At 39.0% G+C, this 57,671-nt stretch carries 45 protein-coding genes and 5 pseudogenes (2 of these 50 running past the window's edge); 27 read left to right on the top strand and 23 right to left on the bottom strand.

Annotation, left to right across the window (positions count from 1 at the left end):
* On the top strand, positions 1-1,774 hold the 3' portion of the coding sequence (locus CXF65_RS14680) for a tyrosine-type recombinase/integrase (protein ID WP_025650704.1). It extends 1,376 nt beyond the left edge of the window; only the last 1,774 of its 3,150 coding nucleotides appear in the window; its start codon lies beyond the left edge, outside the window; the stop codon is at positions 1,772-1,774.
* 910 nt (positions 1,775-2,684) lie between these two features.
* On the opposite strand, the gene CXF65_RS14675 is transcribed toward CXF65_RS14680, so the two are convergent.
* Genes CXF65_RS14675 through CXF65_RS14655 form a run of 5 tightly spaced genes read right to left on the bottom strand, consistent with a single transcriptional unit; the run spans position 2,685 to position 11,683 of the window.
* The gene (locus tag CXF65_RS14675; RefSeq protein ID WP_025650703.1) at positions 2,685-5,663 is read right to left on the bottom strand and encodes a type I restriction endonuclease subunit R; all 2,979 of its coding nucleotides are present in this window, start codon (positions 5,661-5,663) and stop codon (positions 2,685-2,687) included.
* A gap of 12 nt (positions 5,664-5,675) precedes the next feature.
* The gene (locus tag CXF65_RS14670; RefSeq protein WP_025650702.1) at positions 5,676-6,866 is read right to left on the bottom strand and encodes a restriction endonuclease subunit S; all 1,191 of its coding nucleotides are present in this window, start codon (positions 6,864-6,866) and stop codon (positions 5,676-5,678) included.
* Positions 6,859-8,337, bottom strand: coding sequence for a type I restriction-modification system subunit M (locus CXF65_RS14665; protein ID WP_101212834.1), 1,479 nt, complete (start codon positions 8,335-8,337; stop codon positions 6,859-6,861). The genes CXF65_RS14670 and CXF65_RS14665 overlap by 8 nt, the downstream gene beginning before the upstream one ends.
* A complete protein-coding gene (locus CXF65_RS14660) occupies positions 8,334-10,205 on the bottom strand; it encodes a DUF262 domain-containing protein (RefSeq protein ID WP_037024872.1) in 1,872 nt (623 codons plus the stop codon). Before CXF65_RS14660 ends, CXF65_RS14665 begins: the two co-directional genes overlap by 4 nt.
* Positions 10,205-11,683, bottom strand: coding sequence for a type I restriction-modification system subunit M (locus CXF65_RS14655; protein WP_025650699.1), 1,479 nt, complete (start codon positions 11,681-11,683; stop codon positions 10,205-10,207). The genes CXF65_RS14660 and CXF65_RS14655 overlap by 1 nt, the downstream gene beginning before the upstream one ends.
* A gap of 468 nt (positions 11,684-12,151) precedes the next feature.
* Between CXF65_RS14655 and CXF65_RS14650 the strand changes: the two genes are divergently transcribed.
* The 4 genes from CXF65_RS14650 (at position 12,152) to CXF65_RS14640 (ending at position 14,947) form a co-directional block, all read left to right on the top strand.
* Positions 12,152-12,883, top strand: a complete 732-nt coding sequence (locus tag CXF65_RS14650) for a protein phosphatase 2C domain-containing protein (RefSeq protein ID WP_025650698.1) — start codon at positions 12,152-12,154, stop codon at positions 12,881-12,883.
* Positions 12,832-13,020 carry a hypothetical protein gene (locus tag CXF65_RS15155; protein ID WP_227502337.1) on the top strand — a complete coding sequence of 63 codons (189 nt, stop codon included), beginning with the start codon at positions 12,832-12,834 and terminating at the stop codon, positions 13,018-13,020. Before CXF65_RS14650 ends, CXF65_RS15155 begins: the two co-directional genes overlap by 52 nt.
* Positions 13,021-13,087: 67 nt before the next feature.
* Entirely contained in the window at positions 13,088-14,176 is a 1,089-nt protein-coding gene (locus CXF65_RS14645) for a helix-turn-helix transcriptional regulator (protein WP_025650697.1), read from the top strand.
* A 297-nt stretch (positions 14,177-14,473) separates the two neighbouring features.
* Positions 14,474-14,947, top strand: a complete 474-nt coding sequence (locus CXF65_RS14640) for a hypothetical protein (RefSeq protein WP_025650696.1) — start codon at positions 14,474-14,476, stop codon at positions 14,945-14,947.
* Positions 14,948-15,252: 305 nt separating this feature from the next.
* Here the strand turns inward: CXF65_RS14640 and CXF65_RS14635 are convergent, their stop codons facing one another.
* The 6 genes from CXF65_RS14635 to CXF65_RS14605 all read right to left on the bottom strand — a co-directional run bounded on the left by CXF65_RS14635 (position 15,253) and on the right by CXF65_RS14605 (position 20,968).
* The gene (locus CXF65_RS14635; protein ID WP_025650695.1) at positions 15,253-16,680 is read right to left on the bottom strand and encodes a DUF3631 domain-containing protein; all 1,428 of its coding nucleotides are present in this window, start codon (positions 16,678-16,680) and stop codon (positions 15,253-15,255) included.
* Positions 16,681-16,682: 2 nt separating this feature from the next.
* Positions 16,683-16,868, bottom strand: a complete 186-nt coding sequence (locus tag CXF65_RS14630; RefSeq protein ID WP_227502338.1) for a helix-turn-helix transcriptional regulator — start codon at positions 16,866-16,868, stop codon at positions 16,683-16,685.
* Positions 16,869-17,057: 189 nt separating this feature from the next.
* Positions 17,058-18,053 (bottom strand): hypothetical protein, encoded by a 996-nt coding sequence (locus tag CXF65_RS14625; protein ID WP_143007416.1) that lies wholly within the window; start codon positions 18,051-18,053, stop codon positions 17,058-17,060.
* Between the two features lie 44 nt (positions 18,054-18,097).
* Positions 18,098-19,276 carry a tyrosine-type recombinase/integrase gene (locus CXF65_RS14620; protein WP_025650692.1) on the bottom strand — a complete coding sequence of 393 codons (1,179 nt, stop codon included), beginning with the start codon at positions 19,274-19,276 and terminating at the stop codon, positions 18,098-18,100.
* 1,012 nt (positions 19,277-20,288) lie between these two features.
* Positions 20,289-20,531: a transposase gene (locus tag CXF65_RS14610; RefSeq protein WP_101212832.1), complete on the bottom strand. Its 243-nt coding sequence runs from the start codon at positions 20,529-20,531 to the stop codon at positions 20,289-20,291.
* On the bottom strand, positions 20,528-20,968 hold the full coding sequence (locus CXF65_RS14605) for a transposase family protein (protein WP_101212830.1): 441 nt from the start codon (positions 20,966-20,968) through the stop codon (positions 20,528-20,530). Before CXF65_RS14605 ends, CXF65_RS14610 begins: the two co-directional genes overlap by 4 nt.
* 548 nt (positions 20,969-21,516) lie before the next feature.
* On the opposite strand from CXF65_RS14605, the gene CXF65_RS14600 reads away from it, so the two are divergent.
* The 8 genes and pseudogenes from CXF65_RS14600 to CXF65_RS14565 form a co-directional block, all read left to right on the top strand.
* The gene (locus CXF65_RS14600) at positions 21,517-22,293 is read left to right on the top strand and encodes an enoyl-CoA hydratase (RefSeq protein ID WP_101212828.1); all 777 of its coding nucleotides are present in this window, start codon (positions 21,517-21,519) and stop codon (positions 22,291-22,293) included.
* Positions 22,294-22,395: 102 nt separating this feature from the next.
* A complete protein-coding gene (locus CXF65_RS14595) occupies positions 22,396-23,994 on the top strand; it encodes a 3-hydroxyacyl-CoA dehydrogenase (RefSeq protein WP_101212888.1) in 1,599 nt (532 codons plus the stop codon).
* A 90-nt stretch (positions 23,995-24,084) separates the two neighbouring features.
* On the top strand, positions 24,085-25,287 hold the full coding sequence (locus tag CXF65_RS14590; protein WP_101212826.1) for a 3-oxoadipyl-CoA thiolase: 1,203 nt from the start codon (positions 24,085-24,087) through the stop codon (positions 25,285-25,287).
* A gap of 119 nt (positions 25,288-25,406) precedes the next feature.
* Positions 25,407-25,691, top strand: a complete 285-nt coding sequence (locus CXF65_RS14585) for an acyl-CoA thioesterase (RefSeq protein ID WP_227523287.1) — start codon at positions 25,407-25,409, stop codon at positions 25,689-25,691.
* Between the two features lie 124 nt (positions 25,692-25,815).
* The gene (locus CXF65_RS14580) at positions 25,816-26,847 is read left to right on the top strand and encodes a hypothetical protein (RefSeq protein ID WP_101212824.1); all 1,032 of its coding nucleotides are present in this window, start codon (positions 25,816-25,818) and stop codon (positions 26,845-26,847) included.
* 613 nt (positions 26,848-27,460) lie between these two features.
* Positions 27,461-27,715, top strand: coding sequence for a hypothetical protein (locus tag CXF65_RS14575; RefSeq protein ID WP_101212822.1), 255 nt, complete (start codon positions 27,461-27,463; stop codon positions 27,713-27,715).
* Positions 27,716-27,920: 205 nt separating this feature from the next.
* Positions 27,921-28,148, top strand: a pseudogene (locus CXF65_RS14570) (integrase core domain-containing protein); the annotation flags it as partial.
* 62 nt (positions 28,149-28,210) lie between these two features.
* Positions 28,211-28,396 (top strand): annotated as a pseudogene (locus tag CXF65_RS14565) (integrase core domain-containing protein); the annotation flags it as partial.
* 117 nt (positions 28,397-28,513) lie between these two features.
* Here CXF65_RS14565 and CXF65_RS14560 read toward each other — a convergent pair.
* Both CXF65_RS14560 and CXF65_RS14555 read right to left on the bottom strand, forming a co-directional pair.
* A complete protein-coding gene (locus CXF65_RS14560; protein ID WP_198552023.1) occupies positions 28,514-29,758 on the bottom strand; it encodes an MFS transporter in 1,245 nt (414 codons plus the stop codon).
* A gap of 171 nt (positions 29,759-29,929) precedes the next feature.
* Complete coding sequence (locus CXF65_RS14555; RefSeq protein WP_101212816.1) at positions 29,930-31,084, bottom strand: acyl-CoA dehydrogenase family protein; 1,155 nt, start codon at positions 31,082-31,084, stop codon at positions 29,930-29,932.
* Positions 31,085-31,406: 322 nt separating this feature from the next.
* Here CXF65_RS14555 and CXF65_RS14550 point away from each other — a divergent pair, with 322 nt between their 5' ends.
* The 4 genes and pseudogenes from CXF65_RS14550 to CXF65_RS14535 form a co-directional block, all read left to right on the top strand.
* Positions 31,407-32,624, top strand: a complete 1,218-nt coding sequence (locus CXF65_RS14550) for a CaiB/BaiF CoA transferase family protein (protein ID WP_101212814.1) — start codon at positions 31,407-31,409, stop codon at positions 32,622-32,624.
* Positions 32,625-32,748: 124 nt separating this feature from the next.
* On the top strand, positions 32,749-33,606 hold the full coding sequence (locus tag CXF65_RS14545; protein ID WP_101212812.1) for an IclR family transcriptional regulator: 858 nt from the start codon (positions 32,749-32,751) through the stop codon (positions 33,604-33,606).
* Between the two features lie 70 nt (positions 33,607-33,676).
* Positions 33,677-34,776, top strand: a protein-coding gene (locus CXF65_RS14540; RefSeq protein ID WP_101212810.1) for an IS3 family transposase whose coding sequence is annotated in 2 segments (ribosomal slippage) — positions 33,677-33,935 and positions 33,935-34,776 — 1,101 coding nt in all. Because the reading frame shifts where the segments join, the coding sequence is not laid out codon by codon here.
* Positions 34,777-34,809: 33 nt separating this feature from the next.
* Positions 34,810-35,088, top strand: a pseudogene (locus CXF65_RS14535) (transposase); the annotation flags it as partial.
* 238 nt (positions 35,089-35,326) lie between these two features.
* Here the strand turns inward: CXF65_RS14535 and CXF65_RS14530 are convergent.
* Entirely contained in the window at positions 35,327-36,601 is a 1,275-nt protein-coding gene (locus CXF65_RS14530; RefSeq protein ID WP_198552022.1) for a dicarboxylate/amino acid:cation symporter, read from the bottom strand.
* Positions 36,602-36,978: 377 nt separating this feature from the next.
* Between CXF65_RS14530 and CXF65_RS14525 the strand changes: the two genes are divergently transcribed.
* The 4 genes from CXF65_RS14525 (at position 36,979) to CXF65_RS14510 (ending at position 42,504) form a co-directional block, all read left to right on the top strand.
* Entirely contained in the window at positions 36,979-37,926 is a 948-nt protein-coding gene (locus CXF65_RS14525) for a LysR substrate-binding domain-containing protein (RefSeq protein WP_101212808.1), read from the top strand.
* A gap of 281 nt (positions 37,927-38,207) precedes the next feature.
* Entirely contained in the window at positions 38,208-39,479 is a 1,272-nt protein-coding gene (locus CXF65_RS14520) for an aspartate aminotransferase family protein (protein ID WP_101212805.1), read from the top strand.
* Positions 39,480-39,547: 68 nt separating this feature from the next.
* The gene (locus tag CXF65_RS14515; RefSeq protein WP_227523286.1) at positions 39,548-41,014 is read left to right on the top strand and encodes a VOC family protein; all 1,467 of its coding nucleotides are present in this window, start codon (positions 39,548-39,550) and stop codon (positions 41,012-41,014) included.
* Between the two features lie 95 nt (positions 41,015-41,109).
* Positions 41,110-42,504, top strand: a complete 1,395-nt coding sequence (locus CXF65_RS14510; protein ID WP_101212803.1) for an FAD-binding oxidoreductase — start codon at positions 41,110-41,112, stop codon at positions 42,502-42,504.
* A gap of 160 nt (positions 42,505-42,664) precedes the next feature.
* Here CXF65_RS14510 and CXF65_RS15150 read toward each other — a convergent pair.
* From CXF65_RS15150 to CXF65_RS14480, 6 genes and pseudogenes are all read right to left on the bottom strand, one after another.
* Positions 42,665-42,787, bottom strand: a pseudogene (locus CXF65_RS15150) (IS3 family transposase); the annotation flags it as partial.
* A 174-nt stretch (positions 42,788-42,961) separates the two neighbouring features.
* Positions 42,962-43,096: pseudogene (locus tag CXF65_RS14505) on the bottom strand (IS5/IS1182 family transposase); the annotation flags it as partial.
* A gap of 191 nt (positions 43,097-43,287) precedes the next feature.
* A complete protein-coding gene (locus CXF65_RS14500) occupies positions 43,288-43,626 on the bottom strand; it encodes a hypothetical protein (RefSeq protein WP_227523285.1) in 339 nt (112 codons plus the stop codon).
* 474 nt (positions 43,627-44,100) lie between these two features.
* Positions 44,101-44,697, bottom strand: coding sequence for a hypothetical protein (locus tag CXF65_RS14495; protein WP_101212800.1), 597 nt, complete (start codon positions 44,695-44,697; stop codon positions 44,101-44,103).
* Positions 44,669-45,574: a DUF1376 domain-containing protein gene (locus tag CXF65_RS14490; protein WP_101212798.1), complete on the bottom strand. Its 906-nt coding sequence runs from the start codon at positions 45,572-45,574 to the stop codon at positions 44,669-44,671. Before CXF65_RS14490 ends, CXF65_RS14495 begins: the two co-directional genes overlap by 29 nt.
* Before the next feature lie 613 nt (positions 45,575-46,187).
* Positions 46,188-46,997: a S24 family peptidase gene (locus CXF65_RS14480; RefSeq protein ID WP_101212794.1), complete on the bottom strand. Its 810-nt coding sequence runs from the start codon at positions 46,995-46,997 to the stop codon at positions 46,188-46,190.
* A 590-nt stretch (positions 46,998-47,587) separates the two neighbouring features.
* Between CXF65_RS14480 and CXF65_RS14475 the strand changes: the two genes are divergently transcribed.
* The 6 genes from CXF65_RS14475 to CXF65_RS14450 all read left to right on the top strand — a co-directional run bounded on the left by CXF65_RS14475 (position 47,588) and on the right by CXF65_RS14450 (position 52,007).
* Positions 47,588-48,445 (top strand): PP2C family protein-serine/threonine phosphatase, encoded by an 858-nt coding sequence (locus tag CXF65_RS14475; protein WP_101212792.1) that lies wholly within the window; start codon positions 47,588-47,590, stop codon positions 48,443-48,445.
* Between the two features lie 53 nt (positions 48,446-48,498).
* A complete protein-coding gene (locus tag CXF65_RS14470) occupies positions 48,499-49,587 on the top strand; it encodes a helix-turn-helix transcriptional regulator (RefSeq protein ID WP_227523284.1) in 1,089 nt (362 codons plus the stop codon).
* Between the two features lie 74 nt (positions 49,588-49,661).
* Entirely contained in the window at positions 49,662-50,663 is a 1,002-nt protein-coding gene (locus CXF65_RS14465) for a leucine-rich repeat domain-containing protein (protein ID WP_101212788.1), read from the top strand.
* Between the two features lie 81 nt (positions 50,664-50,744).
* Complete coding sequence (locus CXF65_RS14460; RefSeq protein WP_101212786.1) at positions 50,745-51,200, top strand: DUF1810 domain-containing protein; 456 nt, start codon at positions 50,745-50,747, stop codon at positions 51,198-51,200.
* Positions 51,201-51,383: 183 nt separating this feature from the next.
* Positions 51,384-51,716, top strand: coding sequence for a hypothetical protein (locus tag CXF65_RS14455; RefSeq protein WP_101212783.1), 333 nt, complete (start codon positions 51,384-51,386; stop codon positions 51,714-51,716).
* A gap of 57 nt (positions 51,717-51,773) precedes the next feature.
* Complete coding sequence (locus CXF65_RS14450; RefSeq protein ID WP_101212782.1) at positions 51,774-52,007, top strand: hypothetical protein; 234 nt, start codon at positions 51,774-51,776, stop codon at positions 52,005-52,007.
* A gap of 101 nt (positions 52,008-52,108) precedes the next feature.
* Here CXF65_RS14450 and CXF65_RS14445 read toward each other — a convergent pair whose 3' ends face one another.
* The 3 genes from CXF65_RS14445 to CXF65_RS14435 all read right to left on the bottom strand — a co-directional run.
* Positions 52,109-54,367, bottom strand: a complete 2,259-nt coding sequence (locus tag CXF65_RS14445) for a DUF262 domain-containing protein (protein ID WP_101212780.1) — start codon at positions 54,365-54,367, stop codon at positions 52,109-52,111.
* Positions 54,364-56,301: a DUF262 domain-containing protein gene (locus tag CXF65_RS14440; protein WP_101212779.1), complete on the bottom strand. Its 1,938-nt coding sequence runs from the start codon at positions 56,299-56,301 to the stop codon at positions 54,364-54,366. The genes CXF65_RS14445 and CXF65_RS14440 overlap by 4 nt, the downstream gene beginning before the upstream one ends.
* Before the next feature lie 247 nt (positions 56,302-56,548).
* On the bottom strand, positions 56,549-57,671 hold the 3' portion of the coding sequence (locus CXF65_RS14435; RefSeq protein WP_101212776.1) for a GIY-YIG nuclease family protein. It continues 269 nt past the right edge of the window; only the last 1,123 of its 1,392 coding nucleotides appear in the window; its start codon lies beyond the right edge, outside the window — the gene reads right to left on this strand; it ends in the stop codon at positions 56,549-56,551.

Below are 57,671 nucleotides of genomic sequence, written 5' to 3'. Positions count from 1 at the left end.
CGATACATATAGTGGTATAGATAATGATAACCATACTACTGGTCAACCGCTATCTTATCTTGATCGTTTAAAAGACAGTCAGAAATTTACTTATGGCCGTTTGAAAGCATTTCATGATCATCAGCGTATGCACTTTGATGCGCCTTATGTGCATTTTCCCTGGGGTAATAATCGGCAAGTTGTCAAAGCTGAAATGATATCACCGCGCGTGTATAGAGCGATGAGAAGTTATATCCAAACATCAGAGTTAGAGATAGAACAAAAGCAGCTATGTTTTATTGTACTGGCGCTTGCTTATCGGACTGGTATGCGAATTAACGAAATTATTGGTATTAAGGTTAGCGACATTGCAGATATAGGGTTTATTAATGGCCAAGTGGTTGAAGTGCCAAAAATAATCCTCAAGCCCAACCGCTATCGCCGGCTAAAAAGCAGTAGTTCTAAACGGGTGATACCGATAGACAGGCTTTTCAAGGATGATGAGTTAAAGCCCTTCATCGCATTCTATTATCAACAAAAAAGGTTAAAAAGAAATTATTTATTCTCACAAGGCTCAGGTGACCAGCCACTACCGTCCGTATTCTTTAGTAATATGATGAAAATAATATGGGATAGATTGCTGAGTACCCATGATTTCACCTTTCATAGCTTTCGGCATACTGCAATTAGCCAATTGGTCCTGGTGTTAAACGACTCGCCACTTAGAGAGGTGATGACAGATTATGGTACAGCCCATAGTGAATCTATCGTTAGCGCCGTGCTTGCTAATAATAAAGAAAAGGGGATGTGGTTTGGGCTAGCTAGCTTTGCAGGGCATCTAACGCCAGATACTACGTTTGAATATTATATGCATACCGCTCATCTATTGGCTGGATGGCAAATGAGTCAAGCCACACTTGTTATGCCGATAACCGTGTTTGAGATGGTGACAGGTATTGGTTATCAGACGGTGAATAGACAGAATGGCAGAGCTTATAGTCCTAACACCAAACAGGTTCATCTTGATAAAATGCGTGGCTATTTAATCAATAAGGTTGCGAGCAAAGAGTCTCTACTCTCTTATAACAGAACACCAGCTAATACAGATTATGAGCAAAACACACAAAATGACGCAGCGAATACTCGACCGTCTCTATTTGTCCATCCTAGAATTTATGATGTGATTGCACTGTTAGAAGAGCTGCAAAAAACAAGTGTTGATAAAAGAGCGGATCAGTTGGCAGAGGTCGCACTTCAGCATGGTATCGCTGTCAATGATGCTAGACAGATTTACGATAGAGCCAGTCAGATTTTTACTGATGATAGGCTGCTTTTGAGTGCGCCGACGGGACATAAAAACCAAGAGGTTCTAGTTAAAGCGCTTGATCGAGCATATCAGATGTCAATTGATGAGCCTGCTAGACTGAAATCGTTTGTAGGAATATTTACAGGTAAAAAAAACTTAAACACCTCATCGATTCATTTTGGTATTAAAGAGACTCAGCTTAAAATGCTACAGCAGTTCATGGAAGTAGGTTGTCAGCTTATCGATGCCAGTCATTGGCGAATTAGAGCACATAGCGAACAGGCAGTGCGTGATATTAAAAAAGAGCTTGGACTGAATAGCTCAATACGTATTGGTGCTCGTGAGAGTTTCCATGGTTATGAGGTTAGGGTAGTACAGAAAAAGCGGAGAAGATCTGATAAAAATATGGCTATAACAGATGATTATTATTCCTCGTCAGGAATTTTGAAGTATGTGGGATACTTACTTATAATATTAGTTGAAAACTAGATACAGCCTTTTGTAATTCTGAATGATTGCTTTTTTTATGTAGCTTGCAGTAGTTATCAAGCTGATTTATTCAAGTAGTTCGTATGAGCAAGGTGACAGAGTGACAAGCTATATGGTCAACGGGCTAGAAGATGATTTTTGCTCTATATGATTAAAATTTTGTCACAGATAATATTCTTCTAAACACTAGAGAGTATAAGGATTGTCACGTTGTCACGTTTAGAAAAGGTTAGTGTATACGATAAATGGAATACCTTACCTCGTTAGATGTGGTAGTGATAGGTACTGTGGCAGGAGTAACTCTTAAGTGACTACTAAAAAATAATACTAACAATGAGAATAATAACTTTAACTATAGTAATTAGCCTCTATCTAAGTGTTAGTTTCAGTTCAAAGCCAAGAAAAAGGAATTGCAATTAGATTTTAAGGTTTTAACCAAATAATAATGCATCGGCTATTTACTCGAGATTTATAACTCATAAAGTATCATCTTATTAGATAGAGCGTGAATATTTAATAGCTTTTGATATATTCACAGTAGCGGAGTATAGGTGGTTTTAGCGTGACAACGTGACAAGGCATACACTGTGTGGCGTACAGCTATTTTTATCCGCGACTTTTTAATACCTTTCACCGGTTACGATATGTTAAAAGGTAGGTAGCTAATAGCTTTCACGTTGTCACGTACGTAAATCCCAATATCTTCTCGACTACCTTATAAAAAATAAGATTTAAGAAGTTAACTACAAACTTTGCATGTTGAGGTCTTGGCTATATTTTTAGTAACTAAACTCTAGTTAGTTAGGCTCTCAAAAATACTAAAATGTATGTTTCTAACACACTGAAACTTGCAGAAATATCTATCCATTAAACTAACCTAACATTTAATTTGCGATGACCATTCAAGAATCTAATAATACTCCTTAATATAAGCATAAGCTCGATCGAATAGTTCTTGATCTTTGTGTAGCTTGTACTTCAAAAGTGCTTTACGTAAGGATTTTTGTACCTCACGCTCGCCAGCGCTAGTGGTTTGCCAGCCAGGAAAGCGCACAATTCTCACGATGGCATCAATATCAACAACAATGCGTTCGACCACCGCTGGTGTTTGATCTGTTTTCAGTTCTAGAAATAGTTCAGACAAAGCCGATGTAGGTGATTTCTCTTGGACCTCGATTTCTAGCTCTTTTTCTGCTTGAACGGTTTCTTTCGCAATTTTACAAAGCTCTTTTACAAAATCAATGGAAGCTACTAAACCTTTTTCAGCTTTATCTCGTAAAGCCTCAAGGCGTTCACTTAGAGACTTAAAAGTAGGCAAGTCGCCTGCACCCTTAAAGCGCTCAACTAAAGCTTTCTCTAGTTGCTTTACTTTTTTCGGACTAGGATTATTGAAGATATCTTCGATGATATTTGCATCCATGACAAATTCATCTAAGACATGCACACTACCCACATGCACGTTGTCATGGATCAATTTGGTAGTCTGTGCACCCAGTGTCAACCAAAGCAATTTACCGATACTGTCAGAGGCGGGCTTGACCGACTCATACACCTGAGCCAGCCATTTATAATCTTGGTTATAGTTATCTAACACTGAATCCGGTGATAACGACTCCCAAAGCTTAAATAGAAACTTAAAGTCCAACGCAAAAGCATCTTTCTTTTCATTATTGGCTATAGCGTTCTGTGCTGCTTCTAGGCCCTCAAAGCCTTCTAAGGTTCTATCTACGCTTTCAAAGTGAGACAAGGCATTGTGCATGGCTTGTGGGAGCTGTTCGCGCAGCTCTGATAGGTTAGTAATGATTTGCTGTGCACCTAGCTCATCAAACTCTAGCGCTTTTGCTGCATCATCAAACACACCAAAGTAATCAACAATGCAGCCAAAAGTCTTGCCTGGATATAGACGGTTGGTTCGGCAAATCGCTTGTAGCAAGGTATGGTCTTTCATGGACTTATCTAAGTACATGGTCTGACAAATAGGCGCGTCAAAACCTGTTAAAAGCTTTGCGGTAACGATAATAAATTTAAGCTCTGAGCTAGCGTCATTAAATTCATCAACAATTTTTTCTTGTTGGCTCTTGTCTATACCCCATTTTTTCTTAAACTCATAATCATCGTTAGCGGTAGTAGAAATAATCACTTTACTGGCCGCTTCAGGAAAGTGCTCATCCAGTGCCTCTTTATATAGAACGCAAGCATGACGATCTGGCGTTACTATCATTGCTTTAAAGCCGTGAGGCTCTACTTTTTCCATAAAGTGGATAGCAATGTCTTCAGCTATTCTAGTAATACGCTCAGGCGACTTTAAGAAGGCGGCCATTTTGGCTGACTTCTTATTCAAAGCATCAGCGTCTTCATCGCTTAACGCTTGGCTTTCTTTAAAGTCAGCAAAGGCTTTATCAAGTGATTCTTTATCAATATGCACATCAACCAAGCGTGGCTCAAAATGCAAGGGTAGGGTGGCTTCATCACGAATGGAGTCATGGAAGGTATAGCGACTCATATAGCCGCCTTGGTCTTCCTCGGCACCGAATGCCCAGAACGTATTCTTATCCGCTTTATTAACGGGCGTACCGGTTAAGCCAAATAGAAATGCATTAGGTAATGCAGCGCGCATCTGACGACCTAAATCCCCTTCCTGTGTACGGTGGGCCTCATCTACCAACACGATGATATTATCGCGGGTATTCATATTAGGTTTGGCATCACGGAACTTATGAATAGTAGAAACGATTATTTTGCGGGTGTCACGCTCAAGCATTTGCTGTAATTCTCTAATACTTTCGGTGCTTTCTACGTTAGCAATATCCGCAGCGTTAAAGATGCCGCTTATCTGCGTATCTAAGTCGGTTCTATCTACTAGGACAATAACCGTTGGGCTTTTTAGCTTTGCTTCACGGCGCAGTTTTTGTGCGGCAAACACCATCAGTAAGGACTTACCTGAGCCTTGAAAATGCCAGATTAAGCCTTTTTTGATTTTACCTTCAACGACACGCTCAACGATTTTATTCGCGCCTTCATACTGCTGAAAACGCGGTATTATTTTCATTCGCTGCTTTTTCTTATTACTGCTGAACAGTGAGAAGTTACGCATGATATCGAGCAGGCGTGCAGGGTTAAGTAGATCTTTTAACTCTTTAGCCACTCCACCTAAACCAAAGCTTCTAGCAATAGCATCGTCATCATTACTTAGACGCCAAGGTGCCCAAAATTCTAATGGACAGCGTACAGAGCCATAAAAGAACTCTTTGCCTTCAGTAGCAAAGGAAAGGATATTAGGTACAAATAACTGTGGCACAGCATTTTCATAAATATTGTGTATTTCATGCGCGCCGTCTAGCCAGCTAACAGAGGGGCGAATAGGGGTTTTAGCTTCGCCGACGACGACAGGAATACCGTTAATTATCATCACGATATCGGGTATTTTGGTCTCTCTATAATGAATACGAAACTGGTTGGTAATGACGTATTGGTTATTATCAAGGTTTTCAAAGTCGATTAGGCGAATAGACACATGGTGATTATTCTTACCAAAGGGCATGGTCTTTTCGCCCGTTAACCACTGGAAAAACTCTTCGTTGGCTTTGACTAAACCGACTTGGTTCACCGAAATTAGAATAGCGCGTAAAGCATGAATGACTTCATCAGCCAAAGCAGGATTCGCTTGGATATCAGGGTTTAAGCGCAATAGTGCCGCTTTTACTTGCGACTCAATCAACACCTCATTAACACTACGACCAAGCTGCTCGGCGGATTGGAATTGCCACTGGGCACTATACTGACTGCGAGGCTCATTAACCTGGTTGCTCTCATGAGAAGCATTTAAATTAAGGCCACTCATTTGATTGATGATGTAGTGCTCTACGCTGTTTAATTCATTAAAAGCCATTCTAGTAGTCCGTTACTTAGAAAAAATATGTTTTAACATCTCGATTAACACTTCTCTTCCAGATTTCAAAGAAACAATTATTGAATTTATTGTTTCATCAAAAGATAGCATTTCTCTTACAATTTCTTCTTGTATATAAATCGGTAGTACTGGAATTTCCAAGTTACCTATTCTAGTAGTGTTTAGATTAGGTTGATCGGCCCCTGCGGCGATGCGGTTTCTAAGGTGATCTGTAATCGAATCTAAAAAATAATAAAGGTATTCCTTTTGTAGACCTTCAAGTTCAAGAAATGCAGCTACGCCGTCATTAGCGCCTGCTTCGAAAGTTAATATCCTGGGTACTCCCAGTGAGTAGCCACTATTTGAAAGCAATACTGTATTAGGTGGTATTATTCGAGTTTGCTGAGCTCCCTTTTCAGTAAGGCATGATTTAACCTGGTCTTTAAGTAAAAACGGTGACGTATTCTTTGTGAGACTCCCAACAGTAACCCAAGGCAAAAAACTTCCATTAAAGAGCTCCGGACTTCCTGCAGGTCGGGGTGATGAGCCTCTTACAATTGAAGCGAAGTTTTTCAGTTTTTCAGAATGCCACTTATTTCTCACGCACTCGTCAGAGGATATTTTAGCTTGAAAATATGCTTTTCTTGCTACTAAAGCTTTACTAAGCAAGCTTTCAAGCATTTCTAAATTTGTGTTTTTTGACCATAAAAGATCACTAATTCGTTTTTGCTCTTCAATAGGTGGAAGTTTAACCTCAAAAGCTGCTAAATCCCGCCACTTGACACGTTTTGACATAGTGCCTTCTGCATTAGAGTTAGCATAGGTCCAAAGAGCAGGAGAATTTACTATAAATGCCAAAAATCCAGGTTCTATTAATTCATGGTTTTCACGTAAAACAAAAGCATCACCGGAACACACTCCATCAAAGTTTACTAAGGACGCTCGTTTTAAATAAGCATTTCTTCTCGCGAAAAGGATATCGCCTGCTTTAAAAGATTTTGCTGCTGAAGTTAAGTTTTCAGTTGATTCAAAGTTTTTAACATTCAAGTCACCCGAAATAAAGTTCTGGAGACCTACGAATTTTTTTAAATCAGATTCTGAAGGGTGATCAACCCTCTCTGAAATTTCCTCAGCAATTTCGCCAAGGCGAAAAGTATTCCATTTCATATTGTCGATTTTTAGGTTTATAACTTTATTAAGCATTTTCATTGCCTTTATCGAGAGCTTCAAACAGCTTACTAACGGATACTTTCAAATCACTAGCTTTATTTTCCCAATCAGACAAAGCCTGACCAAATCGTAATCCTACTGACTCTTTATCTTCCACGAAAAGCTGGACACTTAATCGGGTGTTTTTATCAGCTAAAATATCCTCGTTTTTAATAACCTTTGAAAAGCCAGAGAGAGTTTCATAGTTTAAATAAGCACTATGTATTTTCTTAATATGATGCTCATCTAAATAACTTATTGTTTTCTCCTTTCTCACCTCATCAACTGCTTGAATAAAAAGTACATTCCCTTTTCTATCTTGCGTCTTATTATTATTGGTTATTAATAAGCATGAAGTCATAGATGAGTTATAAAAAAGATTAGGACCTAAACTAATTACACATTCAACTACATCATCAGAAATCATTTCCTTACGTATTTTAGCTTCGAAATCTCGGAACAATACTCCATGTGGCCACAGAGTCACAGACCGACCGTTCTTTAAGTCCAAACTTTTTTGAATATGCTGCTGAAAAGCATAGTCTGCACAGCCTTGCGGCGGTGTGCCCCATAGATTCCTACCATAAGGATCATTCTCAAAAGATTTTCTGTCCCATGACTTAATCGAATAGGGCGGGTTCGCCAATATTACATTGAACTTTTTTAGCTCACCGTTCTCTATTAAGCCTGGGTTGGCCAAGGTATCGCCACGTACAATCTCAAACTCTTCTATGCCATGCATAAACATATTCATGCGGGCAATGGCTGAGGTGAGTAGGTTAATTTCTTGGCCATATAATTTGAGGGTACGATATTCTTTGCCTTCATCTTTTAAATGCAGAGCACAGTTAAGCAATAAACCACCGGAACCACAAGTTGGATCATAAACAGATTCGTCTGGCTGTGGGTCCATTATCATGGTCATCAGCTTTACTACCGTACGGTTGGTATAAAACTCAGCCGCCGTATGGCCACTATCATCAGCAAACTCTTTAATCAGATACTCATAAGCGTTACCTAGCTTATCGTCAGGTACATTGGCTAAATTAAGCGTGTGCTGCGAGTAATGCTCAATAAGGTTAGTAAGCATAGCGTCGGATAGGCGATCTTTATTAGTCCAGCTAGCATCACCAAAAATACCTTGTAAGGTGTCAGGATTGGCTTGTTCAATGGCACGCATAGCGCCTTGCAGTGCTTGACCGATATTAACCGTAGTTTCACGAACGTCTTGCCAGCGCGCACTTTCTGGAATTTGGAAATGGTGGTTTTCTGCAAAGGCGGCGTACTCCATATCGCCATCTGATTCAGCCAATGCTTTTTCAAACTCTTCATCGTAAACGTCAGAGATACGCTTAAAGAATAGTAAAGGAAAGATATACTGCTTGTAGTCGCCAGCATCAATGGTGCCGCGTAAGGTAGTGGCTGCGCCCCAGAGGTACTTTTCTAGTTCTTGTTGGGTCATCATACTGATGCTTCCTCTATCAAACTTGCTTGTTCTTCAACATCCCTAATAATTTCAGAGGCATTGATATCTCGACCTTCAGCTAAAATGTGTATTGCATTCGCTACATAAGCGGCTCTTTTAGCAATAAATTGAGCAAAGTCATTTTTGACCTTATCCGCTTTTTCTTCACCAGATAAACCAGTGTAGTCCCCACACTTTAATTCATCCAACGGTATTAGATGTGATTGCAGGCGTGCATTGACGATATCCTCGCTGGTCCAGTTATAACGTTCTTTCAGGTAACTGAGTGGATCTTTACTGCTGATATTTAAATTAGTTTTATCGGTAATTAGTGCACAGTTCAGTGCAAAGTAACTTTCCGTTCCCACTTCTTTTAATAAGGCATCAGGGAACACATGATGATAATGTCTGCGGCCATCAACAAGTTGTTGTCTAGTTAGTGACGAACCATCAGCAAAATCGTAAGCACCTAGTTTGCTAAACACAGCCATGATACCTCGACCGCGAATATTCTCGCGTTTTGGCCAGCCAATCCGCTTTAACTCATCATCAATTGCTAGTGGATATAAATCACGATTTAAAACTTGAACATCATTTTCAGTATAGAGGGAGCCATCTGCTTTAGTTACTGCTGTAATGATATTTCTAAGCATTATGAAGTCGTTAAATGCATGAGAGGCGGCAGCGTTTTCATAACGGTCTGTAAAGAAACTAGACCAAAGATACTTTTTAAGTAATATTTCAAAGTTTCCTCTAGAGTCTAAATTTTCAGGTATATCAACATATAATGCAGCAATCACAGCTAATACTGCATTGGTGGGTAACCTAGCACGGTCATAAATAGCCTGGCTTTCCATAAACGTTGCCATTTTAGACAGGCCTAGAGACATCCTATCCCAGTTATCGACCATATCTTCTTTGTTCATATCCCACATGCCACGCTGATTCGGTAGCTTCCCTTGTATTAATGCGGAGGTAGCGAGTATTAAAAATGGCAATTCAAAATAATGCTTAATTGTTGGGTATTTTTGGTCTAACTCATTTTGATAATCATCTAAAGAGACGCCTTTAACGCCTTCTATTTCTGCGCGAATAATATCGTACTGTGATAAAGGTTTGCTGTTGGTATTCATGTTAATAAATACTTGTAAAGCGGTTTCTTTGCTTGTTTGTGAAGGCAGTGCAAGATACGGAAGATTAAAGTGCGTAATGACTTCTCTAAAGTCCCTTATTTTGTTTTTTAGCTTCTCTTGTTTTCCCATCCATTGCTTTAATAGGGCTTTGTAATCTTCTTCATCAATACTTGGTTCTGAACTTGATAATGCAGAATCAATCCACTCTTCAATTTCATCAGAAATATCACCAGGTCTAAACAAGTTCATGGGTATTAGGCCACGTTTTAAGCACTCACTAGGCTCATCCACCCACAACGGCATTCTGTTACCATTTTTATTTATCCAACGACCTTTATACCAAACTTCCGACTCATCTGTTTTTTCGTTTTCGGGCACGCTTTCATCGTAAGCGTTTAGGTATAAAAAGTAATTAATATCCTCATAGTTATTGTGCAAAGCTCGCCACAGCGATGTTAAACGCTGCTGGCCATCTAGAAGGTGCTCAGTAACACGCCCTTGGGTTTCCGGAGCAGTAACTAAATATCTTGATACAAACTGCTCTTTATCGACATCAAGCAATAATGTTACGCCTAGCGGTAGATTTTTGGTAACCGTATCTAGCAGGCTGCAAACTCTGTTTTTATCCCAAGCTTGGTGTCTTTGAAAACGAGGTAGTTTTATTTCACCACTTTGAATTTTTTGAAACCAGACAGAGACCTGTCTGTCTTTTGCTGAGCTAGATGGCATCTTCATTATAAAAATTCCTTTAATATCGCTTTAAACTTTTCTTCCGCTTCAAGGCTGGCTTGCCATGCTTCTTTTAAATCAGCCATAGCTTCTTCAACAGTGGGCAGGTTGTCTTCTATGATTTTCTCTACGTAGAGTGGGATATTTAGATTGAAATCGTTTTCTTTTAAGTCTTCAAAACTGGCTACCTTAGCGTAGTTCTCGACATCTTGGTAATCGCTATACCATTGATATATTTGCTGAACGTGTTCTGGTTCTAGGTGGTTTTGTGCACGGCCCACACGTATTTGTTCAGAGGCATCAATAAATAGAACGTTTCCTTTTTTATCGGCATCTTTGTTTTGTTTGAAGACCATGACACATGCGGCTAACTGTGTGCCGTAGAATACATTAGGACCTAAACCTATGACGGCTTCTAAAATACCCTGCTCTAGTAATGCTTGACGGATTTTACCTTCAGCACCTTTACGAAATAGGGCACCATGAGGCAATACCACGGTCATACGACCTGTACTGTTCATGGATTTAACCATATGCTGTACCCAAGCCATGTCGCCATTACCTTTAGGTGGCACGCCAGCAATATTGCGTCCATAGGGATCATTAGCCCAATTATCCGCGCCCCAATCTTTGAGTGAGAACGGCGGATTAGCTATGACACAATCAAAGGTTTTTAAACCATCGGCTTGGAAAAAGGCAGGCTCGCGTAAGGTATCACCACGCAGGATTTCAAAATCTTCTATGCCGTGTAAAAACATATTCATACGTGCAATAGCACTGGATGTCAGATTTCTTTCTTGGCCATAGAGTTTAAGCGTACGAAAGTCTTCGCCGTTATGTTTCAGGTTATCGACACACTCTAATAGCATACCTCCGGTCCCACATGCAGGGTCATAGACAGATTCACCTTCGTGCGGATCAAGAATAAGTCCTAGCAAATGCACTACTGATCGCGGCGTGTAAAACTCACCTGCTTTTTTATTGGTTAGGTCAGCAAAGTGCTTGATTAGATATTCGTAGGCGTTACCTAACATATCTGGATTAGCATTTTCATGGCCTAAACGATACTGTGAGAAATGCTCAATCAGATCAATCAATAGCTTATCTGGCAGCTTATTCTTATTACTCCACTGAGCATCACCAAAGATACCGTATAAAAAGCCTTGGTTAGCTTGCTCAATGCCGCGTAGCGCCTGTTCAATGGCTTGGCCTACATTAGTGGTCGTTTCGCGCACATCATTCCAGTGACAGCCTTGTGGTATTTCAAATCGGTGCATTTCTGGCATAGATGCGTATTCGATATCACCGTCAGACTCTTCTAGTGCCTGTTTGTATTCTTCGTCATAAACGTCGGAGATACGCTTGAAAAATAAGAGGGGGAAAATATACACCTTGAAATCTGAAGCATCGACGGGACCTTTTAGGATCCAAGCAGCTTTTGAAAGGTATTGCTCTAACTGGGACAGTGATAAGACTTCACTCATTAATAGATTCTCTCAATAAAGCAGGTATGGATAAAATGTAGTGGTCTGGTGGTTATATCGTACCCAGAGTTTTATCAAACCCCAATAGCACACATACCACCTGAGTATTTCGTAAAACCTTAAAAGCGCTGCTAAGTCAAATCAGAAATGACTTAGCAGCGCTTTTTTGTGCTCGGTTATGCTAAACACACCGTTCTTTGTTCTACTAAAGCTAATAATAGCACACCCCAAAAAATGATGATATTAACACCTAAGCAGTAGAGTTCGCCTAATCTGTATGTACTGATAGAAGTCAGTATATTTTATATAAAATACATTCATAGTCCTTACAAAATAACCCGCTTAACAATTAATCACCATTATATTGAGACAAACAATTGAATTTAGAATAGTACATAACCTAGAAAATAAATCACTAGGCAGTCTACTATACTTGTCTTAATGATAATAAATAGTAAGCGAATGAATATGACAGCGGCTTTAATTGATGAATACGCTCCTTACACTAGAGCGATAGCTCACGCCTGCGCTATCACCTTTAAAGGCAATGCTAGAAACAACCTCCAACAAGACGCATTTTTCTTTTTAGACCATTGGTATCAAGAGGATTTAGGGGTGATGGCAGTGACATCAGTACAAGCGCCATTTTGTCTTGCTGTATCAGACGGCGTTGCCAGCTCTAACCAGTCACAGCACTGCTCAAAGGCAGTGGTCAAAGCAATTAAAGCGCTATGGGATGACAAACAAGCAAACGTCCAAAACATGACCTCAGATCGTATGTATCAACAACTGAGTCAAACAAAGCATGCAAAAAAACGCTATGGCGCTGCAGCAACCCTCGCCATGATTGTCGGCACATTAAAGGATGACAATTCAATCAATATAAACATCAGGCATGTTGGTGATAGCCGCGTATATAAGCTAGGTAAATATGAGAATGAATGGCAGTGCTTAACTCGTGATCATAATCTATTGAATGAGCTGGTAGATGAGCAAGCGAAAGATGAAGATCGCCAAGTAGAGTTTACGGAGTACAATCGCACAGGTATGGCTGGAAGCTTGTATAGTATTACTGAGTGCTTTGCATTGGCAGTGAATAGCGATGACCCAAGCAGCGAGCCACCTAACAGTACAAAACAGACCTTCACGTGCAATCGGGCGATAGTCTCGTTGTCTGTACTGACGGTATTCATGACTTAGTGCCAAGTAATGAATGGGCGCTTATCGATAATCAAACGGATTTACAAGAGTGGCTACAGACGCTTAGACAGCAAGTTTATGACTCTGATGGCAATGCTTATGATAACGGTACAGCCATTGTGGTACGGTTTGAATAATTGTCTTATGACAGTTCATTTCTAAGATGAAAATTTGATAGATTCAATAACCTATAGAGTAGCTCATATGTCTACATACCCAATAGCAACCTACAACAAATCAACCCGTCTGTTTGCGCTCTATCAGCGTTTGCCACGTAGTAAAGACAAGGCAATATCGCTCACAGAGCTAATGAACGTTTATGGTGATAACCCTGATCATTACACAAACGAGCGCAAAAACTTAGAGAACGACCTAACAAGTCTCAATCAAATATTTACCGATATTTTCCATAGCGATGCTTTAATCAGGTTGCCAGCTTGGAGTCAGAATATCAGCGGCAAGACCGCACGGTTTTATATTGAGCCAAGTTTTAGTATCGATATCATCAATGAGCAAACGGTATTCTTTTGGCAAATGCTTGCTAACTATACCGCCAACTACTTACCAGCACCCTTTAAGCAAAGTATTAGCGATAAGTTGAACCAGTTAGATCGCCAAGACAAGTACAGCTTCAATCAAAGTAGTCTGGGGCAGTGGAAAGACCATCTCATTATTCTGCCTAGTATCGTACAAGCACCAAAGCTTGATAGTGACGTGCTGGCTAGCATTCATCACGCGTTGTTGCAAAACAAGCAGCTTCAAATTAGCTATCAAAATAAATGGCGTAACAATCCTGCCGTCAGAGTAATCTATCCTAAAGGGCTCGTTTTTATTGACAATATGATGTACCTCACTGGGTTTGATCCAACGGACGATCATATCGATGATAATGTCTTATTAAAGGCGCACCGTAATTTTGCGGTTAATCGTATTGAAGCAGCTGAAGTAACAGAGCAGTCGGTACCGGACTGGGTAGAGCGCAATGCTTTAACTCTTGAGAATCTACGTAAGCTAGGAAAGTTGGAATTGAATAATTGTTTAGAAATCGGACTGGTTCTAAAGGTGCAAAAATATGCCTGCCAGCATTTATATGAGCGGCCGTTATCATCTACTCAAACGATTACGGTTATCAATGACACTTGGAATGAAGTGCACGCAACGGTTGCGAATACTCAGCGTCTGCAAGATTGGCTAGTAAGTATGTCGCAGTTGGCAGTAGTGGTTGAACCGCTAGAGCTAAAAAAAGCTATTCTTAAGCGTTTAGAAAGCGGGATGGAATTATATACAAAATAGTTGATCAAGCATTTTGCCAAAAGTACTAAAAAACAGATATATTTTTCTAATGTAATCAAGGAGTCAGAATGACCACAGCTAACTTATTCAAATTTGTTACCTCTGAGCTATCACAAGACGCTCTGATATGATAGCTTCTGTCATGGGCAGACCAAGACTAACAAACAGTAATTGATACACACAAAGCACGAAATAAGATAGTAACCAGTGTATTGGCGTTGTTCTTCACTAGAGAGAGTAAATCATCACCAAGTAGCATTGATAAAATAGTGGTAAAACGTCAATTAAGTGATATTAATGTTCTTTGCATTTATTATTGCCTGTTTTATCATCAGTGATGACTGGGATGAGCAGGCGCTACTTGAGCTGAAAGAGAAAGCAGAGGTTGATGTTTTATTAGGTTTACAAACAGATGACCACGACCATGAAAGCTTAGATATTATAGAGGCGGTTATTAAGTTTCAGCTAGATGAAGTAAGTGATGTCGTTGAACTGCTTAATGTAAATTCTTCAAGCACTATTATCGGTATAGATGTAACAGATGTTAAAAGACTATTTAAGTGTGTGAATGCATTCAAGTTAATTCAAGTAGGCGAGATAGATGACTCTGAAACAAATATGATGATGTCAAAGACAGGTAAGCCAATTTATCAACTGATTGAAGATCGAAATACTAACGGTTTGATTGTTGGAATGGTAAAGAGTCAAAGTCTGTCATTGGGGGATGTAGCTTATATATCAGATGCTATTGAGACTCTACTAAATAATTAGAATGCATTTATATACCACTGTTCAAGTATTGCTGATGAGCCTGATTCTTTCCGTTTAAGAGTAATTTATGCTCAGAGTTAGGTAAAGGTTTAGATATAAGCGTTATGAGCTATGCTGAAAAACACCATAAAGGTAAATAAACTTGTTAAACTAATAATTCGATAAGGATTTTAGCAGTTAATCTGTATCTAGAAGTGTTCTGATTTTCCGGATGGATTATCAGTGCTAAACAATTGGATTAAATAAAATAAAAGAACCGAAACCTGTATCAAACAGATTTCAGTCTCTCGTATATGCTCTAAAATCTATAGTAAATGTGATAGATAACGTGAAAAGGCATCCTCAAAGTCTCTAACATCGTAACCTTTACCTCGCGCTTCGTTACCGCGTAGGTCACGCGTCCTCATATCTTTAGATGAAATTTTGAATCCACTCAATCGTTTAGCTATTTGCCGTAGGGTGATAGGTTTACCATGATTTAAAGTCGACCAGATCATCTCTGGGTCTCTACATAATCCTGCCAGCAAATTCTTACTCAAAAGTCTGTCTGTCCCATGTAGATTAAAAACGGTTTGAATATCAGCTAATAGCTGCTCATTTAAACTTGGTTCTTCACTTTCTAAACCCGATATTTCAATACAAGCTTTATAAGCCTGCTCTAGCCAGTCATCACCAAGTACTAGTGCAATTTTTAGAAGTATTTCCCAGTTATCTTGTGCACGATCATTGATATGAGGAGGTAACACTGGCTTTGCTGCTTTTACCGCTAACATATTATCATCAGACCATCTTGCAAGCTGAGACTGGATAGTTTTAGTGACGTCTATAGGTAATTCACGAAGCCGTTTTTTTGACTCATTTTTCATTTTACGACGCAGAGTTAGAGATATTGATCGATCTATTAATGTGCCAGGGATTTTGCCAATACCTGAGATTGCTTTAGCACCATATGCATTAAACGCTACTGGCTTATTATCATCTCCAACACAGCGTAAAACCTTAGAATGCTCAAGACTGTGCCCTGCATTTAGTATGCCCCGCATTTCTTTATCATCATTAATGAAAGTATCAACTTCATCAATAAATAACGTTGGTGTATAAGCTTCAATGCAACGATACAAAGCTGATTTTGTGATATTAGATGTTGACAGCGACTTTTTGCTCAAAAGGCTCATTAATGTTAATAGCGTACTTTTACCGCAGCGTTTTTCTGGAGCATTGATCCAAGCTATCGGCAACACATCACTTGCTGGTACGAGCCATGTCATTAATATCCATAACGTAGCAGAAACTTTAACTGCATCAGTGCAAGCGATGTGATCCTCTAGTATCTGATATATTAGACTAACTATTAAAGCAATATCTAATACTGGTTCTGAGCTTGGCTTAGTATCAACGACTAAACTTTGAGTGTTTTCATCTAGCTCATTTTTTACATTCTTGACCAATTTATCAAATGCGTTTAATGTTACATTTAAAAACTTAGCAGTATCAATTCGTGCTAGCTGATAATCTAGCTCTGGTAATTTAGCTATATTGTTAATAATAGCTTTTGCTTCCTCTGAGCTAATTTTCGGCACATTTTGTGATAAAATATCTAATGATGGCTGGTCAATGTCATCTTTAGTACTCTTCGAAGGCTGAGCATCTGGCAGGATGCTCAGCTTTTTTATTGGGTCAACTGATTGCTCATCAATTGCCTCAGGAGGTGTAACCTTGTTGTTTTTACTCATGACTATGCCTCCTTATCATTAGAAAACGTAGAATGGCTCTCAATCCATTCTAGAACCTCAGAGTTTCGCCAGGCCACTACGGTTGGAGACAGTCTTATGCTGGCAGGAAACCTACCATCACGACTCCACTGGTGTAAAGTCGTTCTCGAAAATGGTAAAAAAGGAAGGATAGTTTTTGCTCGTGACATGCCCTGGATCGGTAGCGTACTAATTGACTCATTTTTTAGTGACGCGTTACAGTCATTATCGTTATATTGATCGGTCATTTTATTTCTCCATGTGTACTGCAGCGACATGCTGCGGTACGTATGGAATATAGTAAAATAAGATAAGAATGTCATCGCAATTTGCGATCACTAAATCGCAAGTTGCTAATGTTAGCGTTTATAACGCTCATTTGCATCAGCAAAAATGTCTTCAATATTTCTTTGACCAAGTTTCGGAATATTTTCATCTACAATATGTTGAATTAAACCAGATTGAGTTGGCTTACCTGTGCTTTTAGGGCTTTCACTTTTAAAATGATATGCAGAGATATCAGGATTTAGTAACAAATCTTTAAGAACTAATATTAATGAGTAGGCACTATCTTTGACATCATTTTTTGTCTGTTGAGACTGAGATTTATCAAGTTTTTTTCTAAGTATTTCTATTTCTTTGTTTTTTTGACTAATTATTCTGTTTGTATCAGATAAACTATTTCTCAATTTTGGAAGTTCATGACTACTTTCAATAACTGTTATAATGTACTGTAAGTCATTTTTTAAGAATATAAGTTCATAATCATCTTTATTAATAGGCGATAAGGTATAACCTAAAATATTTTTGATTTCATCATTATTGAGATCTTTATCACCAAAATCAGCCTCAATTTTTTCAGGTATAAACATTTTGGGTCCTAGACTGACCTCTAAATTGCCTCCTAGATATGTGACACTTAAAGGTAGCAATCTGAAGACCCCTTCAACTAGTATAGATACTCCGAGATTCTTTGTAGCTCGCTTAGCATTTAAACTGAATAAAAGTTTTTCAATAAAGCGCTTTGTGTTTCTCAGACTTGTACTTGAATCATAGTCATGAGGGTGGATTGTTTCTCCAATTTCCAGGTTGCACATTTGAGTGCTGATAGTGTGATATAAGCTATCTGTGATTTCTTTTATACTTTTTTCTGGAACATCTTCTGCCTCTGTTACAATATCGACTGGACCGCTATAGCTTATATATGGTGTTAGACGATCAGTGTGGATCAAACGTACAATACTTTCGTCTTTACTATATGAGCGGTCTTCTGTTTTGAGAAGTAATTCCCTTACTTCGTCTAAAGTATAAAATAACTCTTTATTATAATTCATATTTTTACCTGTATTTGTCATTTTAAAGACCTGAGGTTTTGTTGGGCATACAAACATTACACCCCTTATTTTAAAGAGCTTACATAATCCGCCCATTCATCCATCATCTTTTGACGGTAATCTAAATGCTGAGCGCCGTTATAGGCTTTACTAATTTTATTTTCTTGCTCATGGGCAAGTTGTAACTCAATGGCTTCATGCATAAAGCCTTGTTCATGAAGTATAGTGCTCGCCAGTCCTCGGAATCCATGTCCCGTCATTTTATATTTATAGCCCATTTGATATAAAGCGTTAATAAAAGCATTTTGGCTGTAAGGTTTGCGAGTTGAAGGGTTGTAGAATACATACTGCTCTGAAAAATTCAGCTCTTTAATTTGTTTTAATATATCTATGACCTGTGGTGCAAGAGGCACAATGTGAGGTCTATCCATCTTCATTTTGTCTGCAGGTATACGCCAAATTTTATCGTTCCAAGCTATCTCTGACCATTCCATGAACCTAAGCTCATTGGTACGTACGAATGTGTAGCATAGAAACCATAAGCCTAATTTGACTGTGATATGCCCAGTGTAGTCATTGATATCTTGTAAGAGTTTTGGCAACTCTTTCGAAGTAATGCGACTATGATTTTTAGTTTTATGCGGTTTAATGGCCGCTGATAAATCTGCTGCTGGGTTTGAGGTAGCCACACCTATACGAATAGCATGCTTAAATATCTGTCCTACTTCTGCCATTATGCGGCGAGCCATTTCATTAGCGCCGCGTGCCTCGATACTTTTACCAATCGTCAAAATATCAGGCGATGTAATGTCGTCGATTAGTTTATGACCGATAACTGGTTTAACGTCACGTGTGTAAGCTGAATAGTTGCGACTAAATGTACTTGGCGCTAAAAAGGTTTTACGGTCTGCATACCAAGTCTGTGCAATACTATCAAAAAGCCTCGAGCCATCTTGCTCAGCGCGCTTTTCTTTTTTCTTGTCTTTTGGGTTAATACCTTCACTAATAAGCTGCTTTATTTCTAGGTTACGCTGTCGTGCTTGTTGTAATGTGATTATTGGGTATTTACCTAAAGTGAGTGACTGCTGTTTACCTTGCCAGCGATAAGCGCTGACCCAAACCTTATTACCTGTATGTCTTACCCACAGCTGTAGACCATCACCGTCACTGTGCTTATCAGGCCGGCTGGGGGTGCATTTTTCGCTTGGAGCTAATTTATTGATAATAGTATGAGTTAATGGCATGTTGGTATATCTCCGTGTTGGTATAATCTATACCAACAAATATACCAATATTCTATATAGTTCGCCATATACCTATATATTCCGAAACTTCTAAAATCCCCATAAAAAAAGGCTTGCCGCATCGCTGCGAACAAGCCTGATTTAAAATATGGTGGGCCCAGTAGGACTTGAACCTACGACCAAAGGATTATGAGTCCTTGTTTTTACAACAACAATACACAATGGATGGCGATAAGTAGATATAAGTATTGGCTGGAAGCCTATTGTATTAAGGGGTTAGGTTGAAAAATAAATATACCTATCAACAAGTAGATATGCCTATCAATAAATTTAGAGTATCAAAATAGTATCAAAGAATTAATGGCTTAAATAGTTAAAGATTCTATCAGTCATAGAATCTATCTTTCTAGGTTTAACAATAAAGGACAAGTCTTTCATTCAAAGTAGTAAAAAAGTCAGCCACTCATTAGGATTTTTTCTCTATAGTTTAAGTTAAAGCTAGTCTACACTTAACCGCCCAGTTTAAAGAGCAAATGGTTAGCGTGATGATTGAAGCAAGTGGCGGTTATTATTCCTCCTAGTCAGCAATTAAACTATAGATCCAAAGGCAGGATGCATAACGTCTGTAACTTTAGAATTGTGTCATAAAAATCACATACACAAAGCCTTTTCTTTTTTTTGCTAAAACGGAGCTCAACCACTAATTTAAATAATAATTTATCGAGGGTCACGGGTATGAATTCCTAACTGTCTAGTAGTTGCACTAAAGTTACCATTTTTGTCTACAATTTTTTTAACCGATTCTGCTTTGGATCTTATGCTATAGCTTTTCTTTTTCTTAGTAAACCTCTTGCAAAAGTCATAGTTCAAGTTCGAAATTTACCATACCTGCGAACAGTTTCATTCTTAAGCCATAATGCTTGCGACGATTACGATAACGTTGAGCCACAATTTTGAATAGCTTAATCAGACCTATTTTATGCTCAACCAGAATACGACATTTTGCTAAGTACTAATTGGCCTGTTTGCAAAGCGATAATAACTCACCATCTTTTGGTTTCTTAAAAGTGATAAAGGTTTGGTTATGTAGCTTGGCTATGCCTTGGTAACCACTATCTGCTAAGTAGCTGGTATTCTTAGGTAGCCAATCAGGACAAGTTTGTTTGTAAAGATTAAAATCATGTACTGAGCCACTACAGGTTTGCACATCAAGTATAAGACCCGTTTGCCAATGTATGATGATCTGCGCTTTCAAAGTGTGTTGTTTCTTTTTTCCGCTGTAGTACTCGCTTTGGTTTTTTTTGGACGCTCAATGGGTGTTTCAGTGGCATCCATGATGACTGCTGACCAATTAATATCCTCAGGCTTACCGTGTGGTAGTTTTCGTGGCAAGTCAAATCTTCCTGAGTGGATAAGAACGTTTTCTACTTTTCTGACAATTCGACTGGCAGAGGACTCATGGATATTAAAGTCCATACCAATATGATAAAGGGTTCGATACTCTCGCCAATAGGTCAGTGCCAGCAATATTTGAGCTTCTAAACTAAGCTCACTTGGACGGCCTGATTTGGTCTTAGATACTTCATGCTCTTGCATGGCGTCTAGCATTTGCTCAAAAGTGGCTTTGTGTATTCCGGTGTAGTGTTTAAAGCCTGCATCATTTTGGTTAAGTAGTTTGGCTATGTTCGGCATATTTATTGAATGATTAGGGTTTAGTTATAGTCTTTGAGTCTTGTAGCTACTTTTGCAAGAGGTCTAGTCTTGGTGAACCTCTCATCGAGTCTTTAGTTTACCAAGTTTACTTATACGGTTTATTAAGCATCGCTCATTGGTTATCACGTAGGGCATGTCGTCTTGTCATTATGGTCGTTCTCATAGGTTTGCATATGATCTAATAAGGTTAGCTTGTTCTAAGATGATTTTACTATTTGATGACACGACCTAATATTAACGGATGAGGTTTTTACGATGAGTTCGAAAAATAGTCTAGTGAGCGTTTGTTAAATACAACTATAGTATTTAGATTTTAAACCCCCAGTGCAGTATTCTTTAATAGAATATAGTTCTAATTACCTGCCAATTTATACATCTAACTAGATTTTATACTTCACAAATACATATAAACAGTATATATTGTTAATAAATATCGCTATGCAGTATTTTATTGTCATTAATTACTAATATGTTTTATTTAAGGGTAACAGTATTTTACTTAATAATACTATTAAAAGGACAGCATCATGGAAGAGCCAATCATTATTTGTGAAACGTTAGAAAATGGCGTTAGTGTGATAACACTTAATCGCCCTAATGTTCGTAATGCCTTAAACGCTGAACTGCGCGAACAAATGGCAGAGATTTTTATCAAATTAAACGATGACCCAAAGACTAGAGCTATCGTGCTGACAGGTGGTGATCAGGTGTTCGCAGCTGGTGCTGATATCAATGATTTCTTGACCGCAAAAACAGTTGATATGTATGTCCGTCATAGCGAACGCTATTGGGACGCCATCACCAATTGCCGTAAGCCGATTATCGCGGCCGTAAATGGCTATGCGCTTGGCGGCGGCTGTGAGCTTGCGATGCATGCCGACATCATTGTCGCTGGCAAGTCTGCCAAGTTTGGGCAACCAGAGATTAAAATAGGTCTGATGCCGGGAGCAGGGGGCACGCAGAGACTGTTTCGCACCATTGGTAAACACAAAGCCATGAAGCTGGTTTTGACAGGCGACATGATAAGCGCTGATGAGGCGGATCAAATGGGACTGGTCTCTGAAGTCGTTGAAGATGAGGCAACTATCAAACGTGCCATCGAGATTGCTGAACAATTAGCAGGTTACTCGCCTATTGCCTTGACCCAAATCAAAGAAGTCGCCAATCTTGGAATAGACATGCCGCTACAAGCCGCCTTAGCTCTAGAGCGTAAAGCCTTTCAGATTTTGTTTGATACTGAGGATCAAAAAGAAGGCGCAAAAGCTTTTTTAGAAAAACGCACTGCTGAATATAAAGGGCAGTAATACGGGAAGTATTAAAGGCGACAGTACATAGGTATAAGCTCATCCTCTAAACTAAAAAACCGAGATAGCTTGTACAAGATCACCGTCAATGGAATGCAAAGGATTATTATGACTGTTAAATCATTGGCCATTATTGGCACAGGTATCATGGGCATGGGTATTGCCCAAATCGCAGCGCAAGCTGGCATTCAAGTGCTCTTGTTTGATGCCAAAGCAGGCGCTGCTGAGCAAGGCCGTCAATCACTTGAAACCACCCTCAAAAAACTAACGGCCAAAGGTAAATTTACCGATGAGCAGCTGCACTCTATCTTGGCAAATCTGACAGTAATTAATGAGTTGCCGCTAATTGCCGAGGCAGATCTAGTCATTGAAGCGATTATCGAAAATTTAGAGATCAAACAACAGCTTTTTGGCCAGCTAGAAAGCATCGTCGCTGCTGATACGATTTTGGCAACCAACACTTCTTCTTTATCAGTGACAGCGATTGCCTCTGATTGTGAGCACCCAGAACGAGTAATAGGATTTCATTTTTTCAATCCAGTAGCACTGATGAAAATTGTTGAGGTTATTCCTGGAATTTCCACCCAATCTTCAGCGGTAGACGTGTTGATGGCTTTAGCCAAACGCATGGGACATTTGGGAGTAGTAGCAAAAGACACTCCCGGGTTTATTGTCAATCATGGTGGCAGAGCTTATGGCACTGAAGCCTTAAAAATATTAGGTGAAGGGGTCACCAATTTTGAGGAAATCGATCGTATTTTACGTGACGGTGTTGGTTTTCGGATGGGGCCGTTTGAGCTGCTTGATCTTACGGGTATCGATGTCTCGCATCCAGTCATGGAGTCGGTTTATAACCAGTTTTATCATGAACCACGCTATCGTCCACATCCCTTAACCCGTCAAATGCTGGTTGGGAAAAAGCTTGGTCGTAAAGTTGGCGAAGGCTTTTATCACTACACAGACAATAAAAAACAAGACGGTCAAAAAGAGACATCAAATACGAATCAACAACCACCTTATAAGACAGATTCCGATACCTCAAACATTTCAGTTTGGATTGGCGCGGATTTAGCAGAAGATAAAAAACAGCTGGTCGATTATCTGAACGCTAGCGACATCACTATTGACGATAACGACACGCCACAACCAGACAGTTTGGTATTACTTGCCATCTATGGCGAGGATACCACTAATGCTGCTATTCGCTATCAGGTCAATTCTAAGCAAGCCGTCGCCATTGATATGCTGACTGACTTATCCAAGCATCGCACTTTGATGCCAAGTATCGTCACCCAAGATAACTTTGTGGCCCAAGCTTATGCTTTATTTGGTAGAAATAATAAGCTCGGTAAAAGCTCGGATGAAGGCTCAAATGCTGCTGTCGATGCCACGTTAATTACCGAAAGCACGGGCTTTGTGGCGCAGCGCGTCGTGGCGATGGTGATTAATTTAGGCTGTGATATTGCGATGCAAGGCATTGCGTCTCCTGAAGATATCGATAATGCCGTCAAGCTTGGCTTGGGTTATCCGTATGGCCCTATCTCTTGGGGGAATGAGCTTGGTGCTAAGCGCATTTTACTAATTCTAGAGCGCATTTATGGGTTAACCGGTGATCCGCGTTATCGCCCAAGCCCATGGTTGCAACGCCGCGCCAAGCTGGATATCTCGCTATTTACTCAGCAGAGCAAGTATTCAGGCTAATGATTTACTAATGACTTAGCACGCCCAAGTACAGCTACTAAACCCTATATTTTAATAAAACAAACTCTGAGAACACAACAAGGAACAGTTATGTTAGATGCTTATATTTATGATGGCTTAAGAAGCCCTTTTGGTCGCCATGGAGGCGCACTAGCCACCGTACGTCCTGATGACATGATTGCGACAGTAATGAAAGCTTTGGTCGAAAAGCACCAATTACCGAACGATATCTTTGACGAAGTGCTGATCGGTAATACCAATCAAGCGGGCGAGGACTCACGCAACATCGCCCGTAATGCCGCATTGCTAGCAGGGTTGGATGTCACAACGCCCGGTCAAACCGTCAATCGTCTGTGTGCCTCAGGATTATCTTCAATCATTGATGCCGCTCGTAGCATTACTTGTAATGAGGGGGAGATATTTCTAGCAGGTGGCGTTGAGTCAATGACCCGCGCGCCCTTTGTTTTTGCTAAAACCGAGCAGCCCTTTAGTCGTGAGTTTAAAGTATTTGATTCCACGATGGGCAGCCGGTTCCCCAATCCTCTTTTAACTAAAGAGTTTGGCAGCGATAGCATGCCGCAAACGGGTGACAATGTCGCTCGCAAATACGGTATTACTCGCGAACAGTCTGATAAGTTTGCAGCCGATTCGCAAGCTAAGTATCAAGTAGCCAAACAAGCGGGATTCTTTGACGATGAAATAACGCCAATTATGGTATCGCAAGGTAAAAAATTACCAGAAAAGACGATATTGGATGATGAGCATCCTCGTGCCAGCTCCACGGTCGAAGCGCTACAAAAACTTAAACCTTTGAATGAAAATGGGGTAGTCACGGCAGGTAATGCGTCTGGTATCAACGATGGCGCAGCGGCTCTCATTATAGGCTCAAAGCAAGCAGAAGCAAAATTAGGCTTTAAACCTATTGCCAAGATTCTGTCCTCTGGTGCCATGGGTGTTGAGCCAAATATTATGGGCGTAGGCCCTGTTGAGGCTATTAAGCTGGCATTGAAACGTGCCAATCTGACTCTTGATGATATGTCCATTATTGAAATTAATGAAGCCTTTGCCTCGCAAGTACTCGGCTGTTTAAAAGGTTTGGATATTGACTTTGATGATAAGCGTGTCAACCCCAATGGCGGGGCGATCGCCGTTGGACATCCGCTTGGTGCATCAGGCGCAAGACTGGCGCTGAGCACGGCGCGCGAGCTACAGCGTACGGGCGAAAAATACGCGGTGGTCAGTTTATGCATTGGTATTGGGCAAGGGCTTGCCATGGTGATAGAGCGAGTGTAAACCAATAAATATAAACCAGAAAAGACGCCCCTTCTATTGAGAAAATTATTTGGCTCGATGATACGCAGTATGGTGAAGACCAATATAGTAAAGACAATATAAAACCCAAGCAAGCTAGTATGCCAGATTATGTCGAAGGTGAGTATGAAGCCATGCTAGTGGCATCATCTTGCCAGTATTTTAAACCAGTGACTCACCCCGATACCTTATGGATCGGTGTTCGAGTTAAGAAAATTGGCAATGCCAGTCTGATTCATGAATATACCTATTATAGTACGGTGCTAAATACCATTGTGGCTAAGGGTGAGTCTGTGCTGGTGTACCTTGATAAAGCGAGTGGACAGAAAAAAAATATCGATGACTCAAAGAAAGCGGCGATTACCGCTTTTGAGAGTGTTAATTAAAATAGGCTGCATGGGTTTTATACAAGGAGATGGCACTAGTATTTATGGTATTAAAAGCACGGTAGCAATAGAGATTTAAACAAATTTAAATGGATTTTAAAACAACACAAGGAATGTGTAGGTTATGCTTTATATCAAAAAGTTGTCTTTTGGTTTGGCTGTTCTTGGGGCATGCGTACAGGCACAAGCGATAGATCTTGTCACTAATGGAGATACCACTTTAAGCATCGGTGGTTATGTTAAAGCAGAAGGCATATTTTATTCTCCCGATGAAGGGGAGTCTGAGTTCAAAGGAAGTGGACGACAATCTCGGATTAATGTTAAAACCACGAAGAATGTAGAGGATAAAAAGCTAACGGGTTTTATTGAAGGCGACTTTTATGGTAATGCCGCAAATGGTGGTTCAGACTTGCGGCTCCGCCATGCTTATGTTCAGGTCGATGATTTGACCGTCGGTAAGACGTGGAATGGACAGTTTTTGGCGGTCTACCCACTTTTAACTGAACAGCTTGACTTCCGGGGAACAGGTTTTGGTACTATCTCTGGTAGTGGCGCTTATATTCGCCCAGATTTGACTGTGCATTACGTTCATAAGGGGTTCCGTTTTACCGCTCAAGAACCTGTTGATGAAGAAGCTAACCTGCCTGATATGGTAGTTAGCTACAAGAATAATATATCTGATCTTAGCTATAATGTGGCGGTCACTGCTCGTGAGGCCAAAAATGGAGACGATTCGGATGTAGGCGTAGGGGTTTCTTTGGCTGGTAAACTAAAGCTGGGCAACGATTCACTACATGGCAGCGTATACAACGGCAAAGGTATGGGCGTCTATTCCACCGTATGTGTCGGAAAGATCGCTGGGATGACTGGTGATTTAGATTGTGATGCGGAAGACGGTAACCTTATCTCGCAAACGGGTTATACGGTAGGATATAGACACAAGTTCACAAAAAAACTGATGAGCAATCTGCGTTATGGTGAGATTAAAGTAGATGATGCTGCAGATACTTCCGTGAATGTAAAAAGTATCAATCTTATCTATGAGTATTTACCAGATCTAGATATTGGTATTGAATTTAGAGATCGAAGTGATAAGAACTTTTTAGGAGAAAAAAAGGGTCAGCAAGTCGAAATCATGGCTAAATATGAATTTTAAGTTGAATATAGGTTCAGAGTTGAATGTTGCGTTATTTTAGATTTATGTAACATTTAAAACCCCGAAATGGAAACTTTTACCTAGAAAGAACCTATGATTCGACACGCCCTTCAAGCTATAAAACATATCGCTTGAAGGGCTTTTCTTTGCTCTTAGCCTTTGCAATAACTTTTACACCGTAAATCAAATTTGACATTCTACGTTCTATAAAATTAGAAACTTTGACTTCTAACACATTATGTAATCTAATGAATGCTACTCACTAATATATTATATATTATGAAAATAATTAATCCAAAAGTAACTTAAAAGCTTATTCTATCAAGCAAAGATAACTTGGTTATCCATAATGATGCTAGAAAGGCTCTAAATTCTTGGTATAAATTAGATCAAAAATGTCGGACATTAATACGTACGCTCTAGATGATTATTATCGTCAGCCAATACGTTTGGTATATGTGTCGCCATTTGAGTTTAAGCCGATGTATTATGATAATATTAATCGGTTAGGCCTGATGGCCTAACTTAAATAAACAGTCTCAGGCATAGTCAGGGCGGTTCAAAATGGCAGTTACACAGAACTTGGGACGCTCTCCTATGACAAGACCTTCATATGGATATTGTACTCATTGATGCCACAGAGCATCCCAAAAAAAGCATACAAGAAGAGAGCCTAGGTGCAATAAAAGCCTGCGAGATTATAGGGCTTATCGTGCTAATAACCAAGCCAAAACAAGACAAGACTTCTATTATCATTGCTGATGTTTGTGATTGGGTTATAGACAAGCTTAAAGATGGCCGGAGTCCTGAACAGATAGTAGGTTTTCATAGCAGTAGCAGTAGCAGCAGCCTCTATCGTTATAGATAAAAAGATAAGAGATAAGAGATAAAGCGGTATATTATGGAAAAGCTTAAGACGCAAAGCCAAACCTTACCGCACACATCTAATTGCTGAAATCCGTAGTAGTAACAATGACAGAGTCTCAATCTATGAGCGTTCTTGTGTGGTAGCAGGCAGGTTACGTATTGGTGACGGGGAAGCGGATAAGATGATCGGATAGCATCATCACAAGCAAGGCATCGTGATCAGTTATATTGAAACTGACAATCCACAGCAAAATGTTTATGTTGAACGCTACAATAGAACGATGAGGTATGATTTGTTAAACCAAGAGTTGTTTACTGATTTAGATCAAGTCCGTTAACAAGTAGAGAACTGGTTGTATCACTATAACAATGAGCGCCTGAACATGGGTAACGGTGTCTTTGCGCCGATACAAAAACTGAACCACGCAGCTTAATTCTACTTATTAGGTGTCTTATGGTTGGGAAAATTACCGTATTACTAGATGACTCAGTTTAGCTAAAAGGTACTAAGATTAAACAGAGTATGAGCAGAAAAGGCAATTGCTTGGATAATGCACTGATAGAGAGCTTCTTTAGTACGCTTAAGTGTGAGACTATTTATATAGGTAAAGTTAAGACCATTGAAGAGTTAGAGCAACAGATTTATGAGTATATTAATTACTATAATCATGAATGTATTTAGCTAAAATTAAAAGGACTGAGCCCTATACAATACAGAACTCAGTCCTTAGCTCAAACTTAACCGCCCAATATTTAGTAGTCAGTTCAAAATTGAGGCTTTTTAAAGCTTAGCATCAAATTATGATTTTTGCGGATCGAATTGTTTTTCTTTAATGAACAGTGCTGGAATTACACCACAGATAAAGTACGCACCGCCCATCACTACAAAGCCTAAGCCAATTGAGCCACCACTTGCAAGGTAACCGATCACCGCAGGCGCAGTTGCTGCACCTATACGTCCGATATTGTAAGCACCACCCATAGCTGTACCACGAATGAGTGTTGGGAAGCTTTCGGCCATATATGTAGCATTTACGCCGTAAGGAACACCGTATAAGAACCCAAACGTCACCAGTAAATAAAGAATATTGGCAGGCGAGTTATAGAATACAATTATGGGTAAAAATATAGCTGTACCAATCGCACCAAAAGCATAGGTCAAACGACGTCCTACTTTATCGGCCATGTAACCAGCTAGAATTTTACCAAAAATCATTGCGGCATAGGTGCCGACCATGTACGCAGTCATTTCTTTGAATTTTAAACCCAACTCACTTTCTAAATAAGTTGGCATCCAGTTGCTTACGCCATAGTAACCAAATTGGAGAAAACCTGCGGTCAATGCCCAAAGAATGAACATATTACGGTTGCGTTTATCTTGAAAAATAATTTTCCATGTCGATGGCGTATTGACCTCTTTAGCCACACTTGCTTTTTTCAAGCGGTTTTCTTGCCATGACGCTGGCTCTGGAACTAAAAAATGCATTAAAATAGCAATCAAAATAGGAATTGCAGCCACATAAAACAGCACACGCCAACCATGATCGGGGATCAGCCAACCTGCCAATAACGTGGCCACGATATAACCCACCGTCCAGCCTGCTTGCAGCGTACCGAGAACGGTAGTACGATATTTGGTTGGTACGTATTCTGCCATTAACGTATTGGAGGCAATATATAGCGAACCCAAACCTAGTGAAGCAAAGAAACGTAATGTAGCAAACTCAACGTATGATCGGGTAAAGCCAAGACCACAGGTTAAAACTGAAAACAATAAAATGGAGAGAACTACTACGCGCACGCGACCAAATCGGTCACAAGCCCAGCCGCCAAAAATACCACCAACGGCCATACCTACTAAAGTAAAGCTGCCCAACATACCTGCTTCAACTGGCGTCAGTCCAAATTCAGCTATTAGACTGCTTAAGCTATAAGATAAAAGCATTAAATCTGCACCGTCGACCAATAAGGCCAAGAAGGCAAAAATAAAAGCGATTTTCCAAGTATTTGGACCTATTTTGGATAAAGTGTTCTTCATAATCATAATCCATTATTTAAAAAAGGCTTAACCGAATAAGGTGGGCTAAGCCAAAAAATTTACTGAGCCACTTCACGAATATTTTTCTAGGTGTTTGGACCTATTTTGGATAAAGTGCTCTTAGTAATCATAATCCATTATTTAAAAAGTGCTTAACCGAATCAAGCCAAAAAAAATTTATTGAGCCACTTCACGAATCATATTTCGTGCGATAATTACTTGTTGAATTTGGGTGGTACCTTCATATAAGCGGAATAAACGCACATCACGGTAAAAACGTTCAATCGCATATTCACTGATATAACCAGCACCGCCATGAATCTGAACACAACGATCGGCAACACGGCCACACATTTCGGTGGCAAACATTTTCGCGCAAGATGCTTCAGTACTAACTTCTTGACCTAAGTCACGTAAGCGTGCAGCATCAATCACCATGCATTTCGCAGCATAAATTTCAGCTTTTGAGTCGGCAAGCATACCTTGAATTAACTGAAACTGAGCAATCGCTTGACCAAATTGTTTGCGTTCAACAGCATATTGCAGCGCATCGTCTAACATTCGGGTGGCTGCACCGACACTGATAGCCGCAATATGAATACGACCTTTATCTAAAACCTTCATTGCGGTTTTAAAGCCCACGCCTTCAACCCCACCAATTAACGCAGAAGCTGGAATACGGCAATTTTCAAAAATGACGTCACAGGTATGAGCGCCTTGCTGGCCCATTTTTTTATCACGTTTACCCAGCGATATGCCTGCAGTTTGACTGTCGACGATAAAGGCAGAGATGGCGGCTGACCCCTTAAGTTGAGGATTGGTTCGCGCCATGACCGTAAATACCCCGGCATGCGGTGCATTGGTAATGTAACGCTTAGTACCATTTAAAATATAGTCATCACCGTCTTTTAGCGCGGTGGTTTTTAAAGAGGCAGCATCGGATCCGGAATCGGGTTCGGTCAAACAAAAGGCGCCAATAATTTCACCACTGGCTAAACGCGGCAGGAAGTGCTGTTTTTGTGCTTCAGTGCCATCAATAATTAAGCCTGATGCACCAATCCCGTTATTAGTGCCAATCAGCGAACGAAAGGCCGGTGAAGTGCGACCTAACTCAAATGCCACGTAAACTTCTTCTTCCATGCTAAGGCCAAGACCTTCATATTGTTCAGGAATGGTTAAGCCGAATAGACCTAACGTTTTCATTTGCTCAACGATTGCAGCAGGAATCTCATCTGTTTGTGCAACTAGATCTTCATTGGGAATAAACACTTCTTCAACAAACTTACGAATCATATCGATCAATGAGTCTAGGGTTTCCTTATCGCGAATCATAAATTATCCTTAATATAAAGTAGAATATTGAAAAAGCAGTAGACTACGAGTATAAAATAATCACTATTGGAACAATCATAAATAGATTTAATTGATAAAACAATACCTTTTAATAATTAATATCGCAATGCGGTATATATTTTTATTTAGATCGAGGTTGATCAACTCTCTTAATTGGCTATAAGTCAATCCCATTATATATTTAAGGTTAAAAAACTAATATTGATTTTTATAAAAATAAGTGTATATTAAATATAATATATCGCTTAGCGAAATTAAAATTTTCTTTATGTGGATAGTTTATTAAATAAAAGGAATTATCATGGGTGCTTTAGATGGAATTCGTGTGCTTGATTTAAGTCGAGTACTGGCAGGACCTTGGTGTGGTCAAATTCTTGGCGACCTTGGCGCAGAAGTCATTAAGGTAGAGCGACCAAAATACGGTGATGATACGCGTGCTTGGGGTCCACCATGGATGAAAAATGATCAAGGGCAGGACAGTCATGAAGCCGCTTACTATCAGTCGACTAATCGCAATAAACTATCAGTTGCCATTGATATTTCAACAGTTGAAGGCCAAGCTCTCATTCACGCACTAATAAAAGATACCGATGTATTAATTGAAAACTATAAAACTGGATCTTTGGAAAAATATGGCTTGGACTATGAGAGCTTATCGCGCATTAATCCACAATTGGTGTATTGCTCGATTACTGGTTTTGGGCAGACGGGCCCTCGAGCAGAAGAACCAGGCTATGATTTTATTATTCAAGGTATGGGTGGTCTAATGTCAGTCACCGGTGAAAAAGATAGCTTACCGGGTGGTGGGCCACAAAAATTGGGTATCGCTTTTTCTGATATAACTACTGGTTTATATGCCACAGTCGCTATTCAAGCTGCGTTATTAAATCGACACATCAGTGGGCTTGGACAATATATTGATATGGCATTGCTAGATGTGCAAATTGCTACATTGGCCAATCAAGGCATGAATTATTTGGCCTCTGGCAAAGTGCCAACGCGTTATGGTAATGCCCATGCTAATATAGTGCCTTACCAAGTGTTTAAAGCCTCTGATCGTGACTTTATTATTGCGTGTGGTAATGACAAGCAGTTTGTTCAATTGTGCGCCGCCATTGGTTTAGCCGATTTACCTCAAGATCCACGATTTAGCAGCAATGCCCAGCGGATTAAATATCGCACCGAAATTACCACGCTCCTTGCTGCGCATTTTGCAACGCAAACGGCAGACGAGTGGGTGTCAGCTATTCATGCAGTGAAAGTACCAGTTGGGTTAATTAATAATCTTGAGCAAGCCTTTCAAGAGCCGCAAGTGATGGCTCGAAACATGTTGATCGATATGCAACATCCTGAGTCTGAGGATTTAACGCTAATTGGTTCACCGATTAAGATGTCCAGAACACCGGTTGAATATCGTCAAGCGCCACCACTTTTAGGGCAACATACCGATGAAATTTTATCTCGTGTAGTGAGTCAAGAGGAATTGGCTAAGTTAAGAAAAACCAAGGTGATTGGTTAGTTTCCTTGTACTTAACCACCATGATATATGTAATCTTGATTGGTGGTTTTGCTATTGTGTGGCTAAATAGCTTATAATTCTCACTAGGCGAAACATTAAATAAAATTAAGTAGAATGTGTGACTATGAGTGATTTACCCCCCCCTGACCAAACTGAAAAGATAGTGTCTGCTTTAAGACATGAATTATTGCATCCTATTGAAGACATGTTGGATGAAGAGGATCGTCAGTTTATTACCGCTCTGGCGCGTGGCTTAGAATTACTGCGCTGTTTTTCTACCAAAAAACCGCAGTTGGGCAACCAAGATTTATCGAAAATGACCGGCTTACCTAAGCCGACTATTACGCGATTAACGCATACACTATCGCGCTTGGGTTATATTAAGCAAGTTCCGAACTCGAGTAAGTTTCAGCTTTCGGCAGGCGTATTGACACTTGGTTATTCTATGCTGTCGAATGTCTCAATTCGTTCAGTCGCACAGCAATACATGAAAGATTTAGCCGATTATACTGGGGCTGCAGTAGCGGTGGCGACACGGGATCGTTTAAATATGATTTATCTGGATGTAGTGCAAGGTAAGGGTAATGTCACCATGCGTCGCCAAGTAGGAACCTATGTACCGATTCATCTGAGCTCAGTAGGAAGAGCTTGCTTAGCAGCAATGCCAGAAGATGAGCGTGATTTTTTATTGGATGCCATTCGCACTAAATATAATGAAGATTGGCTCAAGATCAAGCGTGATTTAGACAAAGCATTTAAAGACTATCAAGATTTTGGTTATTGTTTTTCTATTGGTGATTGGCATAAAGGAGTCAGTTCTGTAGCGGTGCCTTTAATGCATGAACAGCATGGTTTGTTAGTTTTTAACTGTGGTGGTCCAAGCTTTATTATGAAGCGTGAAAAACTTGAAGAAGATGTTGCACCACGTTTGTTGCTCATGGTTAATAACATTAAAACTGAAGTAGTTAATTTAATGCAATAACTCCATGAGCTATGCTGAAGAAACCGTAGAGATAAACTTGGTAAACTAAGCGTATTAATCGGAGTTTATCATGACCAAGAAAACCAGAACCTATAGCACAGAATTTAAAGCCGAAGCCGTTAAGAAGATAGCAGACAATAATGGCAATATCTCAGCGACCGCAAAGCAGCTTGGTATCGCCATGCAGACCTTATCCAATTGGCACAATAAAGCTAATCAAGGCAAACTTGCAGGAACTGAGCAGTATGATCCTGAACTCATAGCAGTGATTGAAGAAAACAAGCGCCTCAAACGACAGCTTAAAGTAGCTGAAGAGGAACGAGAGATCCTAAAAAAGGCCACGGCGTACTTTGCAAAGCACAGTTAGTCAGGTACGCCTTTATCAAAGATAACCAGCACTTCTTTAGCATCACCACTATGTGCCGCGTACTAAAGGTTAAGCTATCAAGCTATTACGACTGGATAAATCGCGATATTAGTGAGCAACAGATACATCGTAACCAGTCTGAGCTACTGGTTAGAGCCGCTCACCGTGAAACTCGTGAGCGCTATGGTGCTGATCGACTGCACGCAAAGCTGATAGAGCAAGGGCACGATATTAGCCTGTATATGGTTAGAAGCATTAAAGAAGAACATAGCATCAAATGCCGTCGTCACAAACGCTTTAAAGTCACCACGGACTCCAACCACAACAAGCTTGTCTATCCAAACATACTAAATCAGCAATTTGATGCCAATCGTCCCAATGAGTCTTGGGTCAGTGATATCACCTATATCTGGACAAGCGAGGGTTGGTTGTACTTAGCTGGAGTGAAAGACTTGTATACCAAAGAGCTGGTCAGCTACGCCATTAATAAGCGAATGACCGCAGATCTAGTATGCAAAGCATTGAACATGGCCATCAATAACAAACGTCCAAGCCAAGGATTGATTGTACACTCTGACAGAGGCAGCCAGTATTGTAGCCACGCGTATCACAAGATCATCAAACAGCATCTGTTTACAGGCTCAATGAGTGGCAAAGGCAATTGTTTCGACAACGCTCCAATAGAAAGCTTCTGGGGCATATTAAAGAATGAGCTGTACTATAACCAAACGAGGATTCAAAAGGGCTTGGGCTATAAAACGCCAAGACAGGTGTGGTTTGACTATTATCGTCAGGCTGCGTAACTAAAATCTCCCAAGTTTAACTGTACGGATTTGACGGCAGGGGTCATAGCAGACAGAGGCTATGACAGTAGCGACATAAGAGAGTGTATCTTTGAGCATTGTGCTGAGTCAGTAATACCCGTTAAGTCTAACTCTAAAAGTAACAACGATACGCTAGATTGGTACTTATATCGCTGTCGCCATTTAGTAGAAAACGCCTTTGCTAGGTTAAAACACTTCAGAGGCATTGCTACACGCTATGATAAACTTAAAGCCAGCTATGAGGCTGCCGTAATTCTCGCTTGTGTTTTTATCTGGCTGCCGCTGATTTGAATTCTATACAGCCCCTATAGTATTAGACAATAAAAAACCCTTATAAACCGATGGCTGTAAGGGTTTTTGCTTATCAAGACTATTGCCAACTAAATTTGATACTTAAAGTAAGTTAATCAAACTTGGTTTATAGGTTGGTATGATCGTAAATATTTTTATTTCACCGATAATTATATGTAACGCCAATCAACCCATCTTGATTTTACTTATCAGAATCTAATAAATTATAATTAGCTCCTTACATTACAGCTTCTGAAGTGACAATTACTTGGCTTTCCTCAATAGTATCTCCTTTCCACTTCTCAGTTTGATCAACTATTTTGGCACCAACTAAATCTCCAACAACGTTGCCAAAAGTGAAAATCATATCTACTAGGATATTAATACCTGCTGTAAGTGCAACGATTTCAATCGGCAAGCCTGCTTGTGTAAAGACAATAGACATACCGATTAATCCAGCTCCTGGCACGCCAGCAGTACCGATAGCTGCCATAGTGCCGATTATAACGATAGTAGCCAACTCTGGCGTTGATAACGTCATTCCCATAATTTCTGCGGCAAAGATAACTGCAACACCAAACCGTATTGCTGTACCATTCATATTTACTGTTGCGCCAATAGGCAATGTGAGCTTTGCAACTCGTTCACCAATACCAGCCTTTTCTGCACATTTAATAGTAACTGGTAAAGTACCAATACTACTACTGGTAACAAATGATGTGAAAGCAGCTTCTTTAATATCCTTGTAGAACTGGATAACTTTAATACCAAACACTTTCATCATTATTGGGAACGCCACTCCAACCAGGATAATTACTCCAAGGTATGAAGTGCCGATAAACTTCCCAAGAGCAATAGCAGTGTCTAGCCCTTGAGTTCCAAATGTATTAGCCGTAATACCTAACACTCCAATAGGCGCATATATCAAGATACCATTAAGGATTTTAGATATTACTTCATTACCAGCTTCGAGGAGTTTAAATAAGAAATCTCCCATTTCTTGCTGTTTTTCATCTAATGAATGGCGCATAAACAAAATAGCTAAGCCAGCTATAACGGAAACAAAAACTACTGCTAGAATATCGCCTTGAGCTAGAGCATTAAAAATATTACTCGGAACCATGTTCAGTAGTGTGTCTACAAATGAGGGGCGAATAGGGGCATCCATAACAACTTCTGTAGGCAAAGAAAAACCAGCCCCTGGGTTTGTTATTTTAGCTAAGATGATACCAATTACTACTGCGATACCTGTTGAAAAAAGGTAGAAGGGAAATATTTTTAATCCTATACGACCTAACTCTTTAGGATTTGAGTGATTAACCGCTACCATCAAAGAAAATATTACAAGCGGAATCACGATCATTTTCAATAAGTTTAAAAATAGTGTACCGAGCGGCGCTAGAAAGCTACTATGTTCACCAAGTACAATTCCAAGCAAGATTCCGATTAAAAAGCCGCCAGTCATTTTGACCATAAACGACATACTCATGTACCAACGCCAAATTTTTCCCATTGCTATCTCCGATTATTTACAATACTTAATGCAAAAGCGATGTTATTGAGATGGTCAAGAGAATATTGTGATTGTAGACATTCCATTGTCCACTCCTTTTTGATATAAATTAATTTTAGTGTAGTTAGGAGAGTACTGTGACTGTAGACAATTCCATTGCCCACTTCTTTGTAGCTCATATCTTTCAGCTATATGCTTACGCAATTGATTTCTGAATAACTAACAGCAGAATCTACATATGATTTAAAGATACTAAACATCCTAAATTGTTGGAACAAGCGAATAAAATTATGGAAAGCATTCCTTTTTTTCTTACTAATGAATATATAGATTTTATGTATACAATTATAACTAATGTTTTGGAGTAAGAATAAATTATGAAAACTGATACGAGTAGTTCTTTAGGTTTTAGAGCTTATCCTTCAACTAAAGCTTTGCAATGCTTTGAAACAGCTGCTAGACATTCTAGCTTTACCTATGCCGCTCAAGAAATGCACATGACTCAAAGTGCCGTTAGTAAACAAGTGACTCAATTAGAAGAGATGTTAAATACAGCTTTGTTCTATCGAACATCAAGGCAAATTTCTTTAACACCTGCCGGCAAGGTTTATTATATTGAAGTATTGAATATCCTAAAGCATATTGAGGTAGCGACCACTAATTTACTGTCACACAATGATGATAGTGAATTGCTTAGAATCGTCTCGCATCCTACCCTATGTTCTCGTTGGTTAATTTCTGCTTTGAAGGGATTTGGTGAGGAATACCCTTCAATTAACTTAGAAATAATAGAGCAGGTAGGCCCGTTTTTTTCAGAAGATCAAAACGTAGATATTGCTTTTTTATACGGCACAGGAATTTGGGATGGAATGGAGACTGTTAAGCTATTCGATGAGTATAGTATTGCTGTATGTAATCCGACATATTTCCAGAATCGAGATATGTGCTTTAAAAATATAGATAATTATAATTTTATACAGTTCAACTCAAGGCCTAATGCATGGTATGAATACTTTAAGCAGCAGGACCTTAATATTGAAGGAACAATCGATGGATCACGTTTTGATACCTTTCAAGCATGTATTTCAGCAGCTTTAGCTGGCTACGGTATAGCTTTAGTTCCATCTCATTTTATAAAATCTGAGTTGCAGTCTAAAAATCTGGTAAAGGTATCTGACTATGTAATGCAAGGTCGAGGCTCATACTATGTTACATATCCACTCTCCTTAGGTAACTCATACAAAGTAAGGATGATTTTAGAGTGGCTTTCAAATTATATCGAAAGTTATATTGAGCCTATTAATGAATCGAGATTAATTCCTTAATTATTACTTATATAGAGCTGATCCTAAATTAAGATTTTATCAAACATATATTTAAATCAAAAATAATTACTTTTCAACTCAACTAAAAATACAGTTTTGATTGAGATCTATCTCTCAAAGTTAATATAGATAACTAATTGGGTCTGCTATTTTTAATAGTCTGAAGTACTAGATTATTGTTGCAATGAATAAAAGGAATGCAAGCACAACTATTATTCGTTTGTTGAGTAGCTAATATTTTGTTGAAATGAGCATCTAACTTAAGGAAGAGAAAAGAGCTCATGGATAAGATGCATAGCGTTACTGATGCTTTTACAATGGTACATCCAGTAACCTTGACTAGAGGCGTTAATGCAAAAGTTTGGGATACTGATGACCGCTGCTATATCGATTTTGTGGGTGGTATCGGAGTCTTAAATTTTGGACATTGTCATCCTCACATTGTTAGTGCCATTATTAATCAAACCCAATCTCTCATTCATTATGCTTATAATGCGGCCGCTCATACACCGTATCAAACCTTTATGCCGCGATTATGTGAACTCATACCTATTAGTGGTGAGCTTGCAGGTATGCTCACCAACTGCGGTGCAGAAGCTACTGAAAATGCCATAAAAGTTGCTCGTCTCAAAACCAATCGTGTGGGAGTCATTGCTTTTGATGGTGGCTTTCATGGACGTACACTTGCTGCTGTTAATCTAAATGGTAAGGTTGCTCCCTATAAGCGCGGGCTAGGACCTTTGGCGAGCAGCGTCTACCATATTCCTTTTCCCAGCCCAGATAATGAAATTAGTGATCAGCAGGCCATTGATGCTTTAAACCGTTTATTTGAAGTAGAGACGGATGTCAATAATATTGGCGCCATTATTGCAGAACCAGTACAAGGAGAAGGTGGTTTCCAATTAATGTCGTCATCATTCGCTAAATATCTACGTGCTTTCTGTGATGACCACGGTATTTTGCTGATTATGGATGAAATTCAATCAGGCTATGGTCGTACAGGGTCACCATTTGCATTTCCGCACTTAGGAATCGAACCAGATATGATACTACTAGGTAAAAGTATCGCAGGAGGATTGCCTTTAGGTGCTGTAGTAGGTAAAGCTAGCGTGATGAATGGCTTACCTAAAGGTAGTTTAGGAGGTACTTATTCAGGTAATCCGGTCGCATGTGCAGCAGCAAATGCAACTATAGATATCATGCAAGAGGACGAGATATGGGCCTCTGCCGATCAATATGCACAAACGATTGAGAAAACCATTGCTCAGTGGCAAGAAGAAGGCGTTTCGCCTTGGTTATATGGTCTCACTGGTATTGGCGCTATGCGCGGTATTGAGCTTCGTCATTCTGAATACGGCACTCATCCGAGTATAATGGCGCGCGTTTTAAACCAAGCGCGTGAGCAGGGCCTATTGCTCATGCCTAGTGGTAAGCATCGACATATTATTCGTCTGTTACCACCACTGACCATAGAGCCTGAAACGTTACAAGCTGGCCTTGATATCTTAAAGAAGGTGCTCGGCGCTATTACTGATGAAAACCCTGCTGTCTAGTCTGCACCGCTAATGGTTGCCGCCGCAGTTTATATCTACATTTAAGATTTAAAAAAGGATAAATATTTATGAACAATAATAAAAATGTTATGGAAAGTAATAAGTTAAAGGGTAGCAATGCTATTCGCCATGAGTTCTCCATGGCCATGTCAGCCATGTATCAATCCGAAGTCCCATTGTATGGTGACTTGCTCGATTTAGTCGCTGAAGTAAATACGGAGGTGTTAATGCAACTTCCAGAGATTAAGGAGCAGTTAGAGCACACGGGAGAGATTGATAGAATTAACATGGAGCGTCACGGAGCAATTAGATTGGGAACAGCGGCTGAGCTCCACATGATGCGTCGTCTCTTTGCTGTCATGGGCATGTATCCTGTTGGCTATTATGATTTAGCACCCGCTGGCGTGCCAGTTCACTCTACGGCTTTCCGGGCCATTGATTCGCAAGACTTAAATCAAAGCCCATTTCGAGTTTTCACCTCTTTATTGCGTCTAGATTTAATTGCTGATGAAGCACTAAAACAAGAAGCAATCACCGCATTAGCTAACCGTAATATCTTTACCGATAATGTCGTCAGCCTTATTGAACGCTTTGAAGAGCAGGGTAGTTTAACCTTAGAAGAAGGTAATCAGTTTGTAAAAGAAGCATTAGAAACTTTTCGCTGGCATGATAAAACGCCTGTTTCAAAGAAACTCTATCAGCGCTTGTTAGAGCAGCATGGACTTATTGCTGATGTCGTCGGTTTTAAAGGTCCGCATATCAATCATTTAACACCTAGAACATTAGATATAGATACTGTGCAGCAAGGTATGCTGGCAAAAGGCATTCCGCCAAAAGCAATTATCGAAGGTCCGCCAAAGCGGGATTGTCCAATTTTATTAAGACAGACAAGTTTTAAAGCGCTAGAAGAAACGGTTAGTTTTAAAAACCCAGAAGGTGACTATGAAAAGGGTCATCATACTGCGCGCTTTGGTGAGATTGAACAGCGCGGTGTGGCTTTGACACCAAAAGGTCGAGAGCTGTATGACATATTGCTTAGTCAAGCTCGTAATCAGTTAGGCGTAACTCCGAATGCAGACAATGCTTCAGAGTATTATCAAATTTTGGAAAATGCATTTGAAGCCTTTCCCGATGACTATCGAACACTACATGATGAAGGACTAGCTTACTTTTACTATCAAGCTATCAATGATTCTCCATATCCAAGTAGTGCTGGTTCTGAGTTAAGTCTGAATTCTTTAGAAGAAAACTATTCGGATGACTCTATCTCAAAGCAAGCCATGACTCAATTGATTGAGCAGAGGGCTGTTCGTCTTGAGCCCATCGTTTATGAGGACTTTTTACCAGTAAGCGCTGCAGGAATTTTTCAGTCTAATCTTCACGATGATAAACAAAGCATTTATGAAGGTAATTCAAATCAAAACGAATTTGAAAAAGCACTTGGAGTGCATGTATATAATGAATTAGCCTTATACGCTGATCAACAAGCTAAAAGCATTCACGAATGCTTATGTAGATTAAAATCTTCTATATAAATACTCGGTACATATAATTTACTATTACTAGATTAATTTTCTTAATCTAGTAATAGCTTCATAAAACTAATTCATTACATTAGGAAGTGTTTTTAGTGAATAAACTTCTGAAAGTTTTAATAGATAGCCATCAGTTTGGCGCCAGCCAAATCAAAACTGATAGCGAAAGCTTAGAGCATTGGGGCAAAGACTGGACCAAGCATTTCGCCCCAGCTGCTTCTGCCATCGTTTTTCCAAAGACCACTGAGCAAGTACAAGCGATTGTATTACTTGCCAATGAGCACAACATCGTACTAACGCCAAGTGGCGGTCGTACCGGTTTATCTGCTGGCGCAGTCGCTGCCAATGGTGAGATTGTCGTCAGTATGGATAAGATGAATCATATCGGACAGTTTTATCCTGCCGATCGCATGGTTGAGATTGAAGCAGGTGTGGTCACGCAGCAATTGCAACAGTTTGCCGAATCAAAAGACCTCTACTACCCTGTCGATTTTGCTTCAGCAGGCTCAAGCCAAATAGGCGGCAATATCGGTACCAATGCTGGCGGTATCAAAGTCATCCGCTATGGCATGACCCGCCAATGGATAATGGGGCTGACGGTGGTTACGGGTAAAGGTGATATCTTGCAGCTTAATCGGGGCATGGTTAAAAATGCCACTGGTTATGATTTGCGCCAATTATTTATTGGTAGTGAAGGTACACTAGGCTTTGTTACTCATGCACAAATCAAGCTTGAGCGTCAGCCGCAAGACTTAAATGTCATGGTGCTTGGTATGGATAGCTTTAATGATGTGATGAATGTGTTGTCTGCCTTTCAAGCAAAGATTGATTTAACGGCGTTTGAATTCTTTGATGATATCGCTATTGATAAGCTCATGGCGCATGGTCAAGTACAAGAGCCGTTTGAATCGCGCACCAAGTTTTATACGCTGTTAGAGTTTGAAGCGCCATACGAGCCCATTATGGATAAAGCCATGGCGATATTTGAGGAGTGTATGGAGCAAGGTTGGGTCGTCGATGGCGTCATGAGCCAAAATCTTGCACAAGCAGAAGAGCTGTGGAAGCTGCGCGAATACATCTCTGAAACCATTTCGGTATTCACGCCTTATAAGAATGACGTTTCAGTGTTAATTAGTCATGTGCCTGACTTTATCAACGAGATTGATAATATTGTCAGTAGTAACTATCCTGACTTTGAAGTCTGCTGGTTTGGTCATATCGGCGATGGTAATTTGCATCTTAATATTTTGAAACCTGAAAACATGAGTAAAGATGACTTCTTTAGCGAGTGTCAGGTGGTGAATAAATATGTGTTTGAGACGGTGCAAAAGTATGGCGGTTCTGTGTCTGCTGAGCATGGCGTGGGCATGACAAAAAAACCGTATCTAAACTATAGCCGCAGTGAGACTGAGATTGAGTATTTACGAGAGGTTAAGAAAGTCTTTGATCCGAACAATATTATGAATCGTGGGAAGATTTTTGATATGTGAATGATCGAATAAAACCCTGATATTAATAACATCACCTAATAAAATTAAACTTCATGGCTAAGTTCTACATGCTATTACTTTCATAGCATGTAGAACTTTTCAGACCTATCAAGGTAAAATGAATCTATTAGATACATAGATGTTATTGTGTAATGGCATAATTATATTGCTCACCTCCTACAAGCTTGTATTGATGAGCTTTATTCTGCCAGTTAGATAAAGTCTGTATCGCTCTTGCAGGCTGCTTTGCAGTCGCTGAAATATTGCCGTTATTATCCGCTATCTTTTTGACTGCTTCAGACTTAAATTTATTGTTCTAGGCTTTCATTTTCTTTGTCATGGTAACCTCATATTAGAATGTCTGGTTTACCAAACTTAAGTATTCGGTTTCTTCAGTATGGCCAAAGCTTTTATAGACTATATCGGGCTTACCAAAACACTCGGGTAAATCACACTAAGGACAACCAACACGCATCCGATAAAAAACACCTTCAACCGTATGTCTCAGATTTGCTTTGCCATAGATAGTTAGTTTTAATAGGATAGGTCTTGGTCTGCCCCAGTGTTCATCTTTGAGCATGGTGCGAGACATAGCGAACAGAATTTTTTTGGTGTGAAAGCTTAAAGATTAACCGTTCGCTATTTTCTTGTCAGAAATTTCTTGTCAATGTTGGTGTAATGGACATAATTCATGCTATTTGAGTGACTTTGAGCCTAAAAAGTCTTTAATAAACCGTAACTTACGATGCTCATTTAGCCCGTGATGACTGTATAATTGTCGCTTTAGCTCACTGAATCAAGCTTTGTTATTTCTAAAGTAAGCCGTCTAAGCTCGATACTGGCGATGTTCTTAGGCCGACGGGTTAAGTAGCGGGTCACTATTTGCACTTGATGAAACTGGCACATCTGACAAGGTATACTGGTAAATAACGTACGCAGTCCTCGTCTGCCATCGCAGGTAATGCTTTGTATATCAACGCCTAGCGATGCTAGGTGATCCACTCCTTGCTTATAGGCACTGTTGGTTTCATGACTCACTATCGCGTAATAAAGAACGGTTCTAGTGGTGTTGTCCATAAAGACCATTAAACCAAACCCACGACCAAAGTAGGTGGTGTCCATGATGATATTAGCAGTCTTTGGCCGCTTAATCTGATGCTCAATACTGACTTTATCTAGCCGCCTTTGGATGGTTTTAAGACTACAATTATATTTTTCAGCCAGTTGTTTGTAGGTCTGTTTACCTTGGGTATATTCAATCCAAAGGGTTTGGTTGTTGAGTCTGGTGCCACCTAAAAACTGCCGTTTGCAAGCTAGACATTGATACTGCTGTTTGCCTAGTTTGCGCCCGTTCTTCTTGGTGTGCTTGTCACGACAAAAAGGGCAGTTTTTTGATTCATCGCGTTGATTCCTTGCAAATATAGACAGTATATAGCTTTAAGCCTATGACAGCATGAATAATGTCCATTACACCTCAATGTTCAATACGCCCTAATAAAATGTGCAAAATAGACCAACTCAATGCAAATGTTTATATGATACTGCTAAGTTGGTTGTATTTATTGAAACATATTTAGTTTACATATATAGCCTAATTTACATAGTCGGACTCCCAAAGTCTCTTAAAAATGTATCGACGGTTGCTGCCATAGGGCTGTTATTGGACATAGGAGTGTGTTCATAGGCAATTTGTTGCGATTTAGGTAATACAAATGTCGCGCCGTTATGGTGTTCCTGACATACCTTTTGGTATATTTGTTGCCAGCAGGGATATGTAACGTCTTCTTCTTCACATTTCATGTCTTCAAAACCAACTCTTTTGGCTGTCTCATAGACCACAGCATGGGCATACTTTTGCTGAGCAGCATCCATATAAGCTTTACGACTATCTGGATAGTCTTGCTTGCCGACGTCAGCTAGCGCCAATAGATCACGCGCTGAGCTCGGCGGCCACTCTTCAAATATAGAGCGCTGCCTAGCTTGTTGCCACTGTTCACTAGTTGGCTGCAAATGCATGATTACTTTTGCCCATAATATAGCTTTTTGTATAGGGTAATCCCTGGCTTTTACTTTATTGCCAAAGTTTAGCTGCCACTCACCAAACAATCGCACCAGTTCTTTAGTTATCTGTCGCAACTGTTTGTTATCATCACTAATATCCTCATCATGGGATTCGGTCGAAGTAGTTATCAACGTCTTGCTGTCCTTGCTCAACGTAGCTGGCAGCATGGTCAAATGCGTTGCCAGATGCATTTGTTTGATTGTCTTTTGAGGCTTGTTCATAGTACTCTCCTTTGTTTTTTAATTGGTATTGACGGTCATTATTAATCCATGTAACGAACACATCACGTCGTCTATCATCCGTTAAAATGGGATTATTTTTTAGTTCTTGCTCTGTATAGTACGTCTTAAAATTCTTGATATGATTGGTATAAGCTTTTAAATCTAACACTGGTGCTGATGAGGATGCATTTTTAAGCAACGTATTCGTCTGATTTAGTGTGGGTGCTGCCCAGTCTTTGATAGGAACAGTATTTAAAATATTGTTATTTACCTGAGAGAGAGAAGATTTATTAGATGATGACGATGACGATGACGATGACGATGACGGGCATTGCTCAAGCATAGATTTAGCTTTGCTTAGGCATGATTTAGGTATTACTTTTGCATTGCTCGGATATTCTATAATTTTGTCAACTTCACTATCATTGTTTGCTGTTTTACCCCAGCGAGCATCCGAGCCTTTTTTAGCCCGTTCGGACTTCATCCTTCTATTATTGCTCGCTGTTTCTTTTTTATCATCTAGATAAGAGCTAAATAATAGCTCGCCATTGCTTTCAAACAGTTGAATACTCAAAAGCAAATTAATGAACGCTTTGGATTTATTAGTAGATAGTCCAGTGATCGCAGCAATGATTTTTTCATCATGAGGTACCTCACCATTTTTCCAATAATCCATGATAAGTAGATACAGAGCACCTACCTGTTCTGTACTAAAGCGCGTGGTCATAGCGAGCATGTCGCCAATATAAATAGGTAGCCAGATATCTACATTGTCTGATTTAGACATAATAAGTTCCTTTATCTAACATTTTAGTCTTAAAGTTATGTACGTTCTAAATGTCTTACTATGCTAAACATTGATTTTGCTAGATGTACAGGACCTCTCACATCTATCAAGATATGCGTCGAGATGCCTTTTCCTATAAATTACATGCCCTCCAACTTTACTATAAGTTATACCTCTTGACTGATGACAACGCATATGTTGTAAGGTGCTGGTAGATTTTCCAACATATGAAGCCGCATATTCAGATGGGAATGGGGTATCTTCATGTGCTTCTATTACTTCCTTTTTCATCAAAGCCTTTTCCTCGTCATTGTACTGAGACCATTGCTTTCTCTGTATCATTTTTGTCTCCTAATTAGACAGTTACTAATATATAAACACCAATAAACATAATATACAACATACAAAAACACTATGCAACGTATATATAAGGTAAATAAAAATGAATGAGGATGACTAAATAGTGCCTGCAAAAGTTGTTGGCATTATCTAGACGTAAAAAAACCACCTATTAGGTGGTTGTTATTAAGCTCGTTTGAAGTCTATTGTTATCGTGAATAATAGTTAACTAAAACATGTTATTCAGTTGAGTGTTAGGTAATAAAGGTGGTATTTACCATGTGTCTATATTAGTCCATGAATACACCCAACCAAGAATTTTTATTTTATTTCTATCGCTAGCACTGATAATTTCATCACCAAACTCCTTGTTTTTACTACGAATCAATAAACCTCCATCTGGCTGTTTGATAACTATTCTAGTACGGTAAATCAAATCGTGTTTGAAATAATATACCTTACCATCTTTTAATTCTTGTTTATCAGTATCCACGGCACATTCAGCCTTGCGATGAATCATAGGGGACATACTATCATCCTCTAAAGTAACATAAATTGTCTTATTTACATCTGCGCCTGCTGCTTTCGCTACTTCAGATAAAAAATTTACTGATTTTCTTTGATCTTCAGTAAGATAGCTTGAAAAGTCTGGCTCCTTAGGCCACTCTTCAAACACACCCATCTCTTCTTCATAGTGTTGTTGCATTTCCTGAAGATGTTTTTCACGTAACTCCTCATAAAGCTGCTCTAAGTATCTAATACTATAAGGAATATTGTTTTTAAGTTTTAACTCATTTAGGTATTTTTCTCTATTTTTTTCTTTAAGAGCATTTACCATGTCATCTAGATCATCATAATTAGCGTAGTAATTATTACCCTCTATGATCCAGTCTGGATGAACATCCATAACTTCTGCCAAACGCAACGTATATTCATGATTGGGCTCAGCGTCACCTGATAACCATTTGGATACAGTTCCTCGAGATGCACCAATCGCTTTAGATATATCAATTTGTCTTAAGCGCTTATCTTTCATTCGTTCTTTAAGTCGCTCTGGTATAGTTGATTCTGAATTAGCAGTCATTGAATAACCTCTTGTTTCTTAGGATAGAGAAACATTATAGCAGTGTTTCTTGTATCTGGGAAACATATATTTAGTACATATTTGACGATTTTTTAATAAGCAGGCAATTGTATAGCTTGGTTTTTTGCCATTCAATTGACTGCTTTCTATCTTTCCACTAGTTTGAGATAGCAACAGAGATGGTAGCCATACGACTACTGTTAGCAAATTGATAAGCCTCGAGTTCAAAATTTAATAGTATATAAGGGTGTTTTAGCTAGTCTAATTCAGGGCAAAGGGATGCTAATGATTTGATACAAGGATGGATAGACAGGTCAGCACTGAATGCTATAGAAATGAGCCAGGACTAAAAATACTGTTAGATGATGTCTGCAAGAGCAATAAATTGAGGTACAGTTATTTAAACCTAAGCCAGACTTACGGATTAGGTAGTCACAAGTGCCATATTCAGAGATATAGTTGTAAGTTTATAAAAGTTTTTAGTAGAGCCTATTTATACACTAAAATGTTTAATAATATATAACCTGTAAATTTATTTTATAGGTTGTCCGTTATACTGGCCTCTATGATAACCATAAGGGCTTACCGCTATGAATACTTCCTCAAATGACCGCTATCCAAAATCTGCCAAGTCAGTAGCACAAGCCTCTGCAACTACCTTTCAGGGTAATGCCAGTAATAACCTGCAGCAAGATGCTTTTTTCTTTTTGGACAATTGGTATCAAGAAGACTTAGGGGTGATGGCAGTGACACCAGTGGCATCTCCTTTTTGCTTAGCAGTGTCTGATGGTGTGGCAAGCTCTAATCATTCACAGCACTGCTCAAAGGCAGTGGTGAAAGCAATTAGCCGGTTATGGAGTGAGCGGAAGAGCATCCGTTCAGACAGTATTCATCAGCTGATTAATCAAGCCAAGCATTCATCTAAGCGTCATGGTGCAGCGGCAACCCTCGCGATGGTAGTGGGAGAAGTAAATAGTGGTGGGGCAGTGAAGGCAACGATAACCCATGTAGGAGATAGTCGTGTTTATTGGCTGCCCGAAGGCACGTCACAATGGCAATGTCTGACTCGCGATCATAACTTGCTAAATGAACTCATTGATCAGCAGGCACAGGAGCAAGGTCGGCAAGCGGAGTTTTCTGACTATAACCGAGAAGGAATGGCGGGAAGTCTGTATAGCATTACCGAATGCTTTGCATTGACGGCTGATGACAGCTATATAAGCAGTGAAGTACCAGAAGCCAACTCTTGCACTATTGATGTTAATAGTGGCGACTGTCTCTTGGTCTGTACGGATGGTATTCATGACTTAGTGCCAAGTCATGATTGGCAAACTGTCAGTGCACAGACAGATTTACAGGAGTGGCTCATCACTCTTAAAAATCAGGTCTATGATTCAGATGGCAATGCCTATGATAATGGCACAGCCATTTTGCTTCGCTTTGATTGAATCATTGTTTTAATAATGAAGTGATGAGCTCATCACGTAATAGGGTAAATGCTATGTCCACGCATCCAATGGCCAGCTATATAAAGTCGACACGTCTATTTGCTTTATATCAATGTCTGCCTCGTAGTGAAGCTGATGCTGTGTCACTGACAGAGTTGATGATTGGTTATGGTGATAATCCAGATAATTTCGCTAATGAGCGTAAAAACTTAGAGAACGATCTGATTGGCTTAAATCAAATCTTTAACGGTATTTTTTATAGTGATGCCTTAATTCGAGTACCGAGATGGGGGCAAAATATCAGCGGACAAACAGCACGCTTTTATATTGAACCGAGCTTTAGTATCGACGTTCTTAACGAGCAAACAGTGTTCTTTTGGGAGATGCTCGATAAGTATACGGCAAACTATTTACCAGTGTCTTTTAAACAAGGGATCACAGCTAAGCTCACTCAACTACGTCGACAGGATAAGGAGAGTTTCCATCAAAGTGAGCTTGGGCAATGGCAAAATCATCTCATCACCTTGCCTAGTATCGTGCAAGCCCCACAACTTGATAATGATGTGATGGCGAGTATTCATCAAGCTTTGCTACAAAATCGTCAATTAAAAATAAGCTATCAAAGTAAATGGGAAGAAAAACCAACTCAAAGAGTTGTTTATCCTAAAGGACTGATCTTTATTGACAATATGATTTATCTCACAGGCTTTAATCCTACTGATGATCATATCGATGATGAGGTGCTGTTAAAAGCGCATCGTAATTTTGCAATCAATCGTATCACCGAGGCAGTAGTCATAGATAAGCCGATACCTGACTGGGTAGGGCGAGATGTTTTTTCATTAGAGCATTTGCATAAACTTGGTAGGTTAGAGCCGACTGATAGTGCACAGATCAAACTGGTTTTAAAGGTACAAAGATATGCCTGTCAGCATTTATACGAGCGTCCATTATCGATAGATCAAAAAATTATTGCTATCGATGACACTTGGAATCAAGTCAGTGCTACGGTTGCCAATACGCTTCGTCTGCAAGATTGGCTGGTGAGTATGTCACAGTTGTCTGTTGTCATTGAGCCACCAGTGCTAAAAACCGTAATTCTAGAGCGCTTACATAGTGCGTTAGAGTTATATGGAGATTAAGATTCAGTTATTAATAATGTGATCTTAAATTATTTAACGAAGAGTTGATTCTCAACTTTAACAGGAAGTTTAAAATGATAACAAACAATACTACTACTGCAAAACCATGGATGTCAGAGCTGTGGACATGGGCCGATGATTTTGGGATTTCTGAAAAGGATTTACCACGTAACGAAGCGCATTTACTGGCGATAACAGAATTGGAGATCTGCTCTGACCAGATTACTGAGCTGCCTGAAAGTATTGGTTACTTACACAACCTAACCCATTTAGCCCTAAACTGCAAAGCGCTTGAACGTTTGCCAGAGTCTATAGGTCAATTAAGTCAGTTAGAGCGATTGACGATTACTAGTGATGAGGTTAAGCAACTTCCTGAGAGCTTTGCTAGGCTAATCAGTTTGAGTTCGCTAAATATTCCTACTCACTTAAGCAATCAGCTACCCACGACTCTTATGGATAAGTGTCGTAATGAAAATGAAACGTTACATATAGAGCGTATGGCTTTCACTTCGTTATATAGCCCCTTGGAAAAGAATTATGGCTTATCCTTTTTCGGGTTTGTTCTTATTAGTGATGATTGGAATGAAAAAGCACTAATTGATTTAAAGTTCAAAGCAGTATTAGATTTCTTACTCGTTTTGCAAACCACTGAACAAACTATTGATGATTTTGATGTGGTGGATGGTGTGATCATTTGCAAGCCTGATGAAGTACAAAAAATAATAAATATGTTTGAAACTACTTTCGACTATTCTGTGGTGAGTGTAGACTTTAGAGATGTTAGAGAAGCAATAAATTTTGCGAAACCTGCTAAATTTATACAAGCTAGTGCATTAAAAGTATCTGAATCAGACAAAGTATTTAGTCAGATCATTGATCAGATTCCTGAAGATATCACTATAAACGCTATAATGTTTCAAGCTGAAAGTAACCGTCGACTTACGCTTGATGAGCTTAGAATTGCATCAGATACTATTGATAAAATGGATATAGACGATAAATATGTTTTCTATAATGCAGAAGTTGTCGATAAGCCTGAGCACTGTTGGATGGGTATGATATATATGATCGGGTAGTTTGGCGTAAGGTAATGGCTTGAATGAAATTGTGGACATCGTTTGCAAATGATTATTATTAAGTAGCAAGGAATACAGGAAGTGAAAACTATAAATAAGCATCTATTTGATGATTTTATTCAAGTTCAAAATACTGTTTATCCATCGGTTATTAAAGAGTTAACCGAAGGGCAGAAGCGCACCCATTGGATGTGGTTCATTTTTCCACAGGTGAAAGGCTTGGGACACAGCACAATGGCTCGGCGTTTTGCAATTGAGAGTCTAGAGCAGGCAAAAGAGTATTTGCAGCACGACGTGCTTGGAGCACGGTTGAGAGAGTGTGCTGAATTACTATTGTTGCATCCTGATAAAAGCGCTTTAGAAATTTTCGGATCAATCGATACGCTGAAATTACACTCTTCGCTTACGTTATTTACTTTAGCATCGCCTAATAAGAAATGTGTTTTTAACGAGCTTTTGGATCAGTATTTTGAAGGGAGTTACGATATAAACACGATAAAAATGCTAAAGCAAATCAATGATCAGCAATCTAAGTAAATAAAACCGAACGAGACCCTAAAAACTGATGTAATCCTTAGTGAAGATCAAACTTTAATAAGCGAATTATGCCGGATGATGAATATCTTAGAAACTGTGCAAGCTTTCTACTGCCGTCAAATATCGCCAGATTTTGATACTTTTGGCTACACTAAAACCCCCTAATTATCAGTGAGCATAACCATGAAGTATCAGATTGATGACTCGCATATAGATGACATACCTAGTGCTTTTCTATATCGACAAATCATGGATCATTACCTTAAGTCTGCTATTGGTTGTTTTATCATCAATGATGATTGGGATGAGCATGCGTTACTAGAGCTAAAACAAAAATCAGAGGCTTGGTTTTTAGTGGGATTGCAAACAGATGATATGGATTTTGATCGCTTAGATATTATAGAGGGCATTGTTAGATGTCAGCCAAATGAAATAAATCAAGTAGTTAAGTTATTGAATATCAGTTCACGTGGCTTAATAGGTATAGATGTTAACGATATCAAAAAATTATTCTAACGAGAAAAATCATATAAATTTGTTCAAACTCATATAACAGATGGATTTGAAACAGATATGGCAAAAAAAGCAGCCAATGAGTTGGTTGGTCATCTCCCTAAAAACCTTAATATCAAAGGGCTATTGTTAGGTATGGAGAGTAGCGAAAGCCCCTCACTAGATACTATTTCTTATATAGTGGGCTTTGTTGAAAAGAACGTTATGGCTGATGATTTATATAATTACTACTGCACAAGTATGAGTGATAAGCCTAACTCTTTTCGATTAAGGGCAATGTATGCTGAGGAGTAGAGGTTTAGACATTAATGTCTAAACCTAGTCCAGTCTATTAATATTAATAACGTCAGATTAGGATTTAGAGAAAGCAGACTTATAGTTAATTTGATCTGGATTTAAAGATCAATCAAAAACCTCTCTATGTCTAATAAAGTATTTGAGCATAATTTAATACGATCTTTTAGGTCATGACCATTATTATCTTGAGGAACTACAAGGCTTGCATTTTCATCTAGTATTCCATATTCTATAATTCTTGATAGGACATAATTGCTAACTAAGTCCTCTTCAGGAGCGTAAAACTCAAAACTATTATTGTGCGTTTTGATATTTAAAATACAGTTTTGATACTCAAATTGGAGGTCGCCACCATAATCATTAATACTACAGTGTTCTTTATGTTGATTACGCAATTCTAAAAGGAAAGGGTTCCAGTGGTGACCATTGAATTGCTTTCGGTTCATCATAAAGCATTCATATGGTTTAAGCTTATATTGATCCCAAAAATAGTACCCAGACTTAAAGTTGCTAAAGCTACTGTACTTTGCAAAGTAGTAGTTCCAAGGGTAAGACTCATGCGAATAGTTATTAATAATGGATTGATTACTGATATCAGGATTATCTAAAAATATTTTTAGGTATTGTTGTAAAATTTCTTGTGTATGATCAAAGCCTTTACGCCTATCGCTCTTTGTAAATAACTCTCGCCATATCGAAGCGTTGTCATTACCAATGCGCCGTTTACCGTAACCATAGTATTGAGAATAATCGTCTATTGTCATCATAGCTCGACTAATCATCGTATAGTTTTTGTCTGTATCTTCCAAAAATATAGTATCAAATGCGGTTGCATATCTTTCAATATCTTCATTTTCAGCAAGCTGCAATACTGACACTGATCCTCTAAGTAAATTATGGTCTTCAAGCTTATAAATTACAGGCTTTAGAGCTTCATTATTAGCAATTAGATTCGACTTGATTGACTCCTCTGACAGTTGCTGTTTTGAAAGGCGAGAGTTATCCTCAAGCTTTGTATCATTAAGGATATTATCTATATCTTTATATAAAACCTTCAAATATTCTTTTCTTATCTGGTCTTCAGAAGCGGCAACTAAATTGCGTATCTTTCTTATTTTATCTGAAAACCCAACGATATTATCTTGCAAATGGCGCATCATAGCGTATAGCATTAATTGCTCACCGATGGAGAAAGCATTTCTTTGTTCAGTGTTATACACTTGAGCACATTTACGGAATAAGTTGGTATCTGGGCTATTAAAAAACATTCTAACTTTACTAACTAAAAAATTAGTTTTGTTTATATATAAGTATTGAGAGAAGAAATCAGGATCATTTTGTTGTTGCATTACAAATACGTCTAATGCGTTAAATAGGTACTCAACATTTTCCTGATTATTACCATATACAGTGCTAGCAACTTCTAGCCAATAATCATCTTCGATTATTATATCCTTGGTTGTAATTAGCAAGTCTGTAATATATTGATAAAAATTTAAAAAAGATTGATCGACCTCAGCAGCAATATCGATATTAGTACTCTCGTTGGTCTTATTAATATTCCAGAACAAGTCTGACCACTGATTGTCAATTTTTTGATTGAAAATAGGTACCATGCTATCTGGGATTATTCCAGAATATTGAGATTTAAAATGTTCAAAGTTGGTTAAGGGTTTACCACGAGAGTTCATTTTTATATACAAATCCTCTGGCAGTCCTAAACCTTCCATTTCAAGCAAATAAAAAACGATTCTTGGGCTATCGCCTATTAATTTTTCCCAAACATTTTTTAAACTATTAGTATTAAAAATAGTTTCAATTGCATCAAGCATAACCAGCATAGAGACAATAGTAGGATCACTTTGCCAAGAAATAAAAAACCATGGTTGATTTTCAATTTGCAACTTTATTGGTTTACTATCTACTTCTTGGTTAGGTATAAAGTGAATAAGCTTTTCACAAAACTTTCTACATTTATCACGAGTAGCGTAGGAGAAATTGGCTAATAAAGCTTGATTTTTGTCGGTTATTCTGTCTTCAGTTACTGCCGTATACCAATGTAACAGAAACAATGTGGTCAAGCGTTGTTGCCCATCCAACGGCTTGAAGATCGGTATACTGTCTTTTTTATTATCTTCGTCTTCATCTTTAACCAAATAGCCATAAATAAAATCAAGCTTCAAAGGCGCATCGTTATAATCTTCAGCTAATACGTCAGATATGTTATTTAAAAATCTATGACGAATCCTTCTAACGTCTTCATTATTCCTACCTTGTGCATAGTCTCGTTGAATAGGTGGAATAATGACCTTGTATTGTTCAAGCAGATCAATAAATTTTGTTTCTGTAATACTCATAGGTCTTCCTCTGACAGGGGCGTGGTGCTATCTAATTCGAATAGTAGAGCGATGTTATTAGAGTTATCAAGGTCATCATATGGAATGTAGTTAAACAAAGTATCTAGCATCTCTTTAAGGTAGGTTTCTTGATCTTGCAGACTCCAAATGTACTTAGGCTCTAAAGAACCAGCATCAGAATAATAACCTTGGAATACTCTTTTGGTACAAATAGGGATAAAACTGCCTTCTTTATCCAATTTAATAATTTGGCGTCGCTTAACCTCAAACGCCGAGTTATTTAGCACTGAGTTATCAGGTTGACTAAGTAACGCCATATTCCCTAAACCATGAATTTGTGTATTGTTTTGATCATTTTTAGAAGAAAGTAATTTATTTATTTTTTCAAATAAGCTATTAAATCGCTCCCAACTCAAAGTAATATTATTGCTAATGTAATCTTGAGATTCCGATATTATTTTATTAATAGCAGGATCAACCTCGAATTCAGGTTGGTTTTTTAAGTCATTTAGTACAGGTAAATGTAGTTCTAACCATTGAATCCATTGTTCTTTTTTAGTTTGATCTAACCCTTCGGAGCTTTGGGCATGAATGTGTTCTAAGCTCCATTGGTTAGACTTATGCTGTTTAAACGGATAAAAGTCGTCTATGGTTTTTGACGTACGATAAACCTCCACATTAAATAAGAGTAACAAGTTGAAAAGTACAGCCTTGTTTTTATCATAACTAAGATCTGTGACATTATCTTCTGTAAAGCCAAAACTTATTGAATCTTGAATGTGCTTGTTGATGTGAGCTGTAAACTCATCTTTGCTATGACTCATTGCATACTTAACTAACTGGTTTAGCGAAGGTTTGTCGTAGTCTTTTATGCGCCTACTTGAGACAAGGTAGCCTATTAGATGATAAAGCTCTCTATCATTATTCCATTCAATAAGGGTGTGATAAAAATTATCAATTCGTTCCCAAGCTATTGATAAACTGGAGCTATCCGTAATAGGGGTCTTGCTCTCATTTAAAAACCAAAGGAATGTATGCAAGGTATCATGATCATTTGCTGATTTTCCTGCAATTAGATCTAAAATCAGGTCAATTTTAGTATCGAAGTCTTCTCGCTTCTTGTTCGTTATAAATGACCAAAACTTCCTATCTTGCTCATTCAGCTTGTGTTCTATATCGTCCCATAGCGAGGCGATTTCGTAGTGCTTAATTCTTTGTGTTTCAGTCGCTAACTCACTAAAACTATCTGTTGATAAAAATAGTGCCTTGGTAAGCTCGGCATTGGTTAAAGGAATTTTACCAAGGTTTAGCCTTTCAAATAGTTTAATGCTATTTTCTTTTTGCTCGACCTCATACCAAATTATTTTTGAATAGTTTAAAAAGTTATCTAAAAATTTTTCTGAAGAAAAAGATTCTTTATACTTTTCTCTATAGGATAATTCCCAGTCTCTGATAGTTTGATAAGCTTTAGAGATATGATAGTAATCGATATTAGTTTTATCGATAGCAACTGTTAAATCATCTTCATTAAATTTTAGATTTGATAAAAATTGAACACAATTTTCACGAGTTTCGTAATCAATGCTGAACATTGGCTTTTTTTGCTTGCCTGTCCAAAACTCATTAATATATTTTAATATCAGATAAATAGTAGTAAGTCGTTGCTGTCCATCGATAACCTCATACCAGCTGCCTTCAAGTACTCTATCTGGTATCGCATTAGACGGTAGATTTTTCAAGACAATAGGTTGCAGGCAGTAAAAAGTTTTTTCAACTGGCGTCGTACCCTTGATCTCTCTTGGTGTAAAATTATCAATATCATCTAGTAACTGGCAAACCTGTTGTTCTGTCCAGCGATAGCCACGTTGATAATATCGAATAAAAAATTTATGCTCTGAAATATCTTTAATTGCTATTGGTTTAAGCTCAATCATTTAATTATCCTTTAAACACTCTGACGACAAACCCCGACTTTCACAAAGCCACCTAGCAAATCACATTATTATCAATTTGTAGTGGAAGCATTGTGAATACTGACTTAGAGGTTTTATCAGTATAGTGTGTTCATATTTTGGTTGATAATCTATATCTATAAATGCTATTTATAGACCCGTAATACTGTAGGTAATGGCATCTAGTAATACTTAACTCATAGATATAAATTAATTCTGTAGAAGTTTATTATTTCAAAACCACCTTGCCAGCCGCACCATCCATTCGATAGTTTTTAATGTCCCCGGCGATAACCAGATTAATTGCTTTTTCAATCTCATCAAGGGGAACATTGAACCACTCTGTCGCCTTGTATAGGTTATCGTTTGCTGCTTTTGAAGATACCTTGACTCTTTGATCATAAAAGAAGGCGTGCAGTACACCTTCCACGCTTCGGGCATTGGCGTCATAAACCTGCCATTCAGCAATTATCTCTACGGGCTGTTGCAAGAAAGCGGTATCTTTAATCGAGTGCTTAGTGCGCACCTCTCCCGTAAGGGTTGAGAAGCCAACTTTATGCAGGTTTTTATAGTGCGCTAAATTGCTTGGCGTATCAATTAACTTAGCGACATAAATGACTCCAGTAAGTTGCCGATCATCGCCAAAGTTTTTGGCCAGTTCATCATCCATCCAGTCAGGATCAGTAATGAGTAGCTGGTAGCTGTTTTCATATTTATACTGAGCGGTAGCTAAAGAGCGAATGAGCATGTTCGACTCAGTACCGTTAGCAAACACCAGACGAAGTCGCTGCTGGTTACGCTCATTCTTTCGATTCTCTGCTTGGTATATATCCGCTACATAACACAAAATCCCGTTTAAGACGAAGACGCTGCCAATGCTGATGTCTTTCACTGATGAAAAGTTAGTTTTAGTAAAAGCCCCCGTTTGAATGGCTTGAGATATACGCTCAAAGGTTGCTTCAAACTTATAAAAGTCCTTACATTCAAAGCGAGTTGCTATTTCTTCATCATCGTACTGATCATAAGTAGTGCGAGAATTGAGCTGACTATCACTGACTAAGATTTCAGAATGAATGTTGTCAAAAATACCTAGGTCATCACTGTTGAAAATATCATCCAGACTATTAATAACAGGTGGCTCGCTAACAGCCATGGTTACCGGCTCAGCTTCTTTAGTGCTAGCGCTGACTGCGTTTTTAGACCCAGCACCCTCATTACTCATACTTTTGTCTGAGAGTGTCGGTTTGTCGTCAGATGGGGTAGACGCAGTATGTTGAGCAGTTAGTAAACCATGCTTATCTAAAGCTAGTAGTTCTTGCGAGTTTGCGTGGTTGGTTTGTATGGTAGCTAAG

The sequence above is a fragment of the Psychrobacter sp. Sarcosine-3u-12 genome (genome assembly GCF_002836005.1).
Taxonomy (GTDB): Bacteria; Pseudomonadota; Gammaproteobacteria; order Pseudomonadales; family Moraxellaceae; genus Psychrobacter; species Psychrobacter okhotskensis.
This window is presented reverse-complemented; position numbering and strand designations above follow the sequence as displayed.

Bases quoted from the DNA above. Each gene is read 5' to 3' on its own strand.
- CXF65_RS14440 (WP_101212779.1), bottom strand. From the start codon at position 56,301: ATGATTGAGCTTAAACCAATAGCAATTAAAGATATTTCAGAGCATAAA.
- CXF65_RS14470 (WP_227523284.1), top strand. From the start codon at position 48,499: ATGTCCACGCATCCAATGGCCAGCTATATAAAGTCGACACGTCTATTT.
- CXF65_RS14575 (WP_101212822.1), top strand. From the start codon at position 27,461: ATGGATATTGTACTCATTGATGCCACAGAGCATCCCAAAAAAAGCATA.
- CXF65_RS14585 (WP_227523287.1), top strand. From the start codon at position 25,407: ATGCCAGATTATGTCGAAGGTGAGTATGAAGCCATGCTAGTGGCATCA.
- CXF65_RS14490 (WP_101212798.1), bottom strand. From the start codon at position 45,574: ATGTCTAAATCAGACAATGTAGATATCTGGCTACCTATTTATATTGGC.
- CXF65_RS14450 (WP_101212782.1), top strand. From the start codon at position 51,774: ATGGCAAAAAAAGCAGCCAATGAGTTGGTTGGTCATCTCCCTAAAAAC.
- CXF65_RS14550 (WP_101212814.1), top strand. From the start codon at position 31,407: ATGGGTGCTTTAGATGGAATTCGTGTGCTTGATTTAAGTCGAGTACTG.
- CXF65_RS14445 (WP_101212780.1), bottom strand. From the start codon at position 54,367: ATGAGTATTACAGAAACAAAATTTATTGATCTGCTTGAACAATACAAG.
- CXF65_RS14500 (WP_227523285.1), bottom strand. From the start codon at position 43,626: ATGGACACCACCTACTTTGGTCGTGGGTTTGGTTTAATGGTCTTTATG.
- CXF65_RS14605 (WP_101212830.1), bottom strand. From the start codon at position 20,968: ATGCCGAACATAGCCAAACTACTTAACCAAAATGATGCAGGCTTTAAA.
- CXF65_RS14515 (WP_227523286.1), top strand. From the start codon at position 39,548: ATGAACAATAATAAAAATGTTATGGAAAGTAATAAGTTAAAGGGTAGC.
- CXF65_RS14465 (WP_101212788.1), top strand. From the start codon at position 49,662: ATGATAACAAACAATACTACTACTGCAAAACCATGGATGTCAGAGCTG.
- CXF65_RS14665 (WP_101212834.1), bottom strand. From the start codon at position 8,337: ATGATGACCCAACAAGAACTAGAAAAGTACCTCTGGGGCGCAGCCACT.
- CXF65_RS14520 (WP_101212805.1), top strand. From the start codon at position 38,208: ATGGATAAGATGCATAGCGTTACTGATGCTTTTACAATGGTACATCCA.
- CXF65_RS14600 (WP_101212828.1), top strand. From the start codon at position 21,517: ATGGAAGAGCCAATCATTATTTGTGAAACGTTAGAAAATGGCGTTAGT.
- CXF65_RS14560 (WP_198552023.1), bottom strand. From the start codon at position 29,758: ATGATTATGAAGAACACTTTATCCAAAATAGGTCCAAATACTTGGAAA.
- CXF65_RS14645 (WP_025650697.1), top strand. From the start codon at position 13,088: ATGTCTACATACCCAATAGCAACCTACAACAAATCAACCCGTCTGTTT.
- CXF65_RS14580 (WP_101212824.1), top strand. From the start codon at position 25,816: ATGCTTTATATCAAAAAGTTGTCTTTTGGTTTGGCTGTTCTTGGGGCA.
- CXF65_RS14545 (WP_101212812.1), top strand. From the start codon at position 32,749: ATGAGTGATTTACCCCCCCCTGACCAAACTGAAAAGATAGTGTCTGCT.
- CXF65_RS14675 (WP_025650703.1), bottom strand. From the start codon at position 5,663: ATGGCTTTTAATGAATTAAACAGCGTAGAGCACTACATCATCAATCAA.
- CXF65_RS14630 (WP_227502338.1), bottom strand. From the start codon at position 16,868: ATGTCACGAGCAAAAACTATCCTTCCTTTTTTACCATTTTCGAGAACG.
- CXF65_RS14640 (WP_025650696.1), top strand. From the start codon at position 14,474: ATGTTCTTTGCATTTATTATTGCCTGTTTTATCATCAGTGATGACTGG.
- CXF65_RS14530 (WP_198552022.1), bottom strand. From the start codon at position 36,601: ATGGGAAAAATTTGGCGTTGGTACATGAGTATGTCGTTTATGGTCAAA.
- CXF65_RS14475 (WP_101212792.1), top strand. From the start codon at position 47,588: ATGAATACTTCCTCAAATGACCGCTATCCAAAATCTGCCAAGTCAGTA.
- CXF65_RS14555 (WP_101212816.1), bottom strand. From the start codon at position 31,084: ATGATTCGCGATAAGGAAACCCTAGACTCATTGATCGATATGATTCGT.
- CXF65_RS14655 (WP_025650699.1), bottom strand. From the start codon at position 11,683: ATGAGTGAAGTCTTATCACTGTCCCAGTTAGAGCAATACCTTTCAAAA.
- CXF65_RS14635 (WP_025650695.1), bottom strand. From the start codon at position 16,680: ATGAGTAAAAACAACAAGGTTACACCTCCTGAGGCAATTGATGAGCAA.
- CXF65_RS14670 (WP_025650702.1), bottom strand. From the start codon at position 6,866: ATGCTTAATAAAGTTATAAACCTAAAAATCGACAATATGAAATGGAAT.
- CXF65_RS14620 (WP_025650692.1), bottom strand. From the start codon at position 19,276: ATGCCATTAACTCATACTATTATCAATAAATTAGCTCCAAGCGAAAAA.
- CXF65_RS14590 (WP_101212826.1), top strand. From the start codon at position 24,085: ATGTTAGATGCTTATATTTATGATGGCTTAAGAAGCCCTTTTGGTCGC.
- CXF65_RS14625 (WP_143007416.1), bottom strand. From the start codon at position 18,053: ATGACAAATACAGGTAAAAATATGAATTATAATAAAGAGTTATTTTAT.
- CXF65_RS14650 (WP_025650698.1), top strand. From the start codon at position 12,152: ATGACAGCGGCTTTAATTGATGAATACGCTCCTTACACTAGAGCGATA.
- CXF65_RS14480 (WP_101212794.1), bottom strand. From the start codon at position 46,997: ATGACTGCTAATTCAGAATCAACTATACCAGAGCGACTTAAAGAACGA.
- CXF65_RS14455 (WP_101212783.1), top strand. From the start codon at position 51,384: ATGAAGTATCAGATTGATGACTCGCATATAGATGACATACCTAGTGCT.
- CXF65_RS14660 (WP_037024872.1), bottom strand. From the start codon at position 10,205: ATGAAGATGCCATCTAGCTCAGCAAAAGACAGACAGGTCTCTGTCTGG.
- CXF65_RS14525 (WP_101212808.1), top strand. From the start codon at position 36,979: ATGAAAACTGATACGAGTAGTTCTTTAGGTTTTAGAGCTTATCCTTCA.